Raw genomic sequence first — 47,871 nt, forward strand, 5'->3', positions numbered from 1 at the left:
CGGCAACTCGGACTGGCTGCCCCCGGACGCCGCCGCGGCCGTCGGCGGGAGCTGGAACAACCCGCGCTTCGAGGCGGCCCAGGCCCGCTCGGCGCAGCGCGCCGGGGCCGGCACGCCGGTCTGGACCGACCCGCGCGAGACGGGCGAGCTGCCCGACATCTACCTGACGATGGGCCAGACCGCCGAGAACCTGGCCCAGGTCCACGGGGTGACCCGCGAGGACATGGACGCGTTCGGCGTACGGTCGCAGAACCTCGCCGAGCAGGCGATCAAGGACGGCTTCTGGGCCCGCGAGATCACTCCGGTGACCTTGCCCGACGGCACCGTGGTCAGCCAGGACGACGGCCCCCGCGCGGGCGTGACGCTGGAGGGCACCGCCGGGCTCAAGCCGGTGTTCCGCCCCGACGGCCGGATCACCGCGGGCAACTGCTGCCCGCTCAACGACGGCGCGGCGGCAGTCGTGATCATGAGCGGCAGCCGGGCTCGCGAACTGGGCCTCAACCCGCTGGCGCGGATCATCTCGACGGGCGTGACGGCGATGAGCCCCGAGATCATGGGCATCGGCCCGGTCGAGGCGACCCGGCAGGCGCTCAAGCGGGCCGGGATGACCATCGACGACATCGACCTGGCCGAGATCAACGAAGCCTTCGCCGCGCAGGTCATCCCGTCGTACCGGGAGCTGGGCCTGCCGCTGGAGAAGGTGAACGTGATGGGCGGGGCGATCGCCGTCGGCCACCCGTTCGGCATGACCGGCGCCCGCATCACCGGCACGCTGATCAACAACCTGCAGTGGCACGACAAGAGCATCGGCCTGGAGACCATGTGCGTCGGCGGCGGCCAGGGCATGGCGATGATCATCGAGCGCCTCAGCTGACCCACCCCCGCACCTCCCGGCGCGTAAGCGTTGAGAAGGGCACCTTCCTCTACGAATTCCGTTAAGAAGGTGCCCTTCCTTTGTCTCAGGTGAGGGTGTGGCGGAGGGCGGCGATCTCGTCGGCGGCGGCGGCCGTGAGCTCGTGCGGCGGGGAGGCCGCGACGAGGTCGGCCACGACGACCTTCAGCTGGTCGGGCAAGGCCAGATCGGACAGCCGGGGCACGTCGCGGCGCGGCGTGCCGGTGAGGTCCGCGGCCTGGTCGGCGAAGCGCTGGACCAGTTTGTGCAACTGGTCGCCCTGATCGCGCCAGCGGGCCGGGGTCCAGTGTCCGACCTGGTTGGCCAGGAGGTCGACGGCGCGCGTCAACTGCTCGATGCTCACCCCGCGATTGTCCCGGCCCGGAAAACGGACCGCCGCCCCGGGGGCGTCCCCGGAGCGGCGGTCGTCGGGTGCGCCCGCGCGGGGCGCACCGGTCAGTCTTCCGAGAAGTAGGAGATCAGGCGCAGGATCTCCAGGTAGAGCCAGACCAGCTCGACGAGGATGCCGAACGCGCCCAGCCAGCCGTACTTGCGCGGCAGGCCGGCGGCGATGCCGTCCTCGATCTGCTTGAAGTTGACCACGAACATCAGCGCCGCGACCACGATGCAGACCAGGCTGAAGCCGATGGCGATCGGGCCGCCGTCGCGCAGCGGTCCGACCGAGCCGCTGAACAGGTAGATCACAAAGTTGACCAGCATGACCACGGCGAGACCGGCCGCCGCGCCGATGACGATCTTCATGAACTTCGGGGTGGCCCGAATGATCTTCATCTTGTACAGCGCGGCCATGGCGAGGAACACCGAGAGCGTGGCGATGACCGCCTGCAGCACGATGCCCTCGAAGAAGTACTCGTAGGCCTTGCTGATCAGGCCGAGGAAGACACCCTCGAGCACCGCGTATCCGACGATCACCGCCGCGTTGGTGACCTGGGCGAACGAGATGACCAGGCCGACGATCACGCCGAGGAACATGGACGCGTACAGCACCGGCCGCATGACCTCGAACGGCACCACGTACCAGGCGATCGCCGCGGTCGCCGCGGTCGTCGCGAGCAGGGTCACGGTCTTGACGACGACGTCGTCGATCGTCATCCGGTCGACGTGCCCGGACTGGACGACCTCCGGGTAGCCGCCCTCCGGGTAGCCCGCCGGGGCGCCCTGGCCCGGCACCGAGTACCGGGGCTGCTGCGCCGCCGCACTGATGCGGCTGAGCACCGGGTTGGAACTCTTCACAGCGGGTCTCGCCTCCTCCACAGGGAATGTGCCGACAGAGTAGCGGATCGGCGCACCTGCGGAGATCACGGTTTTTCGCGCCTCCGGCGGGCGGCGGGCAGGGCCGGGAGAACAGGATCACGCGCGACGGTGTCGGAGGTCACCCCCGGCGGCGACGCCGGCCGCGCGCGGAGATGCGGTCGGGACTGGACCGCCCCCTCGAACAATCACCACGCCCGATCCTTAATGAAACCTTATGAAAAGCCTGCGAATTCACGTCGTGACAGGGCGTCCATCGACCGTTACCACGCCTCGTGAAATTCGGAGAGAAAAGCAGGCGACCAGGGGGTGACAGACCGTCGGGCGCTCGCTATGCTCGTCCACAACGCGCTCCAATCGCCCGCTTCCCCCGTGGCAGGCGATCGGAGCGCGTCACTATTTGTGAAGCTTTTCGCCGCGTCTTTCGCGCATCGCCCACCGGGCCGCAGAAACGCCATTCGGCACAACAGCGCGGACCACCGCACAACCTGCTGGTGCCCGGGGCGGGACTCGAACCCGCACGCCTTTCGGCAGTCGCTTTTAAGGCAACCGTGTCTGCCGTTCCACCACCCGGGCGCGTTACGCACGTTGCTGTGCCCTGACACGGTAGCGGTTCGTCCCGGCCCGAAGCACGCCCGTTGTCACTATCCGGAGAACGCGAGCACAGCGGCCGATCGGCCACAGGCGCTCGCGAAGCGCTAGGGTCAAGCGCGTGACGAGCACCGCGCCCGCCCTCACCACCACCCCGGAGAACGCCGAACTGCCTGGCCAACGGGGTGGTGCGGACGCGTCTGCGGCAGGGCGGCCCGCCCGGCGGCACGAGTGGGCCCGCGACGTCCTGGTCGGCCTGGCCTTCCTGGCACTGGCCGGATGGCTCACCCTGGGGCTCTGGCCGGATCCGGAAACCCGCACCCTCGCCCTGAACCCGCCCGACCAGATCCTCTACGAGTGGTTCCTGGCCCACGACACCATGCTGTGGAGCGGCGACTTCTCGCTGGTCACCGACCGGCTGAACGCCCCGTACGGGGTCAACCTGCTCGCCAACACCACGGTCATCCTGCTCGGCGGCCTGCTCGCCCCGGTCACCGCCGCGTTCGGCGCGGCCACCACGTTCGCGCTGCTGGTCGCCCTCAACCTGGCCGGCACCGCCATCGCCTGGTACCTGCTGCTGCACCGCACGCTGGGCGCGAGCCGGATCGCGGCCGCCGTCGGCGCGGCGTTCTGCGGGTTCGCCCCGGGCATGGTCTCGCAGTCCAACAGCCACCTGCACATGACCGCGCAGTGGCTGATCCCGCCGATGCTGTGGTGCGTCGTCGAGCTGGCCCGCGCGGCCCGCTCCGGCACCGCGAGCCCGCGCCGGGTCATCGGCTGCGGCGCGCTCTTCGGCGTACTGGTCAGCCTGCAGGTGTTCATCGGCGAGGAGACCCTGTTCCTCACCGCGCTCGCGCTGGCCGTGGTGACGGTGGCCTACGTGGCGATGACCCGGCCGCCGCGGGCGGTGCTGGCCCGCTTCGCCGCCGGGCTGTCGATCGCCGTCGCGGTCGCCGTCGCGCTGCTGGCGTATCCGCTGTGGGTCCAGTTCAAGGGCCCTCAGTCGGTCTCCGACGGGGTGTTCAGCCCCTTCTACTTCTCCGCCGACCTGGCCGGGTTCACCGCGTTCTCGCCGCTGACGGTGGCCGGCGACGAGGCGGCGGCGAAATTGACCACCGGACCGGCCGAGTACAACACGTTCCTGGGCTGGCCGCTGGTGCTGCTGTCGCTGGGGCTGCTGGTCTGGCAGCGGCGGGACGCGCTCGCGGCGGCCTGCGGCGTGGGCGCGCTGGTGATGTGCTCGCTGGCGCTGGGCCCGCAGGTCATGCTGCACGGCGAGCGCACCCCGCTGCCGGGCCCGTACCGGCTGCTCATGCACCTGCCCGTGGTCGACGGCGCGCTGCCGATGCGCTTCGCGCTGGCCGCGATCCCGCTGCTCGCCGTGTTGCTGGTGCTCGCACTGCGGCGGGCCGGGCAGTCGACGCAGCGCGGCGTGCGCGTCGCGGTCCCCGCGCTGGTCGCCGCGGCGCTGCTGCCGCTGTTCCCGACTCCGCTGCCGACCGCCGACCGGGCCGCCGTGCCGGCGTTCTTCGCCGACGGCCTGTGGCGGCAGTGCGCCACCGACGGCGACGTCATCGTCCCGGTGCCGCTGCCGACCCCGGAGCAGCCCCAGCCGATGCGCTACGCCACCGCGGCGCTGACCGCGTTCGCCCTGCCCGAGGGCTTCTTCATCGGCCCGCACGGGTCGAACGGCAAGGCGACCATGGGCATCGGCAAGCGGACCACGTCCTGGGTGCTGTCCGAGGTGGCCCGGACCGGGGTGGTGCCCGCGATCAACGACGACCACCGCCTGGACGCCCGCAAGGACCTGACCAAGTGGAACGCCGCCTGCGTCGTCCTGTCCCCCGGACACCCCCGCCACGCCGAACTCCAGCGCACCCTGGAAGCCCTCCTCGGCCCCGGCACCCCCTCCGGCGGCGTCCTCTACTGGCCCCGCACCTGGTGACCCGCCGCCCGGCCCTCTCGATCGTCGGACTTGCCGGGCACATGTGCGTATCTTGAGCCCGCTTTCGACCATGTGCCTGGCAAGTCGAACGACCTTGGTGTGATCCGCGACCGCACCGCACGCCCCACGCTGCCACCGGGCGGCGGCTCGCAACGACTCGCGGCCTCCGAGTGCTCGGAGGCCGCGATCATTCGAGAGTTGCGCTGTTTCGACGAAGTCGCCGTGGCGAGTAGGTCAGGGTTGCTGGGTCGGCTGGGTGACCTGGGCGAAGGGGTCCATGGGCTGGTGGAGGGCGCCCAGGGAGACGACTTCGCGCTTGAGGAAGAGGGCCAGGGTCCAGTCGGCGATCACGCGGACCTTGCGGTTCAGCGACGGGATGCGGCTCATGTGGTACGTGCGGTGCATGAACCAGGCGGGCCAGCCCTTGGCCTTGAAGCCGTAGACGTGCGCGACGCCCTTGTGCAGGCCGAGGCTGGCCACCGAGCCGACGTGCTTGTGCCGGTACTCCCGGATGCCCTTGCCGCGCACGGTGGCGATCAGGTTGTCGGCCAGCAGACGCGCCTGGCGCACCGCGTGCTGCGCGCTCGGCGAGCACATCTCGCCCGCGGCGGCGGTCAGGTCGGGCACCGCGGCGCAGTCGCCCGCGCTCCACGCGCCCTCGACGAGGGAGTCCCCGTCGACGACCCGCAGCGTCGGGTCGCAGGTCAGCTTGCCCTGGGCATTGCGCGGCAGGTCGGTCGCGGCGATCATCGGATGCGCCTTCACACCCGCGGTCCACACGATGGTGTCCGCGGCGAACTCGCCGCCGTCGGACAGCTTCACCACGCCGTCGACGCAGGACTCCAGCCGGGTGCCCAGCCGCAGGTCCATGTTGCGCTTGAGCAGCGCCTCGACGGTGTACGCGCCCATCTGCGGCCCGACCTCAGGGAGCACCCGCTGCGTGGCCTCGACCAGCACCCAGTGCATGTCGTCGGCCTTCAGCTCCGGGTAGTAGCGCAGCGCGTCGCGGGCCATGTCCTCCATCTCGCCCAGCGCCTCGACCCCGGCGAAGCCCGCGCCCACGACCACGAAGGTCAGCGCGCGCTGCCGCGTCTGCGGGTCGGTGGTCGCGGCCGCGATGTCCAGGCACTCCAGCACGTGGTTGCGCAGCCAGATGGCCTCACCGATGGTCTTGAAGCCGACCGCGTGCTCACGCAGGCCCGGGATCGGCAGCGTACGGGAGACGCTGCCAGGCGCGACGATGATGTGGTCGTACGGGATCTCCCGGGACGGGCCCACCACCGGCTGCACCGTGGCGACCTTGCGGGAGTGCTCGACCTTCGTCACCGCCCCGTGCACGATGTTGCAGTCGCGCAGCTCCCGGCGCAGCGGCACGACGGTGTGCCGGGGGGAGATGTTGCCGGCCGCGGCCTCGGGGAGGAACGGCTGGTACGTCATGTGCGGCTGCGGGTCGACGACCGTGACCTCGGCCTCGGTCGAGCGCAACTTGCTGGACAGGCGCAGGGCGGCGTAGAGGCCGACATGGCCGGCGCCCACCACCAGGATCCGTACAGGCTTCACGCATTCACGCTACCGCCGTGACATCGCCCTGATCAGCGCCGATGCCTGTGATCCCGGACAGCGACGGCCGTCACGCCGCCCTGATCAGGGCCGCCTGCCCAGCCGAGTGAGCAGCGCCACGGCGGCCGCGACCACGGCCAGGCCCACCACGAGCGCCACCGTCGGCGTGGTGATGTACATGCCGGGCAACACCGTCATCAGCAGCACCGCGAGCACCCCGGCCGCGGCCAGCACCAGCCCCGACCGCACCGCCCAGCGCAGCAGCACCTGGTTGTCCACGATCGCGTCGTACGGCAGCACCGCCGCCAGCGCCGCCGCGTTGTGCAGCAGGTAGAGCGCCGCGGCGGTGCCCAGCAGCCGCCCTGTCGACGGCTCGGCCAGGAACAGCATCGTGTCGACGAGCCACATCCCGACCGTGGCCAGCATCACCAGGGTCACCGCCACCCCGCCCGGGGCGAGCGCGGGCACGGCGGCCAGCGCCAGGAAGCCGAGCATCATCCGCGCGGGCAGCCCGCCCGGGGCGGCCAGCAGCAGGCCGGTGAAAGCGGCCACGAAGACCACCCCGCGCACCAGCAGCGGGCCGCCGGTGATCCGGCCCAGGTCTCGGACCTGCGAGAGAAGCTGTTTCATCGCAGCACCGCCTTCGGCGCGGCGGCCAGCCGCGACACGTCCCGCAGCACGGCGTCCAGGCTGCCCGCGCCCGCCCAGGCGACCACCGGCACCCCGTGCTCGGCGAGCTGGCCCATCGTGTTCTCCCGTTCGGCCTTCCACAGCCGGTACGACACGTCGCTCCAGGTGTTCACGGGCGGCGAGGTCAGGTCGGTGGGCAGCGTGTCCACGGCGACCACGAAGCGACCCGAGCGGGCCAGGCCGGCCAGCATAGCCGCCGAGCGGGCGTCCAGCAGCGGCGTCAGCACGACGACCAGCGCCGCCGCCGAGATACCCGCCGCGAGCTGCGCGCCGCCCCGCTCCTGCGCGGTCGGGCTCGGGTGGGCGTCCAGCAGCCACTCCAGCACCGTCAGGTACTGCCGCCGGCCGCTGGCCGGGCGCAGGCGGCGGGCCTGCGCGCCGTACTCCAGGACCGAGACGCGGTCGCCGCGGTGCAGGTAGTGCTCGGCGATCGCGGCCGCCGCGCGGACGGAGCGGTCCAGCACCGAGGACGCGCCGCCGATGCCGCCGGAGCGGCCCGCGTCGGCCAGCAGGTCCAGCAGGACCACCACCTCGGCGTCACGGTCGGACAGCGTCGCCGCCACATGCAGCCGCTCGGTGCGCAGGGAGACCCGCCAGTCGACGCGGCGCAGCCGGTCACCGGGGCCGAACTGGCGTACGCCCGCCAGCTCACCGCCCTCACCGGGCCGCCGCGAGCGGTGCTGGCCGACCAGGCCCGCCGCCCGGGGCATCGCCTCGTCGGCGTTGAACGGCTCGGTCAGCGGGTACACCTTCACGCCCAGCGCGCCGGTGACCACGGCCCGGCTGACCAGCAGCCCGTCCGCGGCGACCGCATGCGCCGACGCCGGGCCCAGCCAGTGCCGTCCCCAGCGCACCGCGGGACCGGCCAGCTCGACGGCGGTCGCCACGCCCCGGGGCACCAGGGTCACGTAGGGACGGTTGCCACCGCGCCGGGACGGGCCCGCTTCGGCGGCCCCGCCTTCCAGCCGCAGCCAGGGCGAGTGCTGCAGGTGCACCACCGTCAGGTCGTACCCGGTGATGTCGCGGTTCTCCACCTCGACGGTCGCGCCGAGGTCACCGCCCTCGACGGGGAACGACTCGACCGTGGACAGCCGCAGGCCCGGTAGCGTCCGCGGCCGCTTGGCCAGGGCGAACGCCACGCTCAGCGCCAGCGGCGCGGCGAGGATCACCAGGTCCGTGCGGCCCAGCAGCACGGCGGCGACCAGCAGCAGGCCCGCCACCAGCACCGCCCGGCCCAGCGCCCGGGTGGGCGCCCAGTTCTCGCCGGTGTCGGTGGACGCGACGGGCTCCAGGTCGCCCTCGGGGGAGCCTGGCTGGGACATCTCAGCCTCGCAGCCCGGTCGACCGGTACGGCGGGTCCAGCAGCTCGTCCTCTAACTCCGCCAGCCGCCGCCCGGGGGCCGGCTGGCGGCCTGCCGCCGCGTGGCTCGGCAGCGCGCCGCTGACCGGGGCCGGCGTCGCGGCGAGCACCTCGGCCACCACGGAGACCGGGTCGATGCGCTTGAGCCACATCTCCGGCCGCAGCGTGATCCGGTGCGCCAGCGCGGGCAGCGCGACCGCCTTCACGTCCTCCGGGATGACGTAGTCGCGCCCGGCGAGCGCCGCGCGGGCCCGGGACAGCAGCAGCAGGGCCAGCGAGCCGCGCGGCGACGAGCCGACCAGCACCGCGGGGTGCTCGCGGGTGGCCGCGGCCAGCGCCACCAGGTAGCGGCAGATGGAGTCCTCGACCTCGATCTGCTCCAGCCCGGCCTGCATACGCAGCAGCGTGGCCGCGTCGACGACCGGCTCGACCTCGGACTCCTCCTGGCGGCGCACCATGCGCCGGCGCAGCACGTTCAGCTCCTCGTCGGCCTCCGGGTAGCCGAACGACACGCGCAGCATGAAGCGGTCCAGCTGCGCCTCGGGCAGCGGGTAGGTGCCCTCGTACTCGATCGGGTTGGCGGTGGCCAGCACGTGGAACGGGGCCTCCAGGCGGTACGTCACGCCCTCGACGGAGACCTGCTTCTCCTGCATCGCCTCCAGCAGCGCCGCCTGCGTCTTCGGCGGCGTGCGGTTGATCTCGTCGGCGAGCAGCAGGTTCGTGAAGACCGGGCCGGCCCGGAAGGTGAAGTCGTGGGTGCGCTGGTCGTACAGGAACGAGCCGGTGACGTCGGCGGGCAGCAGGTCGGGGGTGAACTGCAGGCGGCGGAAGTCCAGGCCCAGCGCCTGGGCGAAGGTGCGCGCGGTGAGTGTCTTGCCCAGGCCGGGCAGGTCCTCCAGCAGCACATGGCCACCGGCGAGGATGCCCGCCAGCACCAGCTCCAGCGAATCGCGCTTGCCCACCATCACGGTGCCGACCCGGTCGAGCACCTGCTGGGCGAGACGGCCCACCTCAGCGGCGGGGATCGGTTGCATGCTCACAGTTTCTCCAAGGCATTGACGATCACATCGAGTTCGCGAGGGCTGGGCGGGCGCTTGGCCGGCACCGTGAGGAGCGTCCAGAGCGGATCACCGAGCAGCCTACGCGCGCGTTCGGGCTCGGTCGCGCGGTTCACGCCGTGGCGCTGGCGCAGCCGCTCGTCGACCACCTCGGCCAGGCGCGGCTGCACCCGGCGCTGGAAACGGGCGGCGTCGGTGTGGCTCCACTCCAGGATGGTCTCCCAGCGGGCCACCGCCAGCCGCAGCCCGTCGGTGACCTCGGACTGGTCGTCGGCGACGGCCCGGCCCGCGCGCCGGGGCGGCAGCGGTGCCTTGAGGGAGCGGGCCATCCGCCACACCCCCACCACGGTCAGCGCCACCGCGAAGACCAGCGGCAACGACATCTCCAGGCTGAACACCTGCAGCGTGATCCAGCCCGCGGCGGTCCAGGCGACGGCGAAGCCGAGCAGGCTCAGCCAGCGGGTCGCCCTCGGACGGGGTGGGCGGGCCGCGACCGGCCCCTCCGGCCGGCTGAAGCCGCCGAGCAGGTCACCCAGGGTCGCGCCCTCGTCGACGTCACCGTCCACGAAGTCGTCGTGCTCGCTCATGCCCCCTCCTCGCTGCGCTCGTCAGGGGCATGTCCAGTGCTCATGATTCGCTTGCGAAGCCCGCTCATGCTTTCACCTCGCCGCGGGTGCCGGCGGTCAGTTCGTCGCGCAGGCGGTGCAGGGAGGCCCTGGCCTGCAGGCGCATGTCGTCGTCGACGCGGTGGGTGGCGTAGCGGGCGCGGCGGTACACGTCGGCGAAGCCGTTGAGCACGCCGGCGTCCAGGCGGCGGCGGTGCAGCATGCGTACGACCAGGTCGGTGGCAGTGTCGTCGGGCAGGCGCGGCACGCCCGCCGCGGCGGCGGCCTGCTCCAGCCGCACCCAGCAGGCGATGACGGCGGTACGCGGATCGGCGGCGTCGTCGTCGAGGTCGAGCAGGCCCGCGTCCAGTGCCGCGACGACCTCCTCCTCATCGGTCAGCTGGGCGATGCGCACCGGCGGCTTCTCCCGGATGGCCCGGCGGCGGAACTTCGTGGTGGACTTCGCGGCGGCCTTGAGCAGCACGATCAGCACGGCCGCACCGATGGCGAGGAGCACCGCCAGCCCGACCACGCCCAGCCAGCCGGTGTCGGCGGCCTCCTCCGGCGGCGCGGACGGCGACGGGGTGGGGGTGCGCGGCGACGGCGAGGCGGTCGGGGTGGGGTTCGGCGACGCGGACTGCTCCGGCGCGGCCCGGCCGATCGGCAGCACCGAGACCGAGGCCGTCGCGGCCGCGAGCATCAGCAGCGCGGCCACGGCCAGCAACGGCCACCAGCGACGCAACGCTCCCATGTTCCCCGCTCCGATTTTCGCTTCTGCCCGGCGGCGTCAGGTCGCGGCCCGACGCGGTCGAGGTCGACTCAGTCGAGGCCGGCGAGGTGCCGGGCCTGGCTCAGCACGTCGTCCAGCATGGCGGGTGTGAGCCGCCCGGTAAAGGTGTTCTGCTGGCTGACGTGGTACGAGCCGAGCAGTGCCGGTCCGCGCGACGAGCTGCCGGCGCCGCCCTCCGGGAGGAAGACGGCCCCGTGCCCGAACTTCGGACGCGGCACCGGCGGCTTGACGCCGTACACCGTGGACAGCGTAGGCCACCATGCCGCCCACGCGAACGCGCCGAGCGCGATCACCACCCGCAGAGTCGGCCGCAGCAGCGTGACCTCGCGATGCAGCCAGGGCGCGCAGGTGTCGCGCTCGACCGGCGTCGGCTTGTTGTCCGGGGGTGCGCAGCGCACCGCGGCCGCGATGCGCACGTCGCTCAGGTGCAGCCCGTCGTCGCGGGACACGCTGGTGGGCTGGTTGGCCAGGCCTGCCCGGTGCAGCGCGGCGAACAGCACGTCGCCGCTGCGGTCACCGGTGAAGATGCGCCCGGTGCGGTTGCCGCCGTGCGCCGCCGGGGCCAGCCCGAGGATGAGGATGCGGGCGTCGGCCGCCCCGAAACCGGGGACCGGGCGGCCCCAGTACTCCTCGTCGCGGAACGCGGCCCGCTTGGTCGCGGCGACCTCCTCCCGCCACGCCACCAGCCGGGGGCACAGGCGGCAGCGGGAGACCTCCTCGTCGAGCGCGGCCAGCTCGGCCGCGCGCGAGGACCGGCGGCCGGCCGTCCCGGCGGACCGCCGGGACGAGCCGTCTGCCGAGGTCACAGCTTGGTGCGCAGCAGCTCCACCGTGCGCGCCCAGGCGCTGGCCGCCGCCGAGGCGTTGTACACCTCAGGCCGGTCGTCGTTGACGAACGCGTGGTGGGTGCCGGGGTAGTCGTGCACGACGCAGGTGCCGCCGGCCTCCTCGATGGCGGCGCGGGCGGTCTTGATGCCGGGCGCGGCGGAGGTGCCGTCCTCCTCGCTGCAGTGGATCATCGCGGTCTTGCCCTGGTAGTTCGACCACTGCGGGGCCATGCGCTCCCACGGCAGCGCCGGGTAGAAGCCGACCGCGGCCGTGATCTCGTCACTGACCGTGGCGGACCACAGCGCCAGGCTGCCGCCCATGCAGAAGCCGACCGCGCCCACGCCACCCGTGGTCTCCGGCCGCCCGGCCAGGTATCGCGCGGCTCCCGCGATGTCCTTCGCGGCCTGGTCCATGGCCAGGCCCATCATCAGCTTGCCGGCCTCGTCGGGCTCGGTGGTGTGCGCGCCGTGGTACAGGTCGGGCGCGAGCGCCACGAACCCGGCCTCGGCGAACCGGTCGGCCAGCGAGATGATGTGCGGGACCAGCCCCCACCACTCCTGGATCACGATGACCGCGGGTCCACTGCCGCTCTTGGGCAGCGCGAGGTAGCCCTCACTGGTCCCCCCGTTGCTGGGGTAATCCACCATTTCACCCATTGGTCGTCCTCCTGACGGTCAGTCGTCATTGGCTGGTCGCACAGTCGTGGCGTTCCGGGTAGCCAACCACACCGGACGGTACCGGGGAAGACAACGGCGGCGTGGCGAAAGTTACGACTTATGGTCGTAACTCACCACGCCGCCGCAGAAGTGATATAGCGGGCGCGAGCTCAGCTCACTTGGCAGACAGGCAGAGGAACTTGCCCGTGGTCTTGCCCTGCTCGATGATCGAGAACCAGGAGGTCGCGTCCGGCCACTGGCCGCAGCCCGTCGCCGACTCGGCCTGGGTCGCGTTGACGCCCTCCAGCACACCCAGCACCTTGTACTTGGCCTCCGCCGAGTCGCAGCCGACGACCTTCATGTCGTCGGCGTCGGCCGCCTCGGTGATGCAGTCGCCGGCCTTGGCGATGTCGGTGTCACCGCTGAGGTACTTGTACGCCAGACCGCCACCCAGCACGACCACCGCGACGACGATGTAGCCGAGGATCTTCTTGCCGACCCCGGCCGCGACGGACTTGGCGCCCGAGGGCTCCGTCGTGGTCTCCTGGACCGCCGGGGTTACCTGCTCGCTCATGTGTTTCTTTCCTTCCGAGGGGTGCCCTCGTCCGGAACGGGTCGCGGCGGGGGCGTCTCGTCTCACGTGCCGTCACGGAGACCGCGTTACCTTAGCGTTGGCTGTGAATCTTCGCGACCTGGTTGCCGGACACCCCCGGCATGCGGTACGGAAGGACGGGCAGTGCCGCCGGTTCAGCGCCGGGGGATCCTCCGTTCAGCGACGGAGGATCCTGCTCCGTGACACCGGCCGCTCACTTCTTGATCTGCTCCAGGCACCACACGTTGCCCCGGCCGCCCTTCCGGCCGATCCAGATCACGTACTCCGTCGTGGGGTACGCGTTGCAGGCGCTGTCGGCGTTGAACTCGGTCTCGGTCTTGTCGGCGAGGACCCCGACGACCCGGTTCGCCGCCTCCGCCGAGGTGCAATCGACCACCCGCGCGTTCTCGACGGCGGTGAAGGTGTTCACGCAGTCGCCGACCTTCGCGTTCGCCACGTTGCTCTCAACGGCCTCGACGATGTCCTTGAAGAAGCCACTGACCACGTCCGGCTTCACCGCGAGCACCGCGCCACCCCCGCAGCAACAGAGCAGGAGCACGGCGGCGATGACGATGGCGATGGTCTTTCCGGTCTTACGGCGCGGGGGTGCCGGAGCGACGTATTGCGAGGACGGCACCTGCCGGCCGGGCTGCTCGTACATGGGAAACCTTCGTGATCGAGGGGTGGTGGCGCGGTCATTGTGTCGTGGCCGCCCGTTCTGCACCGCCCCGTCGCCGCGCCGTCCGGCCATTCCCGCAGCCCGCCGGACGGCACCGGCCCCATTCCCCACCGAAAGGACGGCCCTCACGATCCACATCGGGAGGGCCGTCCTGGTCGTTCAGCCGTGCTTCCGGGGCCGTTCACCCGCCCTGCGGACGCTCGGCTCCCATCATTGTCCGGAAGGGCTCGGCCGCGGTGCGGGCGTTCCCGACGGGGTGGCCGCGGGGGTCGCCGCGGAGCCGCTCGGGGACGGCGTGCCCGACGGCGACGGTCCGGTCGACGGGGTGCCGGAGCCCGGCGTCTGCCACGGCACCGGCTCCGGCGACACGGCCACCCAGGGCAGCTGCGGCGCGGTGAGGTCGGGGCAGGACGGGTAGACGACCCGCCACTCCCAGCCCCGCCCGCCCCCACCGGGGCCCTCCCAGCCGAAACGCCGCGCGCAGTATCCGAGCACGACCGGGCTGCCGTCCTGGTCCACCAGGCGCGCGCCCTGGATGATCTGCCCGTCCGGGCCCAGCACGAAGACGTCGTTGACCTGCTGATACGGGTCGCCCACCCAGGATGTCGGCGTCGACTCCTGCCAGGACGAACCCACCAGCCGGTCGTCCGCCGCGACCCACAGTCCCAGGCCGAACACGGCCACCACCGCCGTCGCCGCGCCCAGCGCCACCCGGTCCCGGCGACGGGTCGGCGGGGCCGCCGCGGTACGCCGGCCGAGCCAGATCGAGCCGACCACGAAAGCAGCCAGCACCAGCAGGCCGAGCACGGTGCTGCCCTCGAAGCGGGGCAGCAGGCCCAGCCCGTCGCCGTCGCGCCACAGCTGCGCCACCAGCATCGCGGCCAGCCAGCCGCGCACCACCCACCAGGCGGGGCGCAGCAGGGCCAGGAACTCGCCGAGGCGCTGGTACCCGATGACCGGGCCCAGCCGGCGGTCCAGCCCCGCCCAGCGCGTCCGCGCCCGGGACGCCGCCCGCCCGGCCCAGGCGAACCTCCGGCTGGGACCCCCCGTGTGTCCCAGCGTGGCACGCAGCTCGGCGGCGTACACGCTCGGCGGCCCGAGCCGCTCGGTCAGCGTCACACCGCCGCCCTCGGCCTCGATCTCCGCCGCCACCTCGGCCAGGTGCGCCGGCAGGTCCTCCAGCAGGTCGTTGCGCGCCTGCTCGGGCAGGTCGGCCAGGGCCGCGCCGACCTGCGCGGCATACTGTGCGATCTCGACGCTCATGCCCGTTCCTCGCTTCGCTCGTCGCCGGCATGACCCGGACCCATGATTCGCTCGCGGTGCTCGTTCATGCCGACTCCCTCAGCAGGGTGTTCATCGTGGAGGCGAATTCGCGCCACACGTCGCCGCCCTGTTTGAGCTGGGTGCGGCCGGCCGCGTTGAGCGCGTAGTACTTGCGGTGCGGGCCCTCCTCGGAGGGCACCACGTACGTGGTGAGGTAGCCGGCCGCGAACAGCCGACGCAGGGTGCCGTAGACCGAGGCGTCACCGATCTCGGTCAGCCCGGCGGTGCGCAGGCGGCGGAGGATGTCGTACCCGTAGCCGTCGTCGTCGCGCAGCACGGCGAGCACGGCCAGGTCGAGGACCCCCTTGAGCAGTTGGGTGGTATCCACGCTGAGCACAGTAGTTCGCTATGCACAGTACCGCAAGCAGCGGACTACCCCGTGGCGCGTAATGTGCTGTTCAGCCGCTGATGGAGGCGGCGATGCCGTCGAGGATGTCGTGTTCGGAGACCACGATCTCGGCGAAGCCGGTCTGCCGCATGATCTCCCGCAGGATCAGCCCGCCCGCGATGATCACGTCCACCCGGCCCGGGTGCATCACCGGGATCGCCGCACGCGTGTCGTGGTCCATCGCGGACAGCTCCGCGGCCAGCCGCTCGATCGCCGCGGCGGGCAGCACCGAGTGGTGGATCCGGGCGGGGTCGTAGTGGTCCAGGCCCAGCGCGATACCGGCCAGCGTGGTGACCGTGCCCGCCACCCCGACCAGCGTGGCCGGGCCGGTGCCGACGTGGGCCAGCGCCCGCGCCACCGCGGCGTCGATGTCGGCGGTGGCGGCATCGAGCTGCGCGGGAGTGGGCGGGTCGGCGGGCAGGTGGCGTTCGGTCATGCGTACGCAGCCGATGTCCATGCTGATCGAGCTGTCCACCGCACGGTGGCCCCGGACGAACTCGGTCGAGCCGCCGCCGATGTCCACCACCAGGTAGGGGCCGCTGCCGTCCAGCCCGGTGACCGCGCCCCCGAAGGACAGCGCGGCCTCCTCGGTGCCGGTGATGACCTCGGCGGGCTGCCCGAGCGTGGCGCGCACCATGTCGTGGAAGTCCGCCGCGTTCGCCGCGTCGCGGGTGGCGCTGGTGGCGACCATGCGGACGCGGCTCACCCCGTGCGACTCGATGAGCCCGCGATACTCCGTCAGCGCGACGCGGGTGCGCTCGATCGCGGCCGGGTCGAGGCGGCCGGTGCGGTCCACGCCCGCGCCCAGGCGCACGATGCGCATCAGGCGCTCGACGTCGTGGCCGTTCTCGGTGATCAGCAGGCGGATCGAGTTGGTGCCACAGTCGATCGCGGCGACGGCATCTCCCACGTCACCACCCTACAGGCGTTAAGAAGGTGCCCTTCCTCTACGCATAGCGATAAGAAGGTGCCCTTCCTTTCACAGGTGGAGGAGCATGCGGGTGTTGCCGAGGGTGTTGGGCTTGACGCGTTCCAGGCCGAGGAATTCGGCTACGCCTTCGTCGTAGGAGCGGAGGAGCTGCTCGTAGACGGGTGGGGGGACGGGGGCGCCGTCGATTTCGGTGAAGCCGAAGGAGGCGAAGAAGCGGGTTTCGAAGGTCAGCACGAAGACGCGGCGTACGCCGAGTTCGCGGGCGTCTTCGAGGAGGGCTTCGACGATCTGGTGGCCGACGCGGCGGCCACGCCAGGTCGCGTCCACGGCGACGGTGCGGATCTCGGCGAGGTCCTCCCAGAGCACGTGCAGCGCGCCGCAGCCGACGACCCCGCCGTCGTCGTCGACGGCCACCCGGAACTCCGGCACGTCCTCGTATATCGCGACGGTGGCCTTGCTCAGCAGGCGGCGCTCACCGCTGTACGTGTCGATCAGGCGGCGGATGCCGCGCACGTCGGCGGTGCGGGCCTTGCGTACGGTCAGCTCACTCAACGCAGGGACCCGCCGTCCACCAGGGCTCGACCAGGTCGATCACCTCGTCGCCGAACGGGTTCACGCCCGGACCGGCGGCCAGCGCGTGGCCCAGGTGCACGTGCAGGCACTTGACCCGGTCGGGCATGCCGCCCGCGGAGACGTTCTCGATCTCCGGCACGTTCCCGATCGCCTCGCGGCGGGTCAGGTAGTCCTCGTGCGCCTTCAGGTAGGCCGCGCGCAGCTCCGGATCGGTGCGCAGCTGCTCGTTCATCTCCTTCATCAGCCCGGCCGACTCCAGGCGGCTGCACTCCGCGGTCGCCCGCGGGCAGGTCAGGTAGAACAGCGTCGGGAAGGGAGTGCCGTCGGGCAGCCGGGGCACCGTCTCCACCACGTCGGGTTTGCCGCACGGGCAGCGGTGCGCCACCGCCCGGGTGCCGCGCGTGGGGCGGCCGAGCTGGGCGCGGACCGCGGCGAGATCGGACTCGGTCGCCTCCTGCCGCGTCGGCGCCGGCACGAGGTCGCGATCCATGGGTGCTCCTAGTTCTTCTGCTCCGGCTCCGGGTCCAGACGGGTCCAGAGCTTGCCGTACCAGCTGTCGGGCTCGGCGGGCGGCGGCGGTTTCGGGGTCTGGTCCTGGTCGGTCCTGCCGTCCGGGTCCCAGATCGGGATCAGCGGGGTCTGCCCCGGGGAGACCCAGAAGAAGCGGCGGCGGACCTGAGCCTTGATGTACTCGTCGTCCTTCCACTTCTCGGCCTGCCGCTCCAGCCCGGCGATGCGCTCCTGCTGCTCCAGCTGCGACTGCCGCATCGCCTCGATCTCGGCGAGCTGGGTGAGGTAGACGCGCACCGGGTAGGCGTAGCCCAGCGCCAGCGCCGCGAGGATCACCAGCAGCGCGGTGGCCCGGCCGGTGAGGCCGTGCGGGTTCGGGGCGCTGGTGCGCTTGGCCGCTCCGGCGGCGGCGGCGCGGCGGGCGGCGGCGGGACGGCTCTGTGAACGCTCGCCCTCACGGGTGCGGACGGAGGCGGTGCCGCGGGCGCTGCCTCGGGCGCCGCCCTGGGGGCGGCGCACCGGCCCCTGCCCTCCAGGCTGTCGCCGCTGCATCACCCCTCCCCCCTGCGCGATGATCGAAGCTCCTTCCACGTCCGGCGTGGGCATGAAAGGAGCTTCGATCACATGCTAGGCCCTGTGCCGCAACAGCGTCACGGACCCGCGCGGTTGCTTAAGTTCGCTTACTTTCCGGCGGTGTGACGCGGCCGTAGTCACTTTCCCGCGGTGAACCGCGGGAATGCCGCAGCGCCGGCGTAGCGGGCCGCGTCGGCCAGCTCCTCCTCGATACGCAGCAGCTGGTTGTACTTGGCGACGCGGTCCGAGCGGGCCGGCGCGCCGGTCTTGATCTGGCCGCAGCCCATCGCGACGGCGAGGTCGGCGATGGTGGTGTCCTCGGTCTCGCCCGAGCGGTGGCTCATCATGGTGCGGAAGCCGTTGCGGTGCGCCAGCTCGACGGCGTCGAACGTCTCGGTCAGCGAGCCGATCTGGTTCACCTTGACCAGCACCGCGTTGGCCGCGCTCTCGGCGATGCCGCGGGCGATGCGGGTCGGGTTGGTGACGAACAGGTCGTCACCGACGATCTGGATCTTGCCGCCGAGCTGGGCGGTCATCGCGCTCCAGCCGGCCCAGTCGTCCTCGGCCAGCGGGTCCTCGATCGACACGATCGGGTACGACTCGGCCAGCTTGGCGTAGTACGCGATCATCTCCTCGCGCGACTTCGCGACACCCTCGAAGGTGTACACGTCGTTGTCGAAGAACTCGGTCGCGGCCACGTCCAGCGCCAGCACGATGTCGCTGCCCAGGGTGTAGCCGGCGGCCTGCACGGCCTCCGCGATCAGGTCCAGCGCCGCGGCGTTGGTCGGCAGGTTCGGCGCGAAGCCGCCCTCGTCGCCCAGGCCGGTGGACAGGCCCTTCTTCTTCAGCACGCTCTTGAGCGCGTGGTACACCTCGGCCCCGGAACGCAGCGCCTCGCGGAAGTTCGGCGCGCCGATCGGCGCGATCATGAACTCCTGGATGTCCACGTTGGAGTCGGCGTGCGCGCCGCCGTTCATGATGTTCATCATCGGCACCGGCAGCAGGTGCGCGTTCGGGCCGCCCAGGTAGCGGAACAGGCTCAGCTCCGCGCTCTTCGCGGCGGCCTTCGCGATCGCGAGCGAGACGCCCAGGATCGCGTTCGCGCCCAGCACGGACTTGTCCGGGGTGCCGTCCAGCTCCAGCATCTTGGCGTCGATGAGGCGCTGCTCGCTGGCCTCGTACCCGATCAGCTGGTCGATGATCTGGTCTTCGATGTTGGCGACGGCCTTCTCGACGCCCTTGCCCAGGTAGCGGCTCTTGTCGCCGTCACGCAGCTCCAGCGCCTCGTAGGCGCCGGTGGAGGCGCCGGAGGGCACCGCGGCGCGGGCGATGGTGCCGTCGTCGAGACCGACCTCGACCTCGACGGTCGGATTGCCGCGGGAGTCGAGGATCTCCCGGGCTACGAAGCCTTCAATGGTGGCCACGTGTGCTCCCTCGTTCATGTGCGCTCACTGGCGTGGTCGTCGGCAATGACATCCCCTGGCCGGAGCGGCCGGTGCGTACCCTGGCAGCCTATCGAGCCGTCACGGCGCCGGGCTCTTCGGCCGGTGGTCCACCACCCGCGCTCCCTCGGGCAGCGCGAAGACCTCCGCCGGGGGCGACGTGGAGACCCGGGTCAGCGCCTGGTCGATGACCACCCCGCCGACCACGCCCGCGAAGCTGGCCAGCACCCCGGCGGCGGTCACGCAGACGGTGAACCCGCCCGCCTCGGCGTCGGTCAGCCCGGACACCTCCAGGCAGGTCGCCTGCTGGCCGGCCAGGGTGACGTCGTGCGCCTCCACGTCGGCCTGGGACTGCAGCTGTGCGGCCTGCAGCAGGTCGGCGACGATCGGCGCGGTGACCAGCCCGTGCCGGGTCACCTCGCTGTAACCGGTGAGCGCGGCCGGCCCGGGGGCGGGCAGCGCGCGGATCTGGCAGCGCGCCGGGCGCACCGCGGTCACGCAGGACGTCTGCCCGTTCGGGTCGACCAGCAGGCGGCCGCCCGGGTAGGCGTACACCTCCCGCGCGGGCTTGGTCTGCTGCGAGATCTCGCCGCGCACGCCGCCGGCCAGCAGATACTCCGCGTGGTACGGGCGCTGCGAGGCGCGCTGCAGCTGCGCCGCCAGGTCGCCGAGCAGCCGGGCGCGGTCGGGCGCGACGCCGTCGTCGGTGATGGCCTGGCAGCCGGTGAGCGCGAGCAGCGCCCCCAGCAGGGACGCGATGGCCGCACGCCGAAATACGGAGAGTCGCGGGGTACGCGGCATGCCGACCGTATTTCGCATGGGCGACAGCCTCCCCCATCGCCCCGCCGCCGCGCAAACCCTCACAGACCGAGAAGAGTGCGCAGGTGGCGAGGGGCGGGCGAGCCGTACGACAGCATGCGATCGTGCCATTCACGCGCCGTGACACCGGCCGGTCGTAGCCTCGCGATCTCGGCGACCTCCGCCCAGCCCACGAAGTACGTCGACAGCTGTGTCGAGGACAGCAGCGAGCGCCGCCACTTGCCGGCCGCCTCGCCCTCCTCCTGGAAGCCGCGGTCCAGCATGAGCGCCATGCCGTCGGCCTCACTGAGGTCCTCGCAGTGCACGAGCTGGTCGAGGATGGCGTTGATGCTCGACCGCAGCTGCATCTTCAGCTGGGTGGCGCGCACCGGCAGGCCGCCGAAGCCGCGTTCGACCATCGCCTGCTCCGCGTAGACGGCCCAGCCCTCGATGAACGTGCCGGAGCGGCCCAGCGCCCGCACCCGGGTGCTGCCCCGGTAGCGGCGGGCGTGCGCCAGCTGCAGGAAGTGCCCCGGCATGGCCTCGTGCACGGTCAGGTTGCGGATGGCGTGGTCGTTGTACTCGCGGTAGAACGACTCGACCCGCTGCGCGGGCCAGCCCGCCGGGGTCGGCGCGATGCAGTAGAACGTGGGCACCACCGCCGTCTCCAGCGCGCCCGGCGGGTCGCAGTAGGCCACCGCCACGCCCCGGGAGAACTCGGGCATCTCCTCGATGACCAGCGGGTCGTCGATGAGGGTGATGAGGTCGTGCTCGCGTACGAACGCGGTGGTCTCCTCGACCGCGTGGTAGGCCAGCCCGACGATCGAGTCGTTGTCCGGGTGCTCGGCGGCGATCAGGTCCAGGGCCCGGCGCACCGTCTCGTCGTCGGCCTTGCCGCCGACCAGCTCGACGGCGACCTCACGCAGCTCGGCGGTGACCCGCTCCACGTTGTCCTGCGCCCGCTTGAGCACCTCCGCGGCGCCCAGCTCGGTGTCCAGGGTGTGCCACAGCTTGGCCTCCCAGAGCCGGCGGCCCAGCCGCGGGTCCCGGCCCTCGCCGCGCTCGGCCTGCGTGGCGCACCAGGCGGCGAAGTCGTCCAGCGCCAGCACCGCCTCCGCAGCGACGAGCTGCATCTGCTCGGCCAGTCCCGGCTCCTGCAGCAGCAGCCGCGGCAGCTCCTCGCGCACCAGCGCGGCGGTGCCGGCGAACTGGCCGGCCGCCGTCTCCAGGTGGATCCGGGGCGCGTCGCGCAGCACCGTACGCGCCGTGGCCAGCGCGTCGGGCACCTGGAGCAGCCGGCCCGCGAGCGCGTGCAGGCGCTGCTCCACCGGCGCGAACGGGCGGGCCATCAGCGCGTGCAGCAGCGCGCCCGGGTTGTGCCGCAGCGGGTTCCACTGGTGCGAGCGCACCTCGGTCAGCTCGAACAGCTGCCGGTCCACCAGCGAGCTGAGGATGGCGTGGTCGACCCGCTCCTCGTCGTCGAGTGAGTCCGCGTCCACCTGCGACAGCGCGTCGGCCGCGTCACGCAGCATGCCGATGTCGGCGGTGGTGCCGTCGGGCGACAGGTCCGGCAGGCGGTCGTCGAAGCGGTGGTCACCGGCCGAGGCGGCCAGCTCGGGCGACGACTCCAGCAGGGCGTCGGCGATGTGCTCCGCCAGCGGTGCGAACTCCAGCGTCATCGCCTCAACGTACCCGCCGCCCCCGCGACCGCTCGACTTGCCAGGCACCTGTGCGTATCTCGACCGCCCATTCGCCCACTTGCCGGGCAAGTCGGACGATCAAGGGGTCAGGGGGTGACCGCGTCGGCGTAGTGGTGCAGTTCCTCGCGGAGGGCGGCTTCGGCGTCGGCGTCCTCGCCGGCGGCGGCGACCAGGGCGAGCAGGCGGCCGCCGAGGGTGTCGGACGGCGCGGGTTCGGGCAGGCCGTGGCGGCGGGCCCGGGAGAGCAGCTTGGCGGCCAGCGTCAGCGAGGGCAGTGACCAGGTCACCCCGTCAAGCGGGGCACGCTTGCCGCCCTTCTCCTCGGCCTTGACGCGCTCCCAGGTGGCGATGATCTCCTCGATGTCCTCGGCCGGGGTGTCCGCGAACACGTGCGGATTGCGGCGGATCATCTTGGCCACGAAGTCACCGGCCACGTCGTCGACGTTCCAGCGCTCGTCCTCGGGCAGCTCCTGGGCGAGCTGGGCATGGAACAGCACCTGCAGCAGCACGTCGCCCATCTCGTCGCGCACCGCCGCGTGGTCCCCGGCGACGATCGCGTCGTAGGCCTCGTACGCCTCTTCCAGCAGGTATTTCGCCAGGGTGCGGTGGGTCTGTTCGCGCCGCCACGGGTCGCTGCTCTGCAGCCGGTCGGTGACCGCCACCGCGTCGAGCAGACGCGCGCCGGGCGGGTCCCAGGAGCCGTACATCAGCTCCAGCTCGGCGAGGCCGGGTTCGCGGGCCAGCCGCAGGCCGAGTTCGCGGGCGAGGAACTCGTCGCCGCCCGGCCCGGCCAGCCACACGGCCACCGGCTGCGCAGCGTCGAGCAGCGTCGCCGCGGTCGCGTCCGGCACCACGCTCACCGCCGCACCCGCGGCGCGCAGGGCGGCCGTGTGCTCGTTCTCTGCACCGGTCAGCACCGGAAACGCCCGCACCACGTCCCACGCGGCCGCGGTGAGCAGCCCCGCGGGCATCCGCGGGGACGTGACGAGCAGGATGATCCGGCGGTCCGCCGTCACTGCTGGGGCTGGGGCTGGGCTGCCGTGTCCGCCGGGACCACCGCGTCCTCGACCGCGTCGGCCGGCTGGCCGAGGCCGAGGCTGAGCGCCGGGCCCTGGTTGAAGCTCAGCACGGCGAAGTTCATCGGGCGGTAGCGCGGGTTGACCGAGACGTTCATGGCCTCCGCGGTGTCCTTCAGCACGTTGCGCTTGGCCAGCGCGTCGCCCAGCTCACCGCTCTGGGCCAGCTGCGGGGCGACCTTGTCGAAGCTGTTCGCCGGGTCGGTGGCGTTGATCGCGCCCACCGCCACGCCGTTGTCGTAGACCTCGCGCAGCTCCGCCGGGGTCGGCTGGACGCCCTTGACCGGCAGGTTCTCGCGGCAGTTCTGCAGGCTCTGCTGCACACCGGCCAGCGCGGGCTGCCCCGGCTGGGTCTGCACGGGCGGCAGGGTCGCCTTCAGATCGGCGGCGGCGCGCTTGCAGACCTCGTCGAGCACCAGCATCTGCACGACCTGGTAGCGGTCGGGCACGGCCTGCGGATCGATGTTCGGGATCTTCTTGACCTCATCGATCAGCTGCGTCACCTGCTCCTCGGTGAACGTGGTGTTCCCCACGTACGCGGCGACGCTCGGATTCGACCGGCAGGCGGTCAGGGCCAGCAGGGCGACGGCGATGCCGGCCGCGGCGGTCAGACGGCGCACGGAATCCTCCAGTGACAGGCGCTTACGCCGCCACTCTCTCACGAACGGCGACTCCGGGAGATCTCAGGGTGGATTCAGGTGTTCGGAGGGCGCGTAGACCCCCTCCGACACGGCAGAATTCCGGCCGTGACGACGCAGACGCTTCCTCGTACCACCTCGGGCTGGGTGGGCCTGGCCCGCAGCGGGCCCGACGCAGGCCAGGGCCCCGCGGTGGTCGCCGCCGTCTACCGGCTCTGGCTGGTCGCCTTCGCGCTGAAGATGCTGGGCTCGACCTGGGACATGTCGTGGCACTTCAAGTGGCTGCGCGACGACGCGGCCCCGCCGCACCTGCTGAACACCGCGGGCACGGTCGTCGTGGTGGCCCTGGTGCTGTTCCAGGCCTACCACAACGTGGGCGTCGACAAGATCGCGAAGCGCCTGATGGTCGGCGGCACGGCGACGTTCCTGATCGCCATCCCGATCGACATCCTGAACCACCGGATCAACGGCCTGGACATCACCGCCTGGAGCCCCAGCCACGCCCTGCTGTACATCGGCACCGCGTTCATGCTGCTCGGCGTCGCCCGCGGCTACTGGATCTCCACCCCGCCGAGCCGCACCCGCACCGTGATCAGCGCCTTCATCTGGGGCTTCTTCCTGGAGAACGTCCTGTTCCCCAGCCAGCACCAGGAGTACGGCGTGCTCTCCCTGGAGAGCTGGAAGGCGGGCGCGCCCACCGCCGAGCCGATCCTGCTGCAGTTCGCCGCCGACCAGATCGGCCGCCCGGTCGACGAGATCGCGGTCACGGGCTTCGCGCTCCCGGTCGACTCCTGGGTCTACCCGGTCTGGATCACCGGCGCGGCCCTGCTGACGCTGGTCGCCGCCCGCGCGCTCGTCGGCGCGCGTTTCACCGCCACCGCCATCGCCGGCTCGTACGTGGCATACCGCCTGGTCGTCTGGGGGCTGCTGGCCGGCACGGGCTTCCCGAAGTCCATCCCGCCGCTGCTGCTGCTGGCCGGCGCGATCGCGATCGACATCGTCTTCCTCGCCTTCACCGCCTCGCGGGGCCGGAAGTCGCTGATCCCGCAGCAGGCCGGCCCGGAGCGCGTCGCCGTCGCGAAGGGCTCGTCCGGGCTCGGCATCGCCCTGGTCGCCGCAGTCTTCGGCGCGGCCGTCGCCACCGCGGCCACCGCGGGCGCGACCTGGCTGCAGGACTTCTTCATCGGCGCCCCGCCGATCGACTACCCCGCCTTCGGCTACGGCTTCGCCGTCCTCGCCCTCGGCTGGGCCGCCATCGCCGTCGTCACGAACCGCCGGCGGGCCTGACCCGCCCATCGCACACCCGAAGGGGTGGCCCGGACAGTGTCCGGGCCACCCCTTCGGCGTCCCGGGCCCGCGCGGCGGTGCTTGATCGCTCGACTTGCCTGGCACCTGGGCGAAAGCGTGCTCAAGATACGCACATCTGCCCGGCAAGTCGGATGATCAAGGGGCGGAGGCGGTCAGGCGAGCCAGTCGTGTTCCATGCGGACGCGGGCTTCGAGTTCGAGGAGGTGGCGTTTGGCGGGCAGGCCGCCGCCGAAGCCGACGAGCTTGCCGCCCGCGCCGACCACCCGGTGGCACGGGACCACCACGGCGACCGGGTTGCGGTTGCAGGCCACGCCGACCGCGCGGGCCGCGTCGGGCTCGCCGACCGCCCGCGCCACCTGGCCGTACGTGTGCGTCTCGCCGTACGGGATGCGGGACAGCTCGGCCCAGACCGCCCGTTCGAAGTCACTGCCCCGGCGGACCGACACGGGCAGCGTGAACTCCACCAGCTCCCCCGCGAAGTACGCGCGCAGCTGCTCGGCGATGTCGTCGAGCAGCGGGTCCACGTCCTGGGCGACCTCCAGCGCGCCGAACTGCACCGAGCACAGCCCGATGTCGTCGATCGCGCAGCTCAGCGGCCCGATGGGCGTGTCGACGACCGTCCACCGACGGGTCACGGCGTCTCCTCGCTCCGCTTGTCGACACCGTGCGTCCTGGGCTCCGTGACTCGCTCGCTGCGCTCGCTCATCAGCCCAGCACGTCCTTCAGGAGCTGGGCGCACCAGTCCAGCAGCGCCTGGTCGCGCAGCGGCTCGCCGCCGACCCGGCGGTTCATCGGCGTGGGCACGCTGACCTGCGAGTTCGCCGTCTTGTAGACCGAGTCGGGGTGGTAGCGCTTGAGCCGAAGCTGCTTGGAGTCGGCCAGTTCCAGCGGGCCGAACCGCACGTGCTTGCCCTGCAGCGAGATCTCGGTGAGGCCGTACGCCCGCGCGGTCATCCGCAGTTTGGCGACCGCGACCAGGTTGGCCACCGGGGCGGGCGGCTCGCCGTAGCGGTCGGTCAGCTCGGCGACGACCTCCTGCAGCGCCGCCTCGTCGCGGGCCGAGGCGAGCTTGCGGTAGATCTCCAGGCGCAGCCGCTCGGAGTCGATGTAGTCGTGCGGCAGGTGCGCGTCGATCGGCAGGTCGATCTTGACCTCGGCGGCCTCCTCCTGCGCCGCGCCGCCGCCCTTGAACTGCTGCACCGCCTCGCCGACCATACGCACGTACAGGTCGAAGCCGACGCCCTCGATGTGCCCGGACTGCTCGCCGCCGAGCAGGTTGCCCGCGCCGCGGATCTCCAGGTCCTTCATCGCCACGTACATGCCCGCGCCCAGCTCGGTGTGCTGGGCGATGGTGGCCAGCCGCTCGTGCGCCTGCTCGGTCAGCGGCTTCTCCGGCGGGTAGAGGAAGTACGCGTACGCGCGCTCGCGGCCCCGGCCGACCCGGCCCCGGATCTGGTGCAGCTGGGCCAGGCCGAGCAGGTCGGCCCGCTCCAGGATGAGCGTGTTCGCGTTCGGGATGTCGATGCCGGACTCGATGATGGTGGTGGCGACCAGGACGTCGTACTCCTTCTCCCAGAAGCCGACCATCACCTTCTCCAGGGCGTCCTCGCCCATCTGCCCGTGCGCGGCGACGACCCGCGCCTCGGGCACCAGCTCCCGGAGGCGGCGCACCGCCTTGTCGATGGTCTCGACCCGGTTGTGCAGGTAGAACACCTGGCCGTCGCGCAGCAGCTCGCGGTGGATCGCCGCGGCGACCTGCTTGTCGTCGTACGCCCCGACGTAGGTGAGCACCGGGTGGCGCTCCTCCGGCGGCGTGGTGATCTGGGACATCTCCCGGATGCCGGTGATCGACATCTCCAGGGTGCGCGGGATCGGCGTCGCGGACATGGTCAGCATGTCCACGTTGGTGCGCATCTCCTTGAGGCGCTCCTTGTGCTCGACACCGAAGCGCTGCTCCTCGTCGACGATGACCAGGCCGAGCCGGTTGAACCGGGTGCTCTTCTGGATCAGCCGGTGGGTGCCGATGATGATGTCGGCGCGGCCCTCGGCGGCCATGTTCAGCGTCTCCTCGGCCTCCTTCGGGGTCGCGAAGCGCGACAGCTGCCGCAGCACCACCGGGAACTGCGCCATCCGGTCGGAGAACGTGTTGTAGTGCTGCTGCGCCAGCAGCGTCGTCGGCACCAGCACGGCGACCTGCTTGCCGTCCTGCACCGCCTTGAACGCCGCCCGCACCGCGATCTCGGTCTTGCCGTAGCCGACGTCGCCGCAGATCAGCCGGTCCATCGGGGCCGACTTCTCCATGTCTGCCTTGACCTCCTCGATGGCCGAGAGCTGGTCGGGCGTCTCCTGGTAGGGGAAGGCGTCCTCCAGTTCGCGCTGCCAGGGGGTGTCCGGGCCGAAGGCGTGGCCGGGCGCGGCCTGCCGGGCGGCGTAGAGCTGGATGAGCTGCGCGGCGATCTCGCGCACGGCCTTGCGGGCGCGCGCCTTGGCCTTCTGCCAGTCCGCGCCGCCCATCTTGTGCAGCGTGGGCTGCTCCCCGCCGACGTAGCGGGAGAGCTGGTCGAGGGCGTCGGTGGGCACGAACAGGCGGTCGCCGGGCTGGTTGCGCTTGCTGGCGGCGTACTCGATGACCAGGTACTCGCGGTCCGCGCCGTTGACCTTGCGCTGGACCAGCTCGACGTACTTGCCGATGCCGTGCTGCTCGTGCACCACGAAGTCGCCCGCGCGCAGTTCCAGCGGGTCGATGGTGTTGCGCCGCCGGGACGGCATGCGCCCCAGCTCGCGGGTGCCCGTGCCGCGCCCGCCGGAGATCTCCGCCCCGGTCAGCACGGCGAGCTTCGCGGCCTCGTCGACCAGGCCGAGCCGCAGCCGCCCGCAGCTCACCACGACCTGCCCCGGGTCCGGCAGGTCGGCGATCTGTTCGACCAGCACCGCGCCGACGCCCGCGTCGCGCAGCACCTCGACCGAGCGCTGCGCCGGGCCGTGGCCCTCGAAGACCAGCGCCACCCGCCAGCCGTCGGCCAGCCAGCCCTTCACGTCGGCGATCACCTTCGCGGTGTCGCCGTGGTACACCGTCGGCTGGGTCGCCGACCAGGTCAGCACGGCTCCGGTGTCCGGCGCGACCTCGACCTCGGGGGTGTCCAGCCACGGCTCGTCGGCCGCCTTCTCCGTGGCGACCAGGCCGAACGGCGATGTCGTCCACCAGGGCAGGTCCAGCATGGCGGCGTGTCCGCGTACCTCGGCGAGGGTCTTGAAGGCGGCGGCGCCCAGGTCGATCGGGGCCTTGCCCCCGACGGCCGCCGCGGCCCAGCTCGCCTCCAGGAACTCCTCGGAGGTGCGGACCAGGTCGTGGGCCCGGGTGCGGATGCGCTCAGGGTCGGCCAGCAGCACCAGGGTGTCTCCGGGCACGCAGTCCAGCAGCAGCTGCATCGAGTCCCGGCCGTGGTGCAGCGCCGGGGACAGCGACTCCATGCCCTCGACCGGGATGCCCTCGGCGAGCTTGGTCAGCATCTCCTCCAGCGCCGGATGGTCGGCGGCGAGCTGTGCCGCGCGCTCCCGCACGTCCGGGGTGAGCAGCAGCTCCCGGCACGGCGGGGCCCACAGCCGGTCGACCTTGGCGATGGTGCGCTGGTCGGCGACGGCGAAGGTGCGGATGTCCTCCACCTCGTCGCCCCAGAACTCGACCCGGGACGGGTGCTCGTCGGTGGGCGGGAAGATGTCGAGGATGCCGCCGCGCACCGCGAACTCGCCGCGTTTGGTGACGAGATCCACCCGGGCGTACGCGAGATCGTGCAGCGTGTGCGTCAGCTCGTCCAGCGGCGCGACCGTGCCCTGGCCCAGGTCGATCGGCTCCAGGTCGCCGAGCCCCTTGAGCTGGGGCTGCAGCATGCTGCGCACCGGCGCGACGAGCACCCGCAGCGGACGGCCCTCGGGGTGGGCGAGTTGCCGCAGCACGGCCAGCCGCCGCCCGACGGTGTCCGAGCGCGGCGACAACCGCTCGTGCGGCAGGGTCTCCCAGGCCGGGTACACCGCCACCGTGGCCGGGTCGAGGAACTCACCCAGCGCCTCGGCCAGGTCCTCGGCCTCGCGGCTGGTCGCGGTCACCACCAGCACGGGGCGATGCTTGGCGGCGCTCGCCACCAGGAACGGCCGGGCCGACGCCGGGGCGGTCAGGTCGAGCTGTGGTTCGGTGCGGGCCAGGTCGGTGGCTCGGGCCAGCGCGGGATCGGCCGTTGCCGCTTGGAGGAGTCCGGTGAGGTTCACGGGTAAGCGCCTTCCCGCCCGGTGCGCACGGGCCATGGGCAAGCCACGGCGAAAGCCCCGCAACCAGGCAGGTACGGGGTTTCGTCGTCGAGCCTACTCCTGCCCGCCGACCGGTTTACGCCCCTGACGCGCGGGCAACCCGGCCCGACCCCTCCTTGATCGTCGAACTTGCCTGGCACCTGTGTGAATCTTGGGACGGTATTCGCCCAGGTGCCAGGCAAGTCGATCGATCTTGTGGCGGCCGCGTGCGACAGGCGAGGGGCGTGGGCGTCAGCCGCAGTACTTGTCGAGCTTCTCGCCGGCGGCGGTGACAGTGGCGCCGTCGGTGATCTTGTCGGCGTCGTCCAGCTTCTTGATCTTCTCGACCTCGGCCTTGAGCGCGTCGGCGAAGCCCTTGATGTCAGCCTTGAACTGCGGGTCCTCCGCCTTGGCCGCCTCGGCCTCGATGCCGGCCGCCCAGTTGGTGAAGACGTCCTTCATCACCGCGATCGAGGCCTTCTCGATCGCGGCCTGGGTCTTCTTGTCCTTGAGCGCCACGGCCAGCGCGTCGGTGGTCTCCTTCTCCAGCGTCTTGCCGGAGAGCACCTCCTCCAGCGAGGTGCAGACGGTCTTGGTGTTGGCCGAGTAGTCGGGGGCCGCGGCCTCCGGCTCCGCCTCGGTGCCGCAGGCGGTGGTGGCGAGCAGCACGCCGCCCAGGAAGACGGCCGCGAGCGCACGACGCATGAGGGTTCCTCTTTCTTGCACGGGGAAATCGCCCTACGAACCGTCTGCGCAGGTGGCGACCGGTCGGGGCGGTTGACGACGACGATCGTGCGGCATCGCGCTGCCGGACCGCCGCGCACCCACTGCCATACGCTGCGGAAACGCTGCCGTACACTTCCCGACCTGCGGAAATGTCCGCTCACCTGCTCGCCCGGCCGGTCATGTAGACGGCATCTACGTAGATCGCATCTACATAACGTGCTTATGGATGTTTCCGGCTTGCACCGGTTTCGGCGCGCCCCTATCGTCTGATCCGATGACTCACGATCTTGCATATCGACCCGTCGCGCTGGTCACCGGCGTCGGGCGGACCGCCAACATCGGCGCGGCGGTGGCCCGGCGGCTGGTGGCCGACGGGTACCGCGTCATGATCACCGGCCACCCGGCGTACGACGCCGAGCAGGGGCTGCGGGGCGGCGATCCGGCCGCGCTGGCCGCCGAACTCGGCGCGCACTGGCAGCCGTTCGACCTGACCGCCCCGGGCGGGCCGGAGGCGCTGGTCGCGGCGGCCGTCGAGCGGTTCGGCGGACTCGACACCCTGGTGTCCTGCCACACGTACTCGACGTCCACGCCACTGGGCGAGCTGGCGGCCGCCGAGATCGACCGGCACCTGACCGTCAACGTGCGGGCCAACATGCTGCTGGTCCAGGCGTACGCCGCCGCGCACGACGACGCCCGGCCGGGCCGGATCGTGCTGTTCACCTCCGGGCAGCGGCTCGGGCCGATGACCGGCGAGCTGGCGTACGCCGCGAGCAAGGCCGCGATCGAATATCTGACCCGGGACTTCTCGGTCCTGCTCGCCGGGCGCGGCGTCACCGTGAACGCGGTCAACCCGGGCCCGAACGACACCGGCTGGGCCGACCCGGAGACCCACGCCTGGGTCCGCGACCGCTTCCCGACGAAGCGCTGGGGCACCCCCGCCGACACCGCGAAACTCGTCGGCTGGCTGTGCTCCCCGGAGGCCGAGTGGATCACCGGCCAGATCGTCGACTCCGCCGGCGGCTGGGGCGTGCACGTCGCCTGAGCCGCCCGCGCGTCCCGCCCAGCGGACACGCCGGGCGTCCTTGATCGTTCGACTTGCCAGGCACCTGGGCGGATGAGCCGTCAAGATACGCACAGGTGCCGGGCAAGTCGGGTGATCTTGTGGGTGGGGCGGAGATGATCGCGAATGGTGGGATGGCCCGCGTCACAGCGCCGCTTCCGGCACTCGGGCAGTAGCATCCACCGCAGGACAGCGCCGTCCTTCGTACCCACGGAAGGAACAGCGCGGTGAGCGAGCTGACCTATCACCCGGACGTCGACGGCGATCCGGACGGCGCGGACGCGGCGCTGCGGGCCGACATCCGCCGCCTCGGCGGCCTGCTCGGCCAGACCCTGGCCCGCCAGGAGGGCCGCGGCCTGCTCGACCTGGTCGAAGAGGTACGCGCGTTGGTACGCAGCGACGCCGACACCGCCGCCGTGAAGCTCGGCGGCCTCGACGTCTCGACGGCGACCCTGCTGGCCCGAGCCTTCTCCACGTACTTCCACCTGGCGAACATCACCGAGCAGGTGCACCGGGCCCGGGAGCTGCGCCGCCGCCGCGCCGTGCACGGCGGCTGGCTGGACTCCACCGCCAAGCTGATCGCCGAGCGCAACGTGCCCGCCAGCGAGATCGCGGCGGCCGCCCGGCGGCTGGCGATCCGGCCGGTGTTCACCGCGCACCCGACCGAGGCGGCCCGCCGCTCGATCCTGACCAAGCTGCGCGGCGTCGCCGACCAGCTCGACGGCGAGTTCGCCGCGGCCGCCCTGTACGGCGAGACCGCGCTCAACGACCGCCGCCTGTCGGAGCTGCTGGACCTCCTGTGGCAGACCGACGAGCTGCGCCTGGACCGGCCGGACCCGACCGACGAGGCCCGCAACGCCGTCTACTACCTGCGCGACCTCTACGACGACGCCGCGCCGCAGGTGCTCGACGACCTCGCCGAGACCCTCAAGCGCCTCGGGGTGGACACCGCCCCGACCACCCGCCCGCTGACGTTCGGCACCTGGATCGGCGGCGACCGCGACGGCAACCCGTACGTCACCCCGGCGGTCACCCGCGACGTGCTGCTGCTGCAGCACGAGCACGGCATCCGCGCGGTCGAGCACGCCCTCGAAGAACTGATCAACGAGGTGTCGGTGTCGCGCCGGCTGCGCGGGGTGTCCCTGGACCTGTCCGCCAGCCTGGCCAAGGACCTGGACGCGCTGGCCGAGGTCGACGAGCGCTTCCGCCGCGTCAACGCCGAGGAGCCGTACCGGCTCAAGGCCCGCTGCATCCGGGCGAAGCTCGCCAACACCCGGACCCGGCTGGCCCGCGGCACCGAGCACGTGCCCGGCCGCGACTACCGGGGCACCCGCGACCTGGTCGCCGACCTGGAGCTGATGCGCGCCTCGCTGGCCCGCAACGCCGGGCAGCTCACCGCGGTGGGCCGGCTCGCCTCGGTGATCCGCACGGTGAGCGCGTTCGGCCTGCACCTGGCGACGATGGACGTGCGCGAGCACGCCGACGCGCACCACGCGGTGCTGGCGCAGCTCTACACGCAGGTCGGCGAGGTCACCAACTACGCCTCGCTGAGCCGCACGGAGCGCATCGCGCTGCTGGCCAAGGAGCTGACCGGGCGGCGGCCGCTGTCGAGCGTGGACAGCCCGCTGACCGACTCGGCCCGCAAGACCTACGACGTGTTCGGCACGATCCGCACCGCGCAGGAGCGCTTCGGTGAGGACGTCGTCGAGTCGTACATCATCTCGATGACGCGAGGGGTGGACGACGTGCTCGCGGCGGCCGTGCTGGCCCGGGAAGCCGGCCTGGTGGACCCGCACGCGCCGCGGGCCTCGATCGGGTTCGTGCCGCTGCTGGAGACGGTCGCCGAGCTGCGGGCCGGTGGCGAGATCCTCGACCAGCTGCTCAGCCTGGCACCGTACCGGGCGCTGGTGCGGGCGCGGGGCGACGTGCAGGAGGTGATGCTGGGCTACTCCGACTCCAACAAGGAGGCCGGCATCACGACCAGCCAGTGGGCCATCCACAAGGCGCAGCGCTCGCTGCGCGACATCGCCGCCAAGCACGGCGTGCGGCTGCGGCTGTTCCACGGCCGGGGCGGCACGGTCGGCCGCGGCGGCGGCCCCACCCACGAGGCGATCCTGGCCCAGCCGTACGGCACGCTCGACGGCGCGATCAAGGTCACCGAGCAGGGTGAGGTCATCTCCGACAAGTACACGCTGCCCGCGCTGGCCCGGGAGAACCTGGAGCTGACCGTGGCCGCGGTGCTGCAGGCGACGCTGCTGCACACCACCCCGCGCCAGCCCGACGAGGCGCTGGCCAAGTGGGACAGCTCGATGACCGTGGTCTCCGACGCGGCCTTCGTGAAGTATCGCGAGCTCGTGGAGAACCCGCAGCTGCCCGAGTACTTCTGGGCGGCGACGCCGACCGAGCTGCTGGGCGCGCTGAACATCGGCTCCCGCCCGGCCAAGCGGCCCGACTCCGGCGCGGGCCTGGGCGGCCTGCGCGCCATTCCGTGGGTGTTCGGCTGGACCCAGTCCCGCCAGATCGTGCCGGGCTGGTTCGGCGTCGGCACCGGCCTGCGCGCCGCCCGCGAGGCTGGTCTGGCCGACGACCTGCGGGAGATGTTCGAGCGCTGGCACTTCTTCGGGACATTCCTGTCCAACGTGGAGATGATGCTGGCCAAGACCGACCTCACCATCGCCCGCGGCTACGTGCAGACCCTGGTCCCCGGACCGCTGCTGCCCATCTTCGACAGCATCGAGGAGGAGTACGAGCGCAGCGTCGCCGAGGTGCTCGCGATCACCGGTGAGTCGGCTCTGCTGGAGTCGCAGCCGGTGCTGCGGCGTACGCTCGGGGTGCGCGACACCTACCTGGAGCCGCTGCACCACCTGCAGGTGGCGCTGCTGCGCCAGTACCGGGACGCCGGGCTGGCCGGCCGGGCGGTGGCCACCGCACCGGGCAGCCGCCGCGCGCCGACCACCGACCCGACCCTGGAGCGGGCACTGCTCACGACCGTGAACGGCATCGCCGCCGGGATGCGCAACACAGGCTGAACGGACCGAATGTTTCGGCGAAGTCACGCCTACCGGACATATCGGTGGGCGTTACTTCGCCGAAACCGCGGCACGATCTCATCATGGACGTGATGCACTCGACCGGGGTGCGCACTGCTGCCACACTTGTCACCTGCGGAACACGGTGAGTCGCTTGACGCGCCGCGACAGCGGCGGTCAGCCGGCAGAGGTCATGGGCAACAGTGGAGCGTCGCCGTGCGATGCCGGCGCTGGGGAGGCAGGAGCAGACGTGAGCGAGCGGAGCGAACGGGTGATCGGCGACGAGGCGCTGCGCGGCGCCCCTACGTGGACCCCCAACCCGACCGAGCTGTCCGACCTCGAACTGCTGCTGGCCGGGGCATACGCGCCGCTCGGCGGTTTCCTCGGCCGCGACGACCTGCGCTCGGTGGCCGCCACCTCCCGGCTCGTCGACGGACGCCCCTGGCCGCTGCAGGTCAAACTGGAGGTGCCGGCCGGGATGCTGGACGGCATCGAGGTCGCCGACGCCCCGCCGCTGGTGCTGACCGACGCCGAGGGCGCTCCCGTCGCCCGGCTCGACGTCGCCGAGGTGTGGCCGACCCGCGAGGGCTGGTGCGGCGTCGCCGGGCCGGTCACCCGGTACGGCGACGGCGGGCGGGCCCCGTTCGACCGGCTGCGGGTGCCCACCGACCACGTCCGGGCGCAGCTGACCGCGCAGCGGGTGCTCGGCTACTTCGCCGACCGGCCGCTGCACCGCCCGCAGCTGGCCCAGCTCAACCACGCCGCCCGCCAGCTCAACGCGCAGCTCGTCGTGCTGGTGCCGGTCGGCGCGCCCGGCCCCGACGGCTTGACCTCCGAGTCGCTGGTGCGCTGCGTGCTGGCCGCGCGGGACCGGATGAACGAACCCGTGATCGTCGCGATCCCGCTGGCGAGCCGCGGCAACGAGGTCACCGACGCCCTGATCCGGGCCCGGGTCGCCGCCGCGTACGGCGCCACGCACCTGCTCGGCACGGCCACCACCATGTCCGGCGGCGGCCCGCGCGTGCTGATCCCGCGCGAGCTGGTCTACGACAGCCGGGACGGCCAGTGGCGCGACCGCGACGAGGTGCCCGAGCGCTTCGAACGCATCGCGCTCACCGACGAGGAGATCGCCGGGCTGCTCGACGACGGCCTGCCGCTGCCGGAGTGGCACACGCCCCCGGCGGTGGCCCGGGAGCTGTCCAAGGCCCGCCCGCCCCGCCGCCAGCGCGGCGTGGTCCTGTTCTTCACCGGCTTCAGCGGCTCCGGCAAGTCCACGGTGGCCCGCGGCGTCGCCGACGCGCTGCTGGAGACCGGCGAGCGCAGCCTGACCGTGCTCGACGGCGACGTGGTGCGCCGCGAGCTGAGCGCCGGGCTCGGTTTCAGCAAGGCCGACCGCGACCTCAACATCCGCCGCATCGGCTGGGTCGCCGCTGAGACGGCCCGGCACGGCGGCATGGCCATCTGCTGCCCGATCGCGCCGTACGCCAGCGCCCGCGCCAACGCCCGCGCCATGGCCACCGCCGCCGGAGCCGACTTCGTGCTGGTGCACGTGGCGACCCCGATCGAGGTCTGCGAGCAGCGCGACCGCAAGGGTCTCTACGCCCGCGCCCGCGCCGGGCAGATCACCGGGATGACCGGCATCGACGACCCGTACGAGGTGCCGACCGACGCCGAGCTGGTGCTCGACACCTCGGAGGGCACCATCGACGACGCCGTGGACACCGTGCTGGTGTTCCTGGGCGAAGAGGGCTGGATCAACCCCCGCAGCTGAACAGCACGGCGGCCCGCCACCAGGGCGGGCCGCCGTTTCGGGCTCAGTAGGCCGGGCCGGTCACGATGTCGAAGGCCGGATGCTTGCTGAACTGCTGGAACGAGGACAGCCCCGACGAGGTCATGTCGATCATCGAGCTGCGGCCCTCCTCGGCGCTCGGCGACTCGAAGTAGACCAGCGCCTTCAGCCGCGGGAACAGCTCCAGCTGCAGCCGGGCCGAGTCGAAGAACCTGGCCTGGTGCTGCGGGTTGTTGCGGGAGTGCCACACGCCCCACTCGCCCAGCATCAGCGGCTTGTCCGGGAAGGACGTCGCGGCCCAGTTGTAGAAGCCCGGCCAGTCCTTGCGGCTGCCCGACTTGCGGTTCATCATCTCCGCGAAGTCGCCGTAGCCGTAGCCCGGGTCGCTGTAGGCGTAGGTGTCCCAGGCGACCCAGTCCACCACGTCGTCGCCGGGGTACAGGTCCTCGAACCAGTCCTTGACGTTCCACGGCACGAAAGCCATGTAGCACATCACCGAGACCAGGTTGGTCACCCCGCGGGCGCGCAGCCCGGTGACCACGTGCCGGTACGCCGCGGCGTAGTCCTTCGCGGTCATGCCGCTGCCCGGCCGCGAGATGACGTCGTTCTCCGGCTCGTGGTTCATCGTGAAGAAGAACTGGTCGCGCAGCGAGCCGCGGATGTGCACGGCCAGCCGGTCCAGGTAGGCCTCGGTGCGGGCGTCACCGCGGGCGATGCCGGCCCAGCTGACGCCCTGCGGCTTCCAGTTGAGGAACAGCACCCGCTTGTGCAGCGGATCCTTGGTGATGGACAGCTCCTCCGCGGTGGGGAACAGCGAGGTGCCCCGGTGGTACGCGTGGTAGACGACCTGCTGGCGGTTGGTGCGCCGCTCGAACTCGTACAGCGCCTGGATGCGGTTCTGCGAGGTGTGCGCGCCCGGCGCGACGCCCCAGAGGGCTCCGCAGGTCGGCACCAGCGCCTGCCCGATCACGCACTCCACCGGCAGGTTCGGGTCGGTGGACGGCGACGGCGACGCGGGTGGCACGGTCGGGCCGGCCGACGGCGGTGCGCTCGGGTCCGTGCCCGGCGGCGTGCTGGGATCGGTCCCCGGCGGGGTGCTCGGGTCGACGACCGGCGGGACGCTCGGGTCGGTGCCGGGCGGCGTGCTCGGGTCGGTAGCCGGTGGCGTGCTCGGCTCGGTCGCGGGCGGCTCGGTCGGGTCGATGACCGGCGGCATGCTCGGTTCGGTGACCGGCGGGTCGGTCGGCTCGACCGGCGGGACGCCGGGGCTGGGCTCCGGGCCGGGTTCGGCGCCCGGATCGGGCTGCCCGGGTCCCGGGTCAGGACCTGGCGCGGGACCGGGTTCCGTGCCGGGATCGGGGCTCGGCTGCGTGCCGGGGTCCGGGCCCGCGGTGGGCTCGGTGCCAGGCTGTGGGCCCGCACTCGGCTCGGTGCCGGGGTCCGGCCCTGCGCTCGGCTCGGTGCCAGGCCCAGGTTCCGTGCCGGGGCCAGGTTCGGTGCCCGGGTCGCCGGGCTGGGTGCCCGGGTCGGGGGCGGGCTGCTGACCCGGGTCGGTGCTCGGGTCCGGTTCGGCACTCGGCTCGGGGCCGGGGCCGGGATCGGTGCCCGGACCGGGATCGGTCCCGGGTTCGGGGTCGGGAGCGGTCGACGGGTCGGGGTCGCCGGGCTGGCCCGGGGTGGTCGGCTCGTCGCTCGGGGCGGCCGGGCTCGGCTCGGGCTCGTAGACCGGGTCGGTCGCGAAGGTGCCGCTCGGGACCGGGCTGGGGTCGGTGGCCGGGTCGGCCGGAGTGGACGGGTCCGGTGCGGCGGACGGCAGGGCCGTCGCGCTCGGGTCGAACGTCGTGCCCGGCCACGGCGTCACGGTCGGCTCGGGCGTGCCCGTCCCGGACGGGCTCGGCGCCGTCGTGGGCTGGTCGGCCGGTGGCGGCAGGGTCGGCGCGGCCGGCTCGTTCCACTCGAAGGTGATGGTCGGCGGGCCGGTCGTGGTGCTGTCCACCCCGGCTTCGCCCGCCACGAACTGGGCGACTTCGGTGCTGCTGGGTGCGGTGATCGCGAAGGCGTACCGGCCGGAGCGGCGGACGACGCGGGTCACGTCGAAGGCGACCGCCCGGTCGAAGCGGCCCGGTGCGACGCTGCCCACCACGCTGCCCAGCCGGGGCGCGGTCTCGGCGGTGAGGGTGCCCTCCCGCCAGCGGGTGTCGGGAACGGTGGTCAGCTCCACCAACTTGGGCAGCGGGCCGCTGTGCCGGCCGAGCCACAGCCACACCTTCTTCGGCTGGCGGCCGGCCGGCAGCTCGACGTCGAACTTGAGGTAGCTGACCGCCGCGCCACCGCCCACCCCGCCCGCGGTGAGGTACAGCCGGCTGCCGGCGGTGACGCCGGGCTCGGTGCTCATCGTGTACGAGTCCTCGGACACGGTGACCCGTGTCGGCGGCGCGGACAGCCGTCCCGCCACCAGGCCGAGCAGCACCGCCGAGGCCAGCGTGGACATGGTGACGGTGACCGCGATGCCGAAACGCGTCCTGCTCATCAGGTCGCCCCTTCCCCCGAAAGCGGGCACTCAGATTTCTGTCCGATTCTGCGTACCCTCTGGGGCATCATAACCGTTGTGTCTTGTTTGCGAGCTTTTCGCCGAAGAACGCGCTAACTGGCACTTGGCACCACACAGTGCCTCCCACCAGCACTAACGGTCATTGCACATGTATCGGCCGATATGCCTAGTTACGTCGTTACCGCCGGACCGTTGACCTCACCGGACGCAACAACGCCGGAGAAGGGCCACACGCCGTGGACGCGACATACGCCGGGCCTCCCCCCTCGTCGTACGACATGAGCGACTACCTGGGTTTGATCGCCCGTCACTGGTGGATCGCCGTGCTGCTGACCCTGGCCGGCACCGCCGGCGGTGCGGCGTACAACGAATCACTGCCACGCGAGTACGTCTCCACGGCGTCCGTGCTGGTGCGACCGGCCGGGCTGGACGCGAACGTGGCCGGCGGCCGCACCCGCGACGAGATCAACCTGGACACCGAGGCGCAGCTCATGCGCTCGACCGCCGTGGTCGCCGGGGCGGCCAAGGTGCTCCAGCGCGAGGACGTGGACGTGCTCGCGGGCGCGGTCTCGGTCGAGGTGCCGCCGAACACCGCGGTCCTCCAGATCAACTACGCGGCGTCGGTGCCCGAGGAGGCGCAGGCCGGAGCCAAGGCGTTCGCGCAGTCCTACCTGGCCAACCGGGAGGGCAACGCGAAGGCGGAGCTGGAGCGCCAGGCCGCCGCGCTGCGCGACAAGATCAAGGACCTCACCGAGGACCTCACGAAGATCAACGGCAAGCTCTCCGACGCCAACCCGAAGAGCTCGAACTACGCCACCCTGGACAGCCAGCGCGACACCACGGTGACCCAGATCAACCAGCTCAACAACAAGGTGAACCAGCTGGCCACCGAGACGGTCAGCGCCGGCACGGTCATCCGTGAGGCCCGCGTGCCCGGCCGCCCGGTGAAGCCGACCGCGGCGGTCAACTATGCCGCGGGCGCGCTGCTCGGGCTGCTGGCCGGGCTCGGCGTCGCGGCCCTGCGCGAGCGCCTGGACAAGCGCGTACGCGCCGGGCGCGACCTGGTCCGCAGCGGCGTGGCGGTGCTCGGCGCAGTGCCCGGCAAGGGAACCGGCTGCACGGAGGTCTTCACCCCGTTCAGCCCCGGCGGGCGGGCCTTCAACCGACTGCGCAACGAGGTCGTCGCCGCGTTCCGCCCCGGCGAGCAGGTCGTCGTGGTCACCGGGGCGAGCCGCGGCCCGGCCGCCACGCTGGTCGCCGCCAACCTGGCCGCCGCGCTGTCGCGTACCGGCGCCGAGGTGGTGCTCATCGGCGCGCAGCTGCCCGACTCGCTGACCGAGGCCGCGCCGCTGGCCCGGCTCGTCGGCGTCGCACCGACCCCGGGACTGTCCGAGGTGCTCGCCGGCCGGGTCAGCCTGGCCGAGGCGACGCAGCGCGCGGCGCGTACCCCCTCGTTGCATGTCATCACCACCGGCGGCACCGCCACCGCGGCAGGCATGCTGCAGTCGCACGCGCTGCGCGACATCATCGCCACGCTGCGCGCCCACGCCGACTACCTGGTGGTCGAGGCCCCCTCGACGTCGGCCAGCGCCGACGCGCAGAGCCTGGCCAGCCTGGCCGACGCCGCGATCCTCGCGGTGGAGACCCGGCGCACCAGCCGCCCCGAGGTCGCCGACGCCGCCGAGCAGCTGCGCCGGGTCGGCACACCCCTGCTGGGCGGCGTGATGATGCCGCGGCTGCCGCACCGGGCCCGCCGCACCCCGTCCACCGCCGACGAGCAGGCCACGCCCGCCGAGCCGACCGGGCGTCCGCTGCTCAGCGAGGACGAGGAGCCGGTCGAAGTGGCCGCCAACGGCCACAAGCCGCACGCCGACGAGCAGACGATCATGCTGGCCCCGCTGGACGCCTCGGCCCTGACCGAGCTGGACGAGGCACATCGGCAATGATCGACATGCGGAGCCCGCTCCGCGGCCTTAATCGGTCACCCATCCTCCGCTGCGCTCCGGATGTACACCGAGCGGCCGCTCCGACGGGCTCCTGGGCCCTCCGGGCCGGTGCCCCGGACGGGGTCGCCGCGCCGACCACCGCACCGGCCCGCCCCAGCCTGCTGTTCGGACCGGCCTGGCCGCTGACCGCGCTGCTCGCCCTGTACCCGCTGTGGTGGGCGCTCGGCCTGGGCGTGCTGATCTTCCCGATCATGGCCGTGCCGATGGCCTGGCAGCTCTACCGGCGGCACGCGTCGGGGCTGCCGGTGCGGCTGCCACCCGCGTTCTGGCTGTGGCTGGCGTTCTGCGCGGTGACCGTGGTCGGCTTCGGCGTGCTCGACGTGGACCCGGCGGGCACCGTCGGGGCCACCTTCGGCGAGAGGATCACCGCCCCGGTCTACAAGCTGATCCAGCACCTGGCCCTGACGGTGCTGCTGGTGTACGCCGGCAACCTGTCGGCGGCCGTGCTGCCGCAGCGGCGGCTGGTGAACCTGCTGGCCTGGATGTTCGCGGTGACCGTGGCCGGCGGGCTGCTCGGCACGTTCGCCGGGCACTTCGAGTTCACCTCGCCGGTGGAGCTGCTGCTGCCCGACGGGGTGCGCGGCAAGGGCTTCGTGAAGTCGCTGGTCCACCCGTACGCCGCACAGATCATGGACCTGGTCGGCGACCCGCTGCCGCGCCCCGCCGCGCCCTGGGGTTACACCAACACCTGGGGCAACAACTTCTGCCTGCTGGTGGTGTGGTTCGTGGCGGCGGTGTTCGCCTACCCGAGCCGCCCCCGCACCCGGCTGCTGGCCGTCGGCGTGCTCGCCGTGTCGGTCATCCCCGTCGTGCACTCGCTCAACCGCGGGCTGTGGATCGGCCTGGGCGCGACGGCGGTCTTCATCGCGGTGCGCCAGGCGCTGGCGGGACGGCTGCGAGCACTGGTCGCCCTCGGCGTGGTGCTGGCCGGGCTGGCCGTCGCGCTGGCCACCACCCCGCTCGGCGGGGTGATCGAGCGCCGCCTCGACAACGGCAAGTCCAACGGGGTGCGCATGTTCCTCACCGAGCGGGCCGTGTCGGGCGTGGCCGAGTCACCGGTGCTCGGCTTCGGCTCGACCCGCAGCACCCAGGGCGGCCGGCAGTCGATCGCGGTCGGCGAGTCGGCGGCGTGCGAGCGCTGCGGCAACTTCACCGTCGGCGGCAACGGCCAGCTGTGGCAGCTGCTGTACGCGCACGGCCTGGCCGGCACCCTGACCTACTTCGGCTTCTTCGGCCTCGCGCTGTGGCGGTTCCGCCGGGACCGCTCCGCGCTCGGGCTGGCCGCCTCGGCCGCGATCGCGGGCTCGTTCATCGCCGCGCTCTGGTACAACTCGCTCGTCACGCCGCTGGCCTTCACGTTCCTCGGATATGTGGTGCTGTGGCGCAACTCCCGCTTCCAGATCGCGCCCAGCTCCGTTGAGTCCGTGGGACATAACGGACACCAGCGGAGGAGCTGACGTGACAAGCAGCGAGCGTTCAACCCGGGGTCCCGCGTGACCGCGGTCGGCACGGCCGCAGTGGACACCGGCGACGCCCAGCTGCGCGGGCAGTACCTGCGCGAGGTGCTGGAGCTGCTCTACCCGGGCTGCTCCACCGCCACCGAGGGCCGCCGCGTGGTGGAGTACCTGGCGATCCCGGACGCCCGGCGGTGCAAGCTGCTGGTGCCCGCGGGCTCCCGCCGGGTCGCCGCCGCCGCGGTGCGCCGGTTCTCCGAGCCGCAGGGCCGGCTGGGCCGGCTCAAGCGCGACGCGGTCGCCATGGCGCTTCGCTCCGGCGCCTGGTCCACGCTGGTGCGCGACCGGGTCCGGCTGACCTCCCGGGAGGGCGGCACCGACACCGTCGACCACTTCCTGTCCACCGCGCTCGGCACGCCACTGCAGGTCAGCATCCACATCGGACCGGTGCGCGCCAACCGCAAACCGGTCCTGCAGCTGCTCGACCCGCGCGGCGGCACCATCGGCTTCGCCAAGTTCGGGGTCGGGCCGCTCACCCGGCGGCTCGTGCGCGCCGAGACCGCGGCCCTGTCCGCGCTGTCCCACGTGCAGCTGCCCGAGATCGTGGTGCCGAGCATCCTGCACGCCGGCCAGTGGCGGGGCATGCAGGTGCTGGTGCAGTCGGCGCTGCCGGTGTGGGAGCCGCGGGTGCCGCTGTCGCCCGCCCGGCTGCAGCGCGCCATGGCCGAGGTCGCCGGGGCCTGCGGGCTCACCCAGGGCTGGCTGGCCACCAGCCCGTACTGGGCGGACCTGCGCAATCGCCTGTGCCAGCTCGTCGCCGACACCCCCGAGGGCTCGGGCCGGGCCGCGACCGAGGTGGCGCAGCTGTTCGAGGCGGCGCGGGCGCTGGTCGAGCACGCCGCGGAGTTGAACCTGCGCTTCGGCGCGTGGCACGGCGACTGGGCCCCGTGGAACATGGCCAACGTCGCCGAGTCGCTGCTGATCTGGGACTGGGAGCGGTTCACGCCCGGGGTGCCGCTCGGCTTCGACGCTGTGCATCACGACCTGCAGCGCCAGATCCAGGACGGGGTGGACGCGCAGACCGCGGTCGAGTCCACGGTGCGGCAGGCGCCGGCGCTGCTCGCCCCGTTCGACGTCGCGCCCGGCAGCGCCGAGATCGTCGCGCTGCTGTACCTGGTGGACCTCGCCACGCGGTACCTCAGCGACCGCCAGGCCGAGGCCGGGGCCCGCCTCGGCGTCACCGGCACCTGGCTGCTGCCCGTGCTGATCCGCAAGGTCCGGTCCCTCTAGATGAACCCCGTTCCGGTTCCCGTGCAGCTGACGCCGCCCCGGCGACTGCGCGGGATCCGGAGCGGGTCTCGCGCCAACCCGCCCATGGAGAGCCAGTGAAGACGTCGAACGTGCCCGAGTCGGTCAAGCGGGTGGTCCACATCGGCTCCCGCTCGGTCGGCTGGATGACCTCGGGCGCGCGCATGCTGCCGTCGTTCCTGATCTGCGGCGGTCAGCGGTGCGGGACCACCTCGCTCTACCGGGCGCTGGCCGCGCACCCCGCCGTGCTCAAAGCGGTGCTGCACAAAGGTGTGCACTACTTCGACACCAGCTACCACCGCGGCCGGGCCTGGTACCAGGGGCACTTCCCGCTGCGGCGCACCGCCGCCCGCATCGAGCGGGAACTGGGCGTACGCCCGCAGACCTTCGAGTCCAGCCCGTACTACCTGTACCACCCGCACGCGGGTGCGCGCATCGCCCGCGACCTGCCGGACGTCAAGCTGATCGTGCTGGTCCGCGACCCGGTCGAGCGCGCCTACTCCCAGCACGCGCACGAGGTCGCGCGGGGCTTCGAGACGGTCGCCGACTTCGCGCAGGCGCTCGAACTGGAACCGGCCCGGCTGCGCGGGCAGCGCGAGCGGCTGCTGGCCGACCAGCACGCGTACTCCTTCTCGCACCAGCACCACGGCTACCGCTCGCGCGGCGAGTACGCCGTCTACCTGCGCCGCCTCGCCGAGCAGGTGGGCCGCGACCGGATCCTGGTGGTGGAGAGCGAACGTTTCTTCAGCGACCCGCGCCCGACCTACGACGAGGTGCTGACGTTCCTCGACCTGCCGCAGCTGAGCTACCCGCAGTTCGAGCAGCACAACGCCCGGCCGCGCAGCGCGCCGATGCCGGCCCGGCTGCGCGCCGAGCTGACCGCCCACTACGCGCCGCATGACGCCGAGCTGGCCGGCTGGCTGGGCCGTACCCCGAGCTGGCGCGCATGAGCGGGCGCCGAGCAGCACCGGCCACCGGCGCGGCGCGCGGCAGCGGCGGAGCCCGCAGCAGGGGCTCGGCCCCTGGTAGCGGCAACGGCGCGGTACGCGGCGACACCGGCGCGGCCCGCGGCGGCGGCGTCGGGCTCGCCGACGTTCCGCCAGGTCTGCCGGGTCAGCCGGGTTCCGCAGGTCCGCCACCGCCGGGCGGCTCCGGCGACACCGCCGGCCTGGCCCGGGGTGGCGTCGCCAACCTCGCCGGCGCGGCGCTGGCCGCCGTCGCCGGGGTCGGTGTCACCTGGCTCGTCGCGCGCGGGCTGGGCCCGGTCGCGGCGGGTTCCTTCTTCGCCGCCACCTCGGCGTTCGTGCTGGTCGGCGGCATCGCGCGGCTGGGCACGACGACAGCACTGGTCTACTGGCCGGCCCGGCTCCGGGCCCAGGGCCGCCCCGAGCTGATCGGTCCGTGCCTGCGCAGCGGGCTGGTCCCGGTCGCGGTGCTCGGCCTGGCGCTGGGCATCGCGGTATGGCTGTCCGCCGAGCGCTTCGTGCCCGAGTACGCCGCCCCGCTCACCATGCTTGCCCTGTTCCTGCCGGTGGCGGCGCTGTCGGAAGCGCTGCTCGCGGCGACCCGCGGCTACCGCATGATGCGCCCGACCGTGCTGCTCGAAAAGATCATGCGGCCCGCCACGCAGCTGCTGTGCGTGGGCTCGCTGGCCGTGCTGGCCCTGTCCGACATCGTCTCGCCGCCGTCCACCTGGGCGCTGGCCTGGGTGCTGCCGTACGTGCCGGGGGCCGCGATCGCCGGGTTCCTGGTGTGGCGGCGCTGGCACCACGAGCCGACGCTGACCCGCCGCGACCGGATCGCCGCCCGGATCGAGGGGCGCACCGTGGGCTCCGCGTTCTGGCGCTACACCGCCCCCCGCGCACTGGCCAACGCCGCGCAGACCGCGCTGCAGCGGGTGGACGTGCTCATGGTCGCCGGGCTGGCCGGGCTCGCCCCCGCTGCCGCGTACGCCGTGGCCGGTCGCTTCGTCGTGCTCGGACAGCTCGCCAACGGCTCCATCGCCCAGGTGGTGCAGCCCCGGCTGGCCGAGACCCTCTCGGTCGGCGACCGGGCGGGCGCCCTGCGGCTCTACCAGACCGCCACCGCCTGGCTCGTGATGATCAGCTGGCCGCTGCACCTCATCGTGGCCACCTACGCCGACCTGTACCTGGGGCTGTTCGGCGCGACCTACACCGCGGCCGCCCCGGCCGTGCGGGTGCTCGCCGCGGCGATGCTGATCAGCACCGGCTGCGGCATGGTCGACATGGTGCTCTCGATGGCCGGGCGCACCACCTGGAACCTGATGAACGTGCTGCTGGCCCTGGTCACCATGGTCGCCATCGACCTGGTCGCGATCCCCCGGCTCGGCGTGCTCGGAGCCGCCATCGGCCTGGCCGCCGCGGTCGCGGTCAACAACCTGCTGCCGCTGGCCCAGCTCGCCACCTCGATGCGGCTGCACCCCTTCGGCTCCGGCACGCGGACCGCGATGGCACTGGCCGCCACCAGCTTCGGCGTGGTGCCCTGGCTGGTGCGGCTGGTCGTGCCGAGCCAGCCGGTGGGCGCGGGCGCGGCCCTGGTGCTCGCCGCCGGGGTCTACTTCGGCGGGCTGCGCCGCTTCCAGGACCGGCTGGGACTCCCGGCACTGCTCGCCGCCGCCCGTCCCGGCCGCAGGAACACCGTCAAGACCGCTTCGCAGGGCTAGCGGAGCGGAAGCACCGACAGCACCACTCAGAGAAGAAAAGGAACACGAACCGCATGCGCGCCGACTACACCGAGATCTTCCAGGACGAGGCGACGGTCGAGAAGTACGAGCACGTCGTATACGCCCCGGACAGCTACGCCTCGGCGATAAATCGGCGCCAACGCGCCTACCTGCGCCGCCTGGCGAAACGGGCGTTCCCCTACCGCCGCCCCGTGCAGCACGACTTCGCCTGCGGCACCGGGCGGGCCATCCGCATCCTGCACGGGCTGGTCCGCGGCGCGCACGGCTACGACACGTCCGCGGCGATGCTGGCCAAGGCCGAGGAGGTCGGCGCGTACGCCGAGCTGCACCTGGTCGCCGCGGAGGGCGAGGTGCCCGACCCGACGCCGACCGAGATCCCGGCCCTGGTCACCATCTTCCGGCTGCTGCTCAACGTGGACAACGACGTGCGCGAGCGGGCCATCGCCTTCTCCGCGAAGGTGCTGCCCAACTACGACGCGGGCCTGCTCGTGGTGGAGAACCACGGCAACCGGCACTCGCTGCGCCACCTGCGCCACGCCCGGCACACCGGCTCGCCCTGGTTCGCCGAACTCGACCACACCGAGGTCGCCGAACTGCTCGACCGGCACGGCTTCACCATCGTCGAGCAGCGCGGCTTCGCGCTGTTCACGCAGGGCTGGTACGGCCGGCGCGGGCTGCGCACCCTGGCCAAGCTCGTCGACGACGTCGTCGCCCGCACCGGCTGGGGCGGCAAGTGGGCCGTGAACGTGCTGTACGTCGCCCGCCGCACCCGGTCCGTCGACTGACATGACCCGCCCGCTGCGGATCCTCGCCGGGGTGGCCACCGTGGCCATGCTCGCCACGTGCGGCTCCCCTCCCCCGGCGGACCGCGGCATCGCGGTGTCCCCGCCGCCCGGCTCCCCCGTCGCGCCCGCCGCGGCGGGCGGGCCGGTCGCCGCGCCCGCGACCGGCGCGCTGCTCGGCGCGTGGGTGCGCCCCGACAGCCTCACCCAGGCCGGCCGGGTCACCGGCGTCGTGGAGTTCGAGCAGGAGCTGGGGCGGCGGCTCGACGTCGTCAACACGTACCGCCGCCTGCGCGAGGAGTTCGGCACCAGCTCCGACCGGACTTTCCTGGAGTCCGGGGCGACGCTGATGTTCAGCTGGACCGGCGGGCCCAGCGCCGAGGTCGTCCTCGGCGACCACGACGACGAGATCCGCGAGCGCGCCCGGCAGGCGCGCGAGCTGGACGTGCCGGTGCTGGTGCGGCTGCGCTGGGAGATGGACCGGCCCAACCTGACCGCCGAGGTCGGCTCGCCGGAGGAGTACGTCGCCGCCTGGCGGCACACCCGCGCCCTGTTCGCGGACGAGGGGGCGGACAACGTGTCCTGGGTCTGGTGCCCCACCGAGGAGGGCTTCACCTCCGGCCGCGCCCCGGACTACTACCCCGGCGACGACCAGGTCGACTGGACCTGCGTCGACGTGTACGCCGGCTCCGACCTGACCCCCCTCGGCGACCTGCTCGAACCGTTCCTCCGCTGGGCCGCCGCCCACCCCCACCCCATCATGATCGGCGAGTACGGCGTCTCCCGCGCCTGGACAGCCGGCCAGCGCGCCTCCTGGCTCCGCGACGCCGCCGAGGTCTTCCGCCGCAACACCCAGATCAAGGCCGTCCTCTACTTCGAGTCCAACCCCGACAACCGCACCCCGGCCGGCGAATTCGCCCTCCGCCCCGACCCGGCCCCCCTTGAAGCCTTCCGCGACACCGCCACCCACCCCCACTTCCGCCGCTGACCCCACCCACCGCCCCACCGCCCCACCACCGCACCACCGCACCACCGCGCCACCGCCCGCATCGCCGCGTTGATCATGAACTTATGGCACGGTTCGACGGCGTGTCACTGCCCCAACTTCATGATCACCGCGACGGCGCGGTGGAGATCTGCGTTCGGGGGCAGAGACGCCGTGCCGGGTGTGGCAGTCGAGGCGGCCTACCCTGCGAGCCCGGTCAGGCCCCGCGGTGGGCCCGAGCCGCATCGCCGCCCCGAACCGCGGACGAACCCGCTGGTCACAGACCCGAAGCGTTAACAAGGGCACCTTCTACATCGCGGAGCGGGTGGATTCCAGTGGTCGTTGCAACACTGCTGGTTAGTTGGTGGTGTTGAGCAGTTTGGTGAAACGCTCGGCTGGGGTGTCCCAGCCGAGCGTTT

At 72.5% G+C, this 47,871-nt stretch carries 40 protein-coding genes and 1 tRNA gene; 13 read left to right on the top strand and 28 right to left on the bottom strand.

Annotated elements, in window-relative coordinates; translation table 11 throughout:
- Positions 1-874 (top strand): acetyl-CoA C-acyltransferase (locus tag AB0B35_RS38905; RefSeq protein WP_361055995.1); only part of this gene is annotated, 874 nt, incomplete at its 5' end.
- A gap of 85 nt (positions 875-959) precedes the next feature.
- On the opposite strand, the gene AB0B35_RS38910 is transcribed toward AB0B35_RS38905, so the two are convergent.
- The 3 genes from AB0B35_RS38910 to AB0B35_RS38920 form a co-directional block, all read right to left on the bottom strand.
- Positions 960-1,256: a hypothetical protein gene (locus AB0B35_RS38910; RefSeq protein WP_361055998.1), complete on the bottom strand. Its 297-nt coding sequence runs from the start codon at positions 1,254-1,256 to the stop codon at positions 960-962.
- 92 nt (positions 1,257-1,348) lie between these two features.
- Positions 1,349-2,146 carry a Bax inhibitor-1/YccA family protein gene (locus AB0B35_RS38915; RefSeq protein ID WP_361056001.1) on the bottom strand — a complete coding sequence of 266 codons (798 nt, stop codon included), beginning with the start codon at positions 2,144-2,146 and terminating at the stop codon, positions 1,349-1,351.
- Between the two features lie 510 nt (positions 2,147-2,656).
- Positions 2,657-2,740, bottom strand: a tRNA-Leu gene (locus AB0B35_RS38920).
- A gap of 136 nt (positions 2,741-2,876) precedes the next feature.
- Between AB0B35_RS38920 and AB0B35_RS38925 the strand changes: the two genes are divergently transcribed.
- Positions 2,877-4,700, top strand: a complete 1,824-nt coding sequence (locus AB0B35_RS38925; protein ID WP_361056004.1) for a hypothetical protein — start codon at positions 2,877-2,879, stop codon at positions 4,698-4,700.
- A gap of 234 nt (positions 4,701-4,934) precedes the next feature.
- Here the strand turns inward: AB0B35_RS38925 and AB0B35_RS38930 are convergent, their stop codons facing one another.
- The 21 genes from AB0B35_RS38930 to AB0B35_RS39030 form a co-directional block, all read right to left on the bottom strand.
- Positions 4,935-6,260, bottom strand: coding sequence for an NAD(P)/FAD-dependent oxidoreductase (locus AB0B35_RS38930; RefSeq protein WP_361056006.1), 1,326 nt, complete (start codon positions 6,258-6,260; stop codon positions 4,935-4,937).
- A gap of 84 nt (positions 6,261-6,344) precedes the next feature.
- Positions 6,345-6,890: a hypothetical protein gene (locus AB0B35_RS38935; RefSeq protein ID WP_361056009.1), complete on the bottom strand. Its 546-nt coding sequence runs from the start codon at positions 6,888-6,890 to the stop codon at positions 6,345-6,347.
- Positions 6,887-8,272: a DUF58 domain-containing protein gene (locus AB0B35_RS38940; protein ID WP_360521996.1), complete on the bottom strand. Its 1,386-nt coding sequence runs from the start codon at positions 8,270-8,272 to the stop codon at positions 6,887-6,889. Before AB0B35_RS38940 ends, AB0B35_RS38935 begins: the two co-directional genes overlap by 4 nt.
- Before the next feature lies 1 nt (position 8,273).
- Positions 8,274-9,344 carry a MoxR family ATPase gene (locus tag AB0B35_RS38945; protein WP_360522910.1) on the bottom strand — a complete coding sequence of 357 codons (1,071 nt, stop codon included), beginning with the start codon at positions 9,342-9,344 and terminating at the stop codon, positions 8,274-8,276.
- A gap of 2 nt (positions 9,345-9,346) precedes the next feature.
- On the bottom strand, positions 9,347-9,955 hold the full coding sequence (locus AB0B35_RS38950; RefSeq protein ID WP_361056012.1) for a hypothetical protein: 609 nt from the start codon (positions 9,953-9,955) through the stop codon (positions 9,347-9,349).
- A gap of 64 nt (positions 9,956-10,019) precedes the next feature.
- Positions 10,020-10,724 carry a DUF4129 domain-containing protein gene (locus tag AB0B35_RS38955; RefSeq protein ID WP_361056015.1) on the bottom strand — a complete coding sequence of 235 codons (705 nt, stop codon included), beginning with the start codon at positions 10,722-10,724 and terminating at the stop codon, positions 10,020-10,022.
- 68 nt (positions 10,725-10,792) lie between these two features.
- Entirely contained in the window at positions 10,793-11,569 is a 777-nt protein-coding gene (locus AB0B35_RS38960) for a uracil-DNA glycosylase (protein WP_361056018.1), read from the bottom strand.
- A complete protein-coding gene (locus AB0B35_RS38965) occupies positions 11,566-12,246 on the bottom strand; it encodes a dienelactone hydrolase family protein (protein WP_360521987.1) in 681 nt (226 codons plus the stop codon). The genes AB0B35_RS38960 and AB0B35_RS38965 overlap by 4 nt, the downstream gene beginning before the upstream one ends.
- A 175-nt stretch (positions 12,247-12,421) precedes the next feature.
- Positions 12,422-12,820 carry a hypothetical protein gene (locus AB0B35_RS38970; protein ID WP_361056021.1) on the bottom strand — a complete coding sequence of 133 codons (399 nt, stop codon included), beginning with the start codon at positions 12,818-12,820 and terminating at the stop codon, positions 12,422-12,424.
- A 232-nt stretch (positions 12,821-13,052) separates the two neighbouring features.
- Positions 13,053-13,499 carry a hypothetical protein gene (locus tag AB0B35_RS38975; protein WP_361056024.1) on the bottom strand — a complete coding sequence of 149 codons (447 nt, stop codon included), beginning with the start codon at positions 13,497-13,499 and terminating at the stop codon, positions 13,053-13,055.
- Between the two features lie 228 nt (positions 13,500-13,727).
- The gene (locus tag AB0B35_RS38980; RefSeq protein WP_361056027.1) at positions 13,728-14,780 is read right to left on the bottom strand and encodes a hypothetical protein; all 1,053 of its coding nucleotides are present in this window, start codon (positions 14,778-14,780) and stop codon (positions 13,728-13,730) included.
- A 64-nt stretch (positions 14,781-14,844) separates the two neighbouring features.
- Complete coding sequence (locus AB0B35_RS38985; RefSeq protein WP_361056029.1) at positions 14,845-15,168, bottom strand: PadR family transcriptional regulator; 324 nt, start codon at positions 15,166-15,168, stop codon at positions 14,845-14,847.
- A gap of 70 nt (positions 15,169-15,238) precedes the next feature.
- Positions 15,239-16,138, bottom strand: a complete 900-nt coding sequence (locus AB0B35_RS38990; protein ID WP_361056032.1) for a Ppx/GppA phosphatase family protein — start codon at positions 16,136-16,138, stop codon at positions 15,239-15,241.
- A 69-nt stretch (positions 16,139-16,207) separates the two neighbouring features.
- A complete protein-coding gene (locus AB0B35_RS38995) occupies positions 16,208-16,711 on the bottom strand; it encodes an amino-acid N-acetyltransferase (protein ID WP_361056035.1) in 504 nt (167 codons plus the stop codon).
- The gene (locus AB0B35_RS39000; protein ID WP_360521969.1) at positions 16,704-17,222 is read right to left on the bottom strand and encodes a DUF501 domain-containing protein; all 519 of its coding nucleotides are present in this window, start codon (positions 17,220-17,222) and stop codon (positions 16,704-16,706) included. The genes AB0B35_RS38995 and AB0B35_RS39000 overlap by 8 nt, the downstream gene beginning before the upstream one ends.
- A gap of 8 nt (positions 17,223-17,230) precedes the next feature.
- Complete coding sequence (locus tag AB0B35_RS39005) at positions 17,231-17,794, bottom strand: septum formation initiator family protein (protein ID WP_361056038.1); 564 nt, start codon at positions 17,792-17,794, stop codon at positions 17,231-17,233.
- A gap of 158 nt (positions 17,795-17,952) precedes the next feature.
- On the bottom strand, positions 17,953-19,239 hold the full coding sequence (eno, locus tag AB0B35_RS39010) for a phosphopyruvate hydratase (RefSeq protein ID WP_361056041.1): 1,287 nt from the start codon (positions 19,237-19,239) through the stop codon (positions 17,953-17,955).
- 99 nt (positions 19,240-19,338) lie between these two features.
- Positions 19,339-20,076, bottom strand: a complete 738-nt coding sequence (locus AB0B35_RS39015) for a hypothetical protein (RefSeq protein ID WP_361056044.1) — start codon at positions 20,074-20,076, stop codon at positions 19,339-19,341.
- 41 nt (positions 20,077-20,117) lie between these two features.
- On the bottom strand, positions 20,118-21,734 hold the full coding sequence (locus AB0B35_RS39020; RefSeq protein ID WP_361056047.1) for a DUF885 domain-containing protein: 1,617 nt from the start codon (positions 21,732-21,734) through the stop codon (positions 20,118-20,120).
- A 107-nt stretch (positions 21,735-21,841) separates the two neighbouring features.
- On the bottom strand, positions 21,842-22,771 hold the full coding sequence (locus tag AB0B35_RS39025) for a MazG family protein (protein ID WP_361056050.1): 930 nt from the start codon (positions 22,769-22,771) through the stop codon (positions 21,842-21,844).
- Complete coding sequence (locus tag AB0B35_RS39030; RefSeq protein WP_361056053.1) at positions 22,768-23,451, bottom strand: hypothetical protein; 684 nt, start codon at positions 23,449-23,451, stop codon at positions 22,768-22,770. The genes AB0B35_RS39025 and AB0B35_RS39030 overlap by 4 nt, the downstream gene beginning before the upstream one ends.
- Positions 23,452-23,577: 126 nt before the next feature.
- Here AB0B35_RS39030 and AB0B35_RS39035 point away from each other — a divergent pair, with 126 nt between their 5' ends.
- The gene (locus AB0B35_RS39035; RefSeq protein ID WP_361056056.1) at positions 23,578-24,756 is read left to right on the top strand and encodes a hypothetical protein; all 1,179 of its coding nucleotides are present in this window, start codon (positions 23,578-23,580) and stop codon (positions 24,754-24,756) included.
- A 173-nt stretch (positions 24,757-24,929) separates the two neighbouring features.
- Here the strand turns inward: AB0B35_RS39035 and AB0B35_RS39040 are convergent, their stop codons facing one another.
- The 3 genes from AB0B35_RS39040 to AB0B35_RS39050 all read right to left on the bottom strand — a co-directional run bounded on the left by AB0B35_RS39040 (position 24,930) and on the right by AB0B35_RS39050 (position 29,763).
- Positions 24,930-25,412: a methylated-DNA--[protein]-cysteine S-methyltransferase gene (locus tag AB0B35_RS39040; protein WP_361056059.1), complete on the bottom strand. Its 483-nt coding sequence runs from the start codon at positions 25,410-25,412 to the stop codon at positions 24,930-24,932.
- Between the two features lie 70 nt (positions 25,413-25,482).
- Positions 25,483-29,076, bottom strand: coding sequence for a transcription-repair coupling factor (gene mfd / locus AB0B35_RS39045; protein WP_361056062.1), 3,594 nt, complete (start codon positions 29,074-29,076; stop codon positions 25,483-25,485).
- A 234-nt stretch (positions 29,077-29,310) separates the two neighbouring features.
- The gene (locus AB0B35_RS39050; RefSeq protein ID WP_361056065.1) at positions 29,311-29,763 is read right to left on the bottom strand and encodes a hypothetical protein; all 453 of its coding nucleotides are present in this window, start codon (positions 29,761-29,763) and stop codon (positions 29,311-29,313) included.
- Positions 29,764-30,058: 295 nt separating this feature from the next.
- Here AB0B35_RS39050 and AB0B35_RS39055 point away from each other — a divergent pair, with 295 nt between their 5' ends.
- From AB0B35_RS39055 to cysC, 3 genes are all read left to right on the top strand, one after another.
- The gene (locus AB0B35_RS39055) at positions 30,059-30,826 is read left to right on the top strand and encodes an SDR family oxidoreductase (RefSeq protein ID WP_361056068.1); all 768 of its coding nucleotides are present in this window, start codon (positions 30,059-30,061) and stop codon (positions 30,824-30,826) included.
- Positions 30,827-31,071: 245 nt separating this feature from the next.
- Positions 31,072-33,873, top strand: a complete 2,802-nt coding sequence (ppc, locus tag AB0B35_RS39060; protein WP_360521937.1) for a phosphoenolpyruvate carboxylase — start codon at positions 31,072-31,074, stop codon at positions 33,871-33,873.
- Positions 33,874-34,123: 250 nt separating this feature from the next.
- Positions 34,124-35,644 (top strand): adenylyl-sulfate kinase, encoded by a 1,521-nt coding sequence (cysC, locus tag AB0B35_RS39065; protein WP_361056071.1) that lies wholly within the window; start codon positions 34,124-34,126, stop codon positions 35,642-35,644.
- A gap of 43 nt (positions 35,645-35,687) precedes the next feature.
- On the opposite strand, the gene AB0B35_RS39070 is transcribed toward cysC, so the two are convergent.
- Positions 35,688-38,192 carry a hypothetical protein gene (locus AB0B35_RS39070; RefSeq protein ID WP_361056073.1) on the bottom strand — a complete coding sequence of 835 codons (2,505 nt, stop codon included), beginning with the start codon at positions 38,190-38,192 and terminating at the stop codon, positions 35,688-35,690.
- Between the two features lie 299 nt (positions 38,193-38,491).
- Here AB0B35_RS39070 and AB0B35_RS39075 point away from each other — a divergent pair, with 299 nt between their 5' ends.
- The 7 genes from AB0B35_RS39075 to AB0B35_RS39105 all read left to right on the top strand — a co-directional run bounded on the left by AB0B35_RS39075 (position 38,492) and on the right by AB0B35_RS39105 (position 47,455).
- Entirely contained in the window at positions 38,492-40,159 is a 1,668-nt protein-coding gene (locus tag AB0B35_RS39075) for a lipopolysaccharide biosynthesis protein (RefSeq protein ID WP_361056076.1), read from the top strand.
- A gap of 5 nt (positions 40,160-40,164) precedes the next feature.
- A complete protein-coding gene (locus AB0B35_RS39080; RefSeq protein WP_361056079.1) occupies positions 40,165-41,676 on the top strand; it encodes a hypothetical protein in 1,512 nt (503 codons plus the stop codon).
- A 36-nt stretch (positions 41,677-41,712) separates the two neighbouring features.
- Complete coding sequence (locus tag AB0B35_RS39085; protein ID WP_360521923.1) at positions 41,713-42,963, top strand: hypothetical protein; 1,251 nt, start codon at positions 41,713-41,715, stop codon at positions 42,961-42,963.
- 95 nt (positions 42,964-43,058) lie between these two features.
- On the top strand, positions 43,059-43,931 hold the full coding sequence (locus AB0B35_RS39090) for a sulfotransferase (protein ID WP_361056082.1): 873 nt from the start codon (positions 43,059-43,061) through the stop codon (positions 43,929-43,931).
- A complete protein-coding gene (locus AB0B35_RS39095) occupies positions 43,928-45,664 on the top strand; it encodes a polysaccharide biosynthesis C-terminal domain-containing protein (protein WP_361056085.1) in 1,737 nt (578 codons plus the stop codon). Before AB0B35_RS39090 ends, AB0B35_RS39095 begins: the two co-directional genes overlap by 4 nt.
- Before the next feature lie 53 nt (positions 45,665-45,717).
- Positions 45,718-46,470, top strand: coding sequence for an SAM-dependent methyltransferase (locus tag AB0B35_RS39100; protein ID WP_361056087.1), 753 nt, complete (start codon positions 45,718-45,720; stop codon positions 46,468-46,470).
- A 1-nt stretch (position 46,471) separates the two neighbouring features.
- Positions 46,472-47,455 carry a glycosyl hydrolase gene (locus tag AB0B35_RS39105; RefSeq protein WP_361056090.1) on the top strand — a complete coding sequence of 328 codons (984 nt, stop codon included), beginning with the start codon at positions 46,472-46,474 and terminating at the stop codon, positions 47,453-47,455.
- Positions 47,456-47,871: the final 416 nt, after the last annotated feature.

This window comes from Catellatospora sp. NPDC049133, from assembly GCF_040648455.1.
In the GTDB taxonomy this organism is placed as follows: domain Bacteria; phylum Actinomycetota; class Actinomycetes; order Mycobacteriales; family Micromonosporaceae; genus Catellatospora; species Catellatospora aurea.

What these genes read in the sequence shown, in the direction of transcription:
- AB0B35_RS38935 (WP_361056009.1), bottom strand. Translation starts at nt 6,890, where the DNA reads ATGAAACAGCTTCTCTCGCAGGTCCGAGACCTGGGCCGGATCACCGGC.
- AB0B35_RS38940 (WP_360521996.1), bottom strand. Translation starts at nt 8,272, where the DNA reads ATGTCCCAGCCAGGCTCCCCCGAGGGCGACCTGGAGCCCGTCGCGTCC.
- AB0B35_RS38945 (WP_360522910.1), bottom strand. Translation starts at nt 9,344, where the DNA reads ATGCAACCGATCCCCGCCGCTGAGGTGGGCCGTCTCGCCCAGCAGGTG.
- AB0B35_RS38950 (WP_361056012.1), bottom strand. Translation starts at nt 9,955, where the DNA reads ATGAGCGAGCACGACGACTTCGTGGACGGTGACGTCGACGAGGGCGCG.
- AB0B35_RS38955 (WP_361056015.1), bottom strand. Translation starts at nt 10,724, where the DNA reads ATGGGAGCGTTGCGTCGCTGGTGGCCGTTGCTGGCCGTGGCCGCGCTG.
- AB0B35_RS38965 (WP_360521987.1), bottom strand. Translation starts at nt 12,246, where the DNA reads ATGGGTGAAATGGTGGATTACCCCAGCAACGGGGGGACCAGTGAGGGC.
- AB0B35_RS38970 (WP_361056021.1), bottom strand. Translation starts at nt 12,820, where the DNA reads ATGAGCGAGCAGGTAACCCCGGCGGTCCAGGAGACCACGACGGAGCCC.
- AB0B35_RS38975 (WP_361056024.1), bottom strand. Translation starts at nt 13,499, where the DNA reads ATGTACGAGCAGCCCGGCCGGCAGGTGCCGTCCTCGCAATACGTCGCT.
- AB0B35_RS38980 (WP_361056027.1), bottom strand. Translation starts at nt 14,780, where the DNA reads ATGAGCGTCGAGATCGCACAGTATGCCGCGCAGGTCGGCGCGGCCCTG.
- AB0B35_RS39000 (WP_360521969.1), bottom strand. Translation starts at nt 17,222, where the DNA reads ATGGATCGCGACCTCGTGCCGGCGCCGACGCGGCAGGAGGCGACCGAG.
- AB0B35_RS39005 (WP_361056038.1), bottom strand. Translation starts at nt 17,794, where the DNA reads ATGCAGCGGCGACAGCCTGGAGGGCAGGGGCCGGTGCGCCGCCCCCAG.
- AB0B35_RS39015 (WP_361056044.1), bottom strand. Translation starts at nt 20,076, where the DNA reads ATGCGAAATACGGTCGGCATGCCGCGTACCCCGCGACTCTCCGTATTT.
- AB0B35_RS39020 (WP_361056047.1), bottom strand. Translation starts at nt 21,734, where the DNA reads ATGACGCTGGAGTTCGCACCGCTGGCGGAGCACATCGCCGACGCCCTG.
- mfd (WP_361056062.1), bottom strand. Translation starts at nt 29,076, where the DNA reads ATGGCCCGTGCGCACCGGGCGGGAAGGCGCTTACCCGTGAACCTCACC.
- AB0B35_RS39050 (WP_361056065.1), bottom strand. Translation starts at nt 29,763, where the DNA reads ATGCGTCGTGCGCTCGCGGCCGTCTTCCTGGGCGGCGTGCTGCTCGCC.
- AB0B35_RS39055 (WP_361056068.1), top strand. Translation starts at nt 30,059, where the DNA reads ATGACTCACGATCTTGCATATCGACCCGTCGCGCTGGTCACCGGCGTC.
- AB0B35_RS39070 (WP_361056073.1), bottom strand. Translation starts at nt 38,192, where the DNA reads ATGAGCAGGACGCGTTTCGGCATCGCGGTCACCGTCACCATGTCCACG.
- AB0B35_RS39075 (WP_361056076.1), top strand. Translation starts at nt 38,492, where the DNA reads ATGAGCGACTACCTGGGTTTGATCGCCCGTCACTGGTGGATCGCCGTG.
- AB0B35_RS39080 (WP_361056079.1), top strand. Translation starts at nt 40,165, where the DNA reads ATGCGGAGCCCGCTCCGCGGCCTTAATCGGTCACCCATCCTCCGCTGC.
- AB0B35_RS39095 (WP_361056085.1), top strand. Translation starts at nt 43,928, where the DNA reads ATGAGCGGGCGCCGAGCAGCACCGGCCACCGGCGCGGCGCGCGGCAGC.
- AB0B35_RS39100 (WP_361056087.1), top strand. Translation starts at nt 45,718, where the DNA reads ATGCGCGCCGACTACACCGAGATCTTCCAGGACGAGGCGACGGTCGAG.
- AB0B35_RS39105 (WP_361056090.1), top strand. Translation starts at nt 46,472, where the DNA reads ATGACCCGCCCGCTGCGGATCCTCGCCGGGGTGGCCACCGTGGCCATG.